We start from the raw sequence: 54,431 nt of genomic DNA on the forward strand, positions 1-54,431 counted from the left end.
TACTCGTCGACGCGGACCAGATGCCCCACCGCCAGCGAGGCCACGATCAGCAGCGCCAGGCTCCACCAGGTCAGCCCCACCAGCTGGCTGAACGCGATGGCGACCAGCACACCGGCCACCACCGAGTTGACCCGGCGGAAGCCGTTGGTCAGCGTGGCGTACAGGGTCACCTGCACCACCAGCAGCGCGGTCAGCGGAGCGGTGAGCGGGGCCGGTTCCGGACTCAGATGGAGCGCGACGACATAGGCGATCGTGGCCGCGGTGGCCGACCGCAGCGTCTGGACGACCACCGGGTCCCTGTGGCGCCGCAGCAGTCGGCGCAGCCCCTCGGCCCACTTCCATACGTCTTGCATCCCTTGGCCTGTTCCCACTCGCGTGTCACGTCGAACGTATTGTCCACAGATCACTCACGCGCGCTAGTGCCCGGACGACCAGAGGTGATTACGGACGGTTTCCGCAGCCAGCCAGCCAGCCAGCCAGCCAGCCAGCCAGCCCGCCCGCTCCTGTCCTGACCGGCCGGCCCGGCGGCGAAAAGGCCGCGAACGGGCCGGCCGTGATCGGTTAGGGTCGGCGGACAGTGGACCGGCCGCAGGGGGAGGAGCCGATGGGACACCCGGACACCGGGACGGCACGGGTCGCGGCGGCGCTGCGCCATGTGGCGGCGCTGTCCTCGGGACCGGCCCTCGACCCCGGTCTGAGGATCACCCTGAACTTCCACCCCGACCGGCTCTCGGCCGGCCTGCCGATCCTGCGGGCACTGGCCCGGGACGGCGTCTACCACTCGCAGTTCGTCACCGGCACCAGCAACGGCGGGCTCACCGCCCACCCCGGCGGCGACCGCTGGCGCTGGGAGAGCCGCATCTTCGGCGGGACCTACGACGACGCCCGCCCCGCCGAGCGACCGGTGTACGGCGCGCTGAACTTCCGCCGCCAAGTGGTCGGCGCCGCCCCGCGGTTCGGCTCCTCGCACCTCCGGCTGGCCGGCCCCGCACTGGACCGGGCCACCTTCTGCTACCCCGACAGCGCGGCCGAGCCGACGGACTTCGGCGTCGCCGCCGGAACGCATCTGCTCGCCCTGGCCGAGGCCGACGAGCAGGACGCCCTGAACGACTACATCGAGACCCAGGTGCACGGCGGGGTCCGGCTCGACCGGGACGTGGAGGCCCTCGTCCTGGACGCCGGATACCGCTCCACCCCGGTGGCGACCGCGGCCCGCCGGCTGCCCTTCCCGGTGGAATGGCACCCCGGCTACCGGCTCACCGTCGCCGAACTGCGCCGGCACGCCCACTATCGGGGCCCCGAGTACGCCGAACTCGGCGCCCTGATCGCCGAGAAGGGCGTGATCGACCCCCGGATCATCGGCGACGCGGCCCGCACCGGCCGGTACGCGATCCAGGACCTCAAGATGGTCTGGCACACCCTCGCCCGCTTCGGCGCCCCGATAGGCGCCGGCACCGCCTACTCCGTGGGGACCGGCGGCCAGACACCCGGCTTGAGCACGCCCAAGGCGTAGGCGCGGGCGACCAGTTCGGTGCGGTTCGCCGCGTCCCAGCGGGCCGACAGCCGACGCAGACGGTAGGTCACGCCGTCTGCGGTCAGACCCAGCTCACGGGCGGCCTGCGCCGTGGTGGCACCCCCGGCCAGCAGCGCCAGCACCCGCCCCTCGACCGGGGTGACCCGGGCGGGCTCCGCCTCGGGCGCCTCGCGCTCGCCCGCCACCCGCAACATCACCAGCAGCGACGGCGTCTCGCCCACGGCCTCACTCACCGGGTCCGCCGTCAGCTCCCCGTACCGCTCGGCCCCGCCGGGCGCCCGCCACCGCACCGACACCTGGGAGCGCGAGCGGTGCCGCAGCCGCAGCGCCTCGGCGATCCGCTCCACCTGGGCCTCCTCCCGCGGACGGAACAACTCCAGCACGTCCCGGCCGCACAGCCGGCCCGGCGGCGTCCCGCACTCGGCGGCCATCGCGGGGTTGGCGAGCACCACCATGCCGTACACGTCGCACACCGCGACCGGCACCGCCACCCGGTCGAACAGCGTCAGGGCACGGTTGCGCCACACCACCCCGTCGAGCCCGCCCGCCGCCATGTCCACCTCAGCTCCCTTCACCCTCATCCAAGGCGAGCCACCAGGTCAGAGGCAACTCCACCGGTCCGGCGCAAGACCCGGCGGAGACTTTCGACTGCACGATCGTGTAGTGCGGGCGCACCGGGCCGCACCCCCCGAGGACCACGCTGGAACGCAGGACTTCCGTACCGCGAAAGGCAGTTGCCGCGCCATGCCCCCCACCGCGCCGTACCCCGTCACCGCACCCGCCCTGCCCGGCGTCCCCGTCGTCGACAGCACCGCCACCGGCCCCGGCCGCACCCCGATCCAGCAGGTCATGGACCTGATGCGGGAGCACGGACCGGTCCTGGTACGACCGCTGCACGGACGGGACACCCTGTTCGTCGCCGACGCAGACCTGGTCGCCGACCTCGCCGACGAGCAGCGGTTCGCCAAGCACGTCGGACCCGCCCTGGAGAACGTCCGCGCCTTCGCCGCCGACGGACTGTTCACCGCCTACAACGACGAACCCGACTGGGCCAAGGCGCACGACATCCTCATGCCCGCCTTCGCGCTCGGCTCGATGCGCACCTACCACCCGGTGATGCTCAAGGTCGCCCGCCGGCTGATCGACTCCTGGGACCGGGCCGCCCGCGACGGACGCCCGGTCGACGTCCCGGACGACATGACCCGGATGACGCTCGACACCATCGGCCAGCACCGCATCGCGGCCGAGTCCGACGAGGTCTGGGCTCTGCCGGCGGCTGGCGCGAAGATGTACGTCTGCGGAGACGGCAGCAGGATGGCACCGGGGGTGCGCGAGGCGTTCCGTACGATGTTCCGGGACCGCAATCCCGGCGGGAACGCGGATGAATGGCTGAACTCCCTAGTGGCGGACGGCCGTTACGTGGAGGATGTGTACGCGGCGAACTGATCGACACCCTGGTGTGGAGCGCGCCCCTTCAGGGGCGCGGGGAACTGCGCGACAAGCCCCCACCGGCCGGTGGCCCGCGCACAACCCGCGCCCCCACGGCGCACGCCGCTCCCCGAACCCCTTCACTCACAACGTGAACTAAGGGTTGGGGAAATATCGCTTCCCGCTGCCCGAAGGAGTATGTTGCAGGTCGGGAAGGGTTCGTGAAGGGAGCCACATGACGGGGCGGAACGGGCGCACGGTACGCGACCTCAGGAGGGCCAACCGCACGGCCGTGCTGCAGCGGCTCTACTTCGACGGCCCCCTCAGCCGCTTCGAACTGGGCCCGGCGACGGGCCTGAGCTCCGGCTCGGTGAGCAACGTGGTCGCCGACCTGGTCGCCGACGGCCTCGTCGAGGAGGCCGGCAGCGTCGACTCCGACGGCGGCCGCCCCCGTACCCTGCTGCGCGTCGCCCCGCACAGCGGCCACATGATCGGCGTGGACGTCGGCGAGACCCGCGTCCGCGTCGAGCTCTTCGACCTCAACCTCACCGAACTCGCCCGCGTCGAGCGCCCCCTGGAACAGCAGGGCTACGACGTCGAGGTGATCGTCGGCCACATCCGGGACGGCATCGACGAGGTCCTCGCCACCGAGGGCGCCTCACCCGAACTGCTGCTCGGGGTCGGTGTCGGCGTCCCCGGCATCGTCGAGCACACCGTCGACCGGGGCGCGGTGGTGCACGGCCAGACCATCGGCTGGGACGCCGTCCCGCTGGAGGAACTGCTCCGCACCGGCTGCCAACTCCGGGACTCCGTGCCGTACTTCATCGACAACGGCGCCAAGACCCTGGGCCAGGCCGAGATGTGGTTCGGCGCGGGACGCGGCGCGGACAACGCGGTCGTGGTGCTGTTCGGCTCCGGCGTCGGGGCCTGTCTGGTCACCGCCGAGGTGGAGCACGGCCGGGCCGTCGAATGGGGGCACCTGACCGTACGGGTGCGGGGCCGCCGCTGCCGCTGCGGCGCGCTCGGCTGCCTGGAGGCGTACGCCGGTGCCGAGTCGCTGCTCGCCCGCTGGCGCGAGGAGGGCGGCCGGCCGGCCGAGGGCCTCGACGAGGAGTCCGCGCTCACCGCGATGCTCGCCGCCGCCTACCCGCCCGAGGGCACCGAGCCCGACCCGGTCGCGCTCGCCGTCCTGGAGGAGACCGCCGAGTACCTGGGCGCCGGGCTCTCCGACCTGATCAACCTCTTCCAGCCCGAGCGGATCCTGATCGGCGGCTGGGCCGGCCTCCAGCTGGGCGCCCGCTTCCTGCCCGCCGTACGCCGCTACGCGACCACCTACGCGCTGCGCCACCCCGCCGAGCAGGTCACCATCGACCTGGGCCGGCTCGGCCCGGACGCGGTCACCGTGGGTGCCGCGATCCTTCCCCTCGCCGACTTCTTCGGCCGCGGCGGCCGCCGTGCAAAACCGGTGACCGAGGACCGGCTGCCGGCCTGGCGGACGGCGCTGGAGGAGCGGTCCCCGCGCTGAGCGGCCCCCTCCGTTTGAGGACTCCCCGGCGAGGTACTCGCCCACCGCTCGGACCGACACGAGGGGAGTACGCCGTGGGCGACCGACGGGGCGAGCGGCCCGTACCCCGGGACATGCAGGACCAGCAGGCCGGGACCGACGGCCGGGATCCGTGGGAAGCGGCCGAGGGCCGTCACCCGGACGGCCGCGACGACGCCGGCCTGCTGCCCGACACCGACGAGGCCGGGACCGGACCTCGGGGTGCACCGAGCTCGGGGGCGGTGCAGCCCGGTGACCCGCTGCCGGACGAGCCGTCGGACTGATCCGGCTGGCTCGGCAACTGACCGCCGATCTGGGGGAGTTCATCGACGCGGGGCGGGTGGCGCGGCGCGCGGCCGCCTGAGCGTCCCGGTGGCCTGGGCGCCTCGGGGATCAGGCGAACGCGTTCACGCCCGTCAGCTCGGCCGAGAGGTCCCAGAGCCGGGCGGCCTGCTCGCGGTCGATCGCCCAGGCCTGCACGCCGGTCGTCCCGCCCGCGACGGCGGGTTCGGCCATGTCGCAGTCCTCCAGGTACACCCCGCCCATGTCCGCCAGCTGCGGGGAGGTGGCGGCCCAGGTCTGGGTGGCCGCACCCTGCTCGGGCGTCTTGAAGCCCTGCGGGTTCAGCACGGTGCCCTGCTCGTCGATCCAGCCGCGCTCGATCATCTCCTCACGGGGGATGTGGCGCTGCAGCGGGGTCATGATGCCGCCCGGGTGCAGGGCGAATGCCCGCACGCCGGCGTCCCGGCCGAGCCGGTCCAGGTGTACGGCGAACAGCACGTTCGCGGTCTTGGCCTGGCCGTACGCCTCCCACTTGTCGTAGCCGTGCGTCCACTGGACGTCGTCCCAGCGCATGCCGGAGAAGTGGTGGGCGCGGGACGAGACCGACACGACCCGGGCGCCGCCCGGCTCGATGGCCGGCCAGAGCCGGTTGACGAGGGCGAAGTGCCCGAGGTGGTTGGTGGCGAACTGGGCCTCCCAGCCTGGTCCGACCCGGGTCTCGGGGCAGGCCATGATCCCCGCGCTGTCGATCATGAAGTCGACGGTCCGGCCGGAGGCCAGGAACCGCTCGGCGAAGCCGCGCACGCTGTCCAGGTCGCCGAGGTCCAGCTCGTCCACCTCGACCCGGTCGAGGCCGGTCAGCGCCTCCCGGGCGGCCTCGGCGCGCCGCGCGGGGACGACGACGTGGGCACCCGCCTCGGTCAGGGCCCTGGTGGTCTCCAGACCGAGCCCGGAGTAACCCCCGGTGACGATGGCCAGCCGGCCGCCGAGGTCGAGGCCCGCCAGGACGTCGGCGGCCGTGCTCTCCGCGCCGAAGCCGGAACCGATCTTGTGCTGAGGAGTCGTGGTGTTCATGAAGGGAACGCTACGAATTGGAGCGCGCTCGAAGTCAAGGGGAGAATCCCGCGGGTGCGCCGAACGGCTCCGGTCGGTCCTGAACGGCCTTGAACAGGAGAAAGCCCCGGCCGCGACGGGGGATTCGCGGCCGGGGCGGCCAGGTGGTGGGCACGGATGGCGGTCGCCTCTCGGCGAAAGGCTCCACAGGGCTTCAGCCGAACGATCGTCCCTGTGGGCAAAAGGTGAGGCCCGGGGACACTGTCCCATCCGCACCCACGGCTGGTTCAACGGGCAACCACCCTGCGGTGTTCCAGGCCCACTCGTGATCCGCGTCACCCTGGGGGACGGTCGACGCTCCGTGGCCCTCTCCCTTCTCAAGCCCGCGCAAACATCCGGGCAAATCTCCGGCCGCCGAAGCGGTGACCAGCAGGGCCACCCCGCCGTCAGGGTGACTCGGGCAGGCCACTTCCGCCCGGGGAGATCTACCCTCGATTGCATGACCGAGATAGCGAGCCCCCACATCTCCCAGCCGCGGATCCTGGTGCTCGGGGTCATGACCGGCAAGCCGGGCTCCTCGCCCTTCCGCATCGTGGAGATCGACGGCGAGGTGGTCGCCGAGGCGAGGGACATCACCCAGGTGCTGTCGGTCGCCGCGGCCTACGGCATCACGGTCCACGACCTCGACGACCCGGGAGTGGTGTGCTGGGTGGGCGGGGACAAGTACACCTGGACGCCCCGCCCACCGCGCCGCTAGCCGACGGGCCGGACGCTCAGCCGACGGTCCACTTCTGGTTGGCGCCGCCCGTGCAGGTCCAGATCTGCAGCCGGGTGCCGTTGGCCGAGTTGTTGCCGGTGGCGTCCAGGCACTTGTTCGCCTGGGGGTTCACGATGTCGTGCGCCGAGGACACGGCCCACTTCTGGGCGGCGCTGCCGTTGCAGTCGTAGAGCTGGACCGTCGTGCCGTCCGCCGTGCCGCCGCCGGTGACGTCGAGGCACTTGCCCAGCGCGCGGATGGTCCCGTCGCTGCCGACCGTCCACTGCTGCGCGGCGGTGCCGTTGCAGTCGTAGAGCTGTACGGCCGTGCCGTTGGCGGAGTTCGCCCCGGCCACGTCCACGCACTTGCCGGCCAGGCCCTTGATCGCGACCCCGGTCGCGGTGTCACTCGTGGTCACCGACACCGAGTCCACGACCAGCTGCTGCGGGAAGGAGGTGGAGCTGTCCGGGTCGCCCGGCCAGTAGCCGCCGACGGCCAGGTTCAGGATCAGGAAGAACGGCTTGTTGAACGCCCAGGTGTTGCCGCCCACGTCGGCGGGCGTGCGGGTCTGGTAGACGGTGCCGTCGACCGACCACTTGATCGAGTTGGGTGCCCAGTCCACCGCGAAGGTGTGGAAGGCGTCCGCGAAGGCCTGGCCGTTCGGCAGCGAGTAGGCCGCGCCTATGCCGGCGGAGCCGGAGTAGCCGGGACCGTGGATGGTGCCGTGCACGGTCGAGGGCTCGTAGCCGACGTTCTCCATCACGTCGATCTCGCCCGAGTTCGGCCAGCCGACCGACCCGATGTCGGTGCCGAGCATCCAGAACGCGGGCCACATGCCCTGCCCGCGCGGGATCTTCATCCGGGCCTCGACATGCCCGTACTGGGCGCTGAACTTCCCGGACGTGTTCATCCGGGCCGAGGTGTACTGGCAAGTGCCGTACCAACACTGGTAGTTGGCGGGATTCTCCTTCTTGGCCGTGATGACCAGGTGGCCCTGGCCGTCGAGGGCCGCGTTGCTGGTGCCCGAGGTGTAGTACTGCCGCTCGTGGTTGTTGACGTTGTCGCCGGTCTCCATCGACCACTTCGAGGAGTCGACCGCCGAACCGGCGGCCCCGTCGAAGTTGTCGGAGAAGGTGACGGCGGCCGCGCCGGCGTCGGCGGCCTGTGCCTGGCGGGCCGGGCCGACCGCGAAGGAACCGACCAGTGCGGCGGACAGGACGGCGAACAGGCATCTGCGGAGCAAGCGTGGGGAGGCCACGGCTCCTCCTTCCGTACGGCGGCCGGGCGCGGGGAGGCAGCCGGCCGGGGTGGGGGGTGAAGGCGTCGCCTGTTGATTTAAGGAGTGAGATAAGTGGGCGTCAATACTTTGGTACGGACCAGTCTCGGACGTTCGGGCGGGTGCCCTCCGGGGTTACGCCTTGCGCGTGCGCGCGTGCACCGCGCGGCCGAGGCGGCGGCCCAGCAGCAGCCAACCGACCAGCGCCCCCGCGGTGTTGAGGATGACGTCGTCCACATCGAAGGCCCGGCCGGTGACCAGCGCCCCCTGCGCCAGCTCCACCAGCAGCATCACGATCGCGGTCAGCGCCAGCACCCGCAGGACGCCCCGGGCGCCGGGCGCCAGGACCGGCACCAGGATCCCGAACGGGACCCCGAGCAGGATGTTCCCGCCGATCTGTTTGACGGCGTCACGGAAGGCGGGCTGGTCCAGATAGATCCTGAGGGTGGCGCCGGGATGCAGATTGGTGTGGGCGATCGACACCGACGCCGGGGACGGATCCAGGGTCAGCTGGGCCAGTACGACGGCGAACGCCACCATCGCGGTGAAGGCGCACGCCATGGCCAGCAGCCGCAGCGGGAGGGGCAGCGGACGGCGTTCCGCGGCGGACCTGGCCGCGGCCGCCTTCGCGCCCTTGCCGCTCTTGTCGCCGGCCTTGGCGGAGGCGCCCTTGCGGGCCGTGCCGGCCTTTCCTGTGCCGCCCGCCTTGCCGGTGGCGCTCGCCTTGCCGGTGCCGCCGACCCTGCCCTTCTTGGCGGCGGCGGCCGGTTTGGCGGCCGTACCCTTCTTCGGGTCGGCGCCCGGCTCGGCACGGCGGACCCCGACGATACGTCCTGCCCTGGTGAACAGCCCGGCCCTGCTTCCCGTGCCCCCGCCCTTCTTCGTCTCCTCGGTGGTCCCGCCCTTGCTGGTGCGCGGGCGCGAGGCGGCGCTGGCCATGTCGGTCCTCCACTCTTCAACTTCATTGCGTGGTAAGCCAGTTACCCGGGAAACGCCCGGCGATGCAGCCCCGCCCGGCGGTGGCCGAAGCACACCGCCGGGCCCCCGTGGCGCCCGTCGGTCAGACGGTGCCGTAGGACACATGCACCTCCGTGAACCCGAGGGAGTGCAGCAGGCCCTCCAGCATGTTGGTGGTGTTGGTCTCGGCCCGGGTGGTCAGCCCGCTGTCCTTGGCCGCCGTGGAGATGTGCTTCACGGCCAGCTTCTGCACCGCCTGCTCGCTGTTGGGGTTGTCGGAGAACAGGTCGCCCAGCCGGTCCAGCAGACCGCGCTCCTTGGACACGGCGTAGGAGTGGTCGGGGTCCAGGGTGGCCTTGCCGAGTTGCGCGTGCGGCAGCCGGATCGTCGCCTCGGTCCGGTCGCCGTTGACCGTCACGTCCTTCCGGTGGATCTTGCCGAGATCGACATAGGCGTCGACATTGCCCGCCCCGACGTACAGGGTGCGGGTGCCGCGGATCGCGCTGGGCAGGTACTTGGCGTCCTTCTCCAGGTCCACGACGACCTGGAAGTTGCCGGACGCGGCGTCGTAACGGCTCATGTCCGTGATGGACTTGAGCAGCGCGGGACCCGTGTTGTCCCGGGTCTCGGTGCCGAACAGGTCCTTGATGCCCGGCAGCACCGCCAGTTTGATCCCGGCGAACAGCACCACGAGCACCAGCACGAACGCGGTGAGCAGTTTCGCCCAGCCGGGCATGCGCCGGGGCAGGGCCTTGACGGGCGTCTCCTTCGTGGAGCTCGCCTTGCTCTCCTTCGTGGAACTCGCCATGTGACGGTCCTCCTTTCCACCGAGACGAATGCCCGGCAGAAGCCTTGTCAGACCGTGTTGTCGGCCGATTGAGACAGCTGACGCAGTACTGGTACAGAGTGGCGAACAGCTAGGCCCGCGCGGCAAGTTCGGCGATCCGGCGGGCCGACGGCGAGCCCGGGTCCGCTGTGACGAGGACGACCTCCTGGTCGTCCTCCGGCACCAGCAGGACGTCGCAGTTCAGCCGCAGCCGCCCCAGTTCAGGATGGTCGAGGACCTTGGCGCGGTGCCCCGGCGCGTGTACCGGATGGGTCGCCCAGATCTGCCGGAACTCCTCGCTTCCCGTGCGCAACTCGTCCAGGAGGGCGGCGAGTCGCGTGTCGTGCGGATAGCGTTCGGCGGCCCGCCGGAGCCGGGCCACCACCAGGTGTCCGAACTCCTCGGCGCCGGAGCTGGCGTACATCCGTCCCTGGCCCAGGAAGCGCCGCCGCGCCAGGCTGGTCGTGCCGCGTCCCAGGTCCCCGCCGAACAGCAGCTGGGCGAGTGGGTTCCAGGCGACCAGGCCGTAGGCCGCGTCGGTGACGATCGCCGCCGTGTCGGGGAGCCGCTCCAGCATCCGGGACACGTGCGGGCGCACCTGCCGGGGCGCCGACGTGCCGGGCGGCGGGGCCGCCGAGCCGGCCAGCCGGAAGAGGTGGCTGCGCTCGGCGGGGGCCAGCCGCAGGGCGCCGGCCAGGGCGTCCAGGACGCGTGGGGAGGGGCGGGGGCCGCGGGCCTGCTCCAGACGGGTGTAGTAGTCGACCGACATATGGGCCAGCTCGGCGACCTCCTCGCGCCGCAGGCCGGGCGTACGGCGCGGGACGGTGCCCGGCGACAGCCCCACCGCGGCCGGCCGCAGCGCCGCCCGGCGCTCCCGCAGGAAACGGGCCAGTTCCTGCCTGGCCATACGGCCGCCTCCCCGGTCCGCCTGGTACAGACGGTCCCTGGCAGGACGGACGCGACCGGGGAACCGTGGCTGTCATGAACGATCGCACAGCACTCGTCACCGGTGCCAACAAGGGCATCGGCTTCCATGTCGCCCGGCTCCTCGCCGAGGAGGGCTGGACCGTCCACGTCGGCTCCCGGGACACCGGGCGCGGCGAGCGGGCCGCCCTGGAGATGGGCGGGGACGCCCGGCTCCTCGTCCTCGACGTCACGGATCCCGGCAGCGTCGAACGCGCCGCCGCGCGGATCGAACGCCTGGACGTCCTGGTCAACAACGCGGGCGTCCAGCCGGTGACCGGCACGCCCGCCGAAACCGGCGTCGAGGACCTGCGGCGGACGTACGAGACGAACGTCTTCGGGGTCGTCGCGGTCACCAACGCCTTCCTGCCCGCCCTGCGCCGCTCCGCCCGTCCGCGGGTCGTGAACGTCTCCAGCGGCACCGCGTCCCTCGACTGGAGCACCCACCCCAATCCGCAGTTCGCGCACGGCAGCCCCAGGTCGGCCGCCTACCGCTCCTCGAAGGCCGCACTCAACGCGCTGACCGTGTTCTACGCCCAGGAACTGGCCGCGGACGGGATCAAGGTGAACGCCCTCGCCCCCGGGCGACGGGCCACCGACCTGGTCCCCGGGATCACCGGCGGCGGCGATCCGGTCGAGGCCGCGCGCGGGGCCGTACGGCTGGCGCTGCTGTCCGACGACGGGCCGACCGGCGGGTTCTTCTCCTGGGACGGCACACCCGTGCCGTGGTGAGAGCGCCACGGTCCGTAGCATGAGCCCGTAGCCCGTATTGATCATGCGAGGAGCGGATCGTGCGAGACATCGCGGTCTTCAGCGGCAGCGCCCACCCCGAGCTGGCCGAGGAGGTCTGCGCGCACCTCGGGGTGCCGCTCAGCCCGACCCGGGTCAGCAGGTTCGCCAACGACTGTCTGGAGGTGCAGCTCCAGGCCAACTGCCGGGAGCGGGACGTCTTCCTGATCCAGCCCCTGGTCCGGCCGGTGCAGGAGCACCTGGTGGAGCTGCTGCTGATGTGCGACGCGGCCCGGGGTGCCTCGGCCGGCCGGATCACGGTCGTCATGCCGCACTACTCCTACGCCCGCTCCGACAAGAAGGACGCCCCCCGCATCTCGCTCGGCGGCCGGCTGGTCGCCGACCTGATGGTGGCCGCGGGCGCGGGCCGGGTGCTCGCCATGACCCTGCACGCCCCGCAGGTGCACGGCTTCTTCTCGGTGCCGGTCGACCATCTGCACGCGCTGCGGGAACTGGCCGCGCACTTCCGGCGCTACGACCTGTCCCGCACCACCGTCGTCTCGCCCGACCTAGGCAACGCCAAGGAGGCCGCCGCCTTCGCCCGGCTGATCGGCGCCCAGGTGGCGGCCGGCGCCAAGCAGCGGTTCGCCGACGACCGGGTCACCATCAGCTCGGTCATCGGCGATGTCACCGACCGGGACGTCATCGTGCTCGACGACGAGATCGCCAAGGGCAGCACGGTGCTCGAACTCCTCGACCGGCTCAGGGAGTTCGGACCGCGGTCGATCCGGGTGGCGTGCACCCACGGGCTGTTCGCGGCCGGGGCGCTGAAGCGGCTGAGCGAGCAGCCCGACGTGCTGGAGATCGTCTGCACCAACACCGTGCCGGTGCCCGCCGAGGAGCACACCGACAAGTTGCGGATCCTCTCCATCGCCCCGGCGCTGGCCGAGGCCGTACGCCGGATTCACAACGGTGAGTCCGTGAGCGCCCTGTTCGACGAGCCGCGCAACCTCTAGACAGGAAGGAGGAGTTGACGCGCTGAACCGCGCTCGGCGGTACCGAGGCGGACGGGAGGCCCCCAGTGGCGAAGGCCAGGTTCGAGCGGACCAAACCGCATGTGAACATCGGCACCATCGGGCACATCGACCACGGCAAGACGACACTCACCGCAGCCATCACCAAGGTGCTGCACGACAAGTTCCCGCAGCTCAACCCCTTCACCCCGTTCGACCAGATCGACAAGGCGCCCGAGGAGCGGCAGCGCGGCATCACCATCTCCATCGCGCACGTCGAGTACCAGACCGAGCGCCGGCACTACGCGCACGTCGACTGTCCCGGCCACGCCGACTACATCAAGAACATGATCACCGGGGCCGCCCAGATGGACGGGGCGATCCTGGTGGTCGCGGCCACCGACGGGCCGATGCCGCAGACCAAGGAACATGTGCTGCTGGCCCGCCAGGTCGGCGTGCCGTACATCGTCGTCGCGCTCAACAAGACCGACATGGTCGACGACGAGGAGATCCTGGAACTGGTGGAGCTGGAGGTGCGCGAGCTGCTCACCGAGTACGAGTTCCCCGGCGACGACGTCCCGGTGGTCAGGGTCTCCGCACTCCGGGCGCTGGCGGGCGACCCCGAGTGGACCGCGGCACTGCTCGAACTCCTCGACGCCGTGGACGAGTTCGTGCCCGAGCCGGTGCGGGACGTGGACCGGCCGTTCCTGATGCCCATCGAGGACGTCTTCACCATCACCGGCCGGGGCACGGTCGTCACCGGCCGGATCGAGCGGGGCGTGCTGCGGGTCAACAGCGAGGTCGAGATCATCGGCATCCACCCGCAGAGGACCAGGACCACGGTCACCGGCGTCGAGATGTTCCGCAAGCTGCTGGACGAGGGCCGGGCCGGGGAGAACGTCGGGCTGCTGCTGCGCGGGGTCAAACGGGACGACGTGGAGCGCGGCCAGGTCGTCATCAGGCCCGGATCGGTCACCCCGCACACGGAGTTCGAGGCGCGGGCGTACATCCTCTCCAAGGACGAGGGCGGTCGGCACACCCCGTTCTTCCAGAACTACCGTCCCCAGTTCTACTTCCGTACCACCGACGTGACCGGAGTGGTCACTCTGCCCCCGGGCACCGAGATGGTGATGCCGGGCGACAACACCACCATGCACATCGAGCTGATCCAGCCGATCGCGATGGAGGAGGGGCTGAAGTTCGCCATCCGCGAGGGCGGGCGGACGGTCGGCGCCGGTCAGGTCACGAAGATCCTCATGTAGCGCCCGCGGGACAGCGCCCGCGGGAAGCGTCATAAGGTGCCGGACGTGGCCTCCGGCTGGTCCAGGGCCGCGTCCAGCGTCGCCAGCGGCGGCAGCAGCCGCGACAGTCCCGTCACCCTCAGCACCCGCAGGGTCAGCGGGTGGGTGCACACCAGCGTGAGCCGTCCGTCGCGCTCCAGCACCCGGCTGCGGGCCCGGTAGAGCAGCCGCAGCCCGGAGCAGTCGAAGAACTCGATGTGCCGCAGGTCGATCACCACCAGGGAGCTGTCCCGCGCGGTCACCCGGTCCAGGTACGGCGTCATCTCCGTGGCCGCCGCGATGTCGATCTCGCCGCGGAACTCCAGCACCGTGTGTCCGCGGTCCTGGCGGATGCGCAGGTGCCGGGTGAGCGACGCGGGATCCTGTCCGGATTCCTGGCGCACGACGGCATCACCTCCCACCCCTGCCGGTTCAATTCCGTTCCCCGCCCTGCAAGTTACCCTCGATGGAGGGAATTTGAGCATGTTCGATTGACATATGTCTGCTGCTTCGGCGCGCCATTTTCTGTGGCGTGCGCGACAGTCGGCGAACGGGCACGTGGGAGCGGTACCGCTCCGCTACGAAAGGGCGTGCCAGGCCTTGCTCAGCGCCTGGCGGAACTGCTCCTCCTGGTGCGCGGTGAGCTCCCGCACCATCCGTTCCTCCAGCTCCCGCACCGGCCCGGCCACCCCGGCGAGCAGCTCGCGCGCGGAGTCGGTCAGCAGGATCAGCAGCTCGCGCCGGTTGCGCGGATTGCGCTCCCGCCGGATCAGTCCACGGCTCTCCAGGGACCGTACGAGGTCGGCCATCGACTGGGCGGTCACGAAGGAGTCCCGCGCCAACTGGGCGGCCGACAGGCCGTCGTGGCGCTCCAGGACGGTCAGGGCCGTGTACTGCAGCGCCGTGATCCCGGCGGGCTTCACCAGCTCGTCGAGATGCGAGCGCACCACCAGCTCCACCTGCTTGACCATGTACAGCAGCGAGGGGCCTGTCTTTGTACCGACCATGCGTGCACCCTAGACCATTGACAGGAATCCTGTCTGTAGTGAGACTGCCCACCAACAGGAAACCTGTTTGTTGAAGGTTTGGCGATCAATGCTGGGAGTGGGCCAATGACGACCACCTTCGGGACCGGACCGGGGCAGCTGTTCATCGCGGGGCAGTGGCGGGAGGCCGCCGACGGGGCCCGGACGGAGGTGACCGACCCGGCCACCGGCCAGGTGATCACCACCGTCGCGGAGGCCGGCGCCGCCGACGTCGACGCCGCCGTGCGCGCCGCCCGCGAGGCCTTCGACGCGGGGGAGTGGTCGGGGCTCAGCGGCCGGGAGCGCGGCCGGGTGCTGCACCGGATCGCCGAGCTGATCCGGGAGAACGCCGAGGAGATCGCCGCGCTGGAGAGCCTCGACGTCGGCAAGCCGATCACGCTCGCCGGAGCCGTCGACGTCACCAACGCGGCCAACGACTACGAGCACTTCGCGGCCCTTGCCCACGCACTGGACGGCGCCGTCCGCGACGTCCAGCTCAACGCCCTCGCCTACACCCGCCGCGAACCCCTCGGCGTGGTCGCCGCCATCACCCCGTTCAACTTCCCGCTCATCCTGGCCGGTTCGAAGATCGGCCCGGCCCTCGCCGCCGGCAACACGGTCGTCCACAAGCCCGCCGACGAGACCCCGCTCAGCGCCCTCTACATGGCCCGGCTGTTCCAGGAGGCGGGTGTCCCTGATGGGGTGATCAACGTCGTCACCGGCGCCGGACCGGTCGCGGGCGAGGCCCTGCTGCGCCACCCGGGCGTCGACAAGGTCGCCTTCACCGGCTCCACCGCCATCGGCCGGCACGTCGCCAGCACGGCGGGTCAGGCGCTCAAGCCGGTCACCGTGGAACTCGGCGGCAACGCGGCCCACCTCGTCTTCGAGGACGCCGACCTGGAGAAGGCCGTCGGCGCGGTGATCAAGGCCTTCGTCTTCAACACCGGCCAGTTCTGCATGGGCGGCCCCCGGCTCCTGGTCGCCCGCCCGGTCTACGCCACCCTGCTCGGCATCCTCGCCGAGGCCGTCCCCGGCGTCCCGGTCGGCGACCCGCGCGACCCGGCCACCGTCGTCGGCCCGATGGCGGGCGAGAAGCACCTGCGCAAGGTCGAGGAGTACGTCGAACTCGCCCGCAAGGAGGGCGCCCGCATCGTCTGCGGCGGCGAACGCCTCGACCTGGACGGCGGCTACTACTACAAGCCGACCGTCGTCGCCGACCTGCCCAACGACTCCCGGGTGATCCAGGACGAGATCTTCGGCCCCGTCCTCACCGTGCAGCCCTTCGACTCCGAGGACGAGGCCGTCGCCCTCGCCAACTCCACGCCGTACGGCCTGGCCTCAGGCGTCCAGACCGGCAACCTGGCCCGCGCGCACCGGGTCGCCGCCCGGCTCCAGGCCGGCATCGTCTGGGTCAACGACTGGGCGATGCTCGACCCCGCCGTCCCCTTCGGCGGCGTCAAGGCCTCCGGCTTCGGCCGCGAGTACGGCCCCGAGTCCCTCGCCGCCTACACCCAGGTCAAGTCCGTCGTCATCTCGCTCGACTGAGCCCGCAGACCAGGAGTCCGTACGATGTCCCTCACCACCCGAGCCGCCGTCGTCGAGTCCGGTGGCGCGCCCTTCACCCTCGCCGAGGTCGAACTCGACCAGCCGGGCCCCTACGAGGCGCTGGTCCGCATGGTGGCCACCGGTCTGTGCCACACCGACCTCGGTGTGGCGAGCGGCGGGCTGCCCTTCCCACTGCCCGGAGTCCTCGGCCACGAGGGCGCCGGGGTCGTCGAGGCCGTCGGCTCCGCCGTCACCGGCGTGGCCCCCGGCGACCATGTCGTGCTGTCCTTCACCTCCTGCGGAGCCTGCCCCAACTGCCACGGCGGCCACCCCGCCTACTGCGCCACCTGGCTGCCGCTCAACCTGATCGGCGGCCGGCGCGCCGACGGCACCCACACCGTCAGCCGCGGCGGCGAGCCGCTCGGCGGCCACTTCTTCGGCCAGTCCTCGTTCGCCGAGCGGGCGTTGGTGGACGAGCGCAGCCTGGTCAAGGTCGACCCGGACGTCCCGCTGGAGTCGATCGCCCCGCTCGGCTGCGGGGTGCAGACCGGGGTCGGCGCCGTGTGGAACGTACTGGAGCCGGCCACCGGCAGCACGGTTGTCGTGCTGGGCGCCGGAGCGGTCGGCCTGTCGGCGGTCATGGCGGCCGCGCTCACCCCCGCCACCACGATCGTCGCCGTCGACCGGGTGGCCGAACGCCTGGAACTGGCAAGGGAGTTGGGTGCCACGCACACCGTCGACGCGACCCGGGAGAGCGTCCCCGAGGCGCTCGGGCGGATCTCGGACGGAGCCGGCGCCGACGGAATCGTGGAGACGACCGGCAGCCCCGCCGTGCTGCGCCAGGGCGTCGACGCGCTCGCCGCCCGCGGCACCCTGGTCGTCGTCGGCGCCCCGCCCTTCGGCACCGAAGTCTCCCTGGACGTCAACGGGTTGCTGGGCGGCAAGCGGATCGTCGGCCTGACCCTCGGGGACAGCGAGACCCAGGCCTTCATCCCGGCCCTGGTCCGCCTCGTCCGCGAGGGCCGGCTGCCGCTGCACCGGCTGATCACCACCTACCCGTTCGCCGAGATCGACCGGGCCGTGCGGGACATGAGCACGGGCAAGGCGATCAAACCCGTGCTCACCTTCTGAGCCCCGACCGCGTCAGTCCACCACCAGGACCAGCTTGCCCGTGGTCCGGCCGGTGCCGCCCAGTTCGTGCGCCTTGGCGGCATCGGCCAGCGGGAAGGTCCCCGCGACCGTGGCCCGCAGCTTCCCCTCCTCGACCAGGGAGGCGACCGCCCGCATCCCGGCCCGGTCGGCGTCCACCAGCATCCGCACCGCCCGCACGCCCAGTCGCTCGGCCTCCTCGTACAGCTGCGGGGCGCCCACCGGCAGGATCGACACCAGGACCCCGCCGGGCCGCAGCACCCGCAGCGAGGCCGTCGCGGTGTCGCCGCCGACGGTGTCGAGCACCACGTCCACGTCCCGGACCGCCTCGGTGACGTCCACCGACCGGTAGTCGACCGGCTCGTCCACGCCGATCTCCCGCAGGAAGTCGTGCTTGCCGGCGCTCGCCGTGCCGATCACATACGCCCCGCGTGCCTTGGCGATCTGCACCGCCACATGCCCGACCCCGCCGGCCGCCGCGTGGATCAGCACCCGCTGCCCCGCCCGCACGTCGGCGTACTCCACCAGCGCCTGCCAGGCCGTCAGGGACACCAGCGGCAGCGCGCCCGCCTGGACGTGGTCGATCACGTCCGGCTTGGGCACCAGGGCCCGGGCGGGCAGGATCGCGTACTCGGCGTGCGTGCCGTGCCCGAACGGGTAGGGCGCCATGCCGAAGACCTCGTCACCGGGCTTGAATGCGGCGACGCCGATACCGGTCTCCTCGACCGTGCCGGAGACGTCCCAGCCGAGGACGAAGGGCGGCTCGCCCAGGAAGGCGCCGAGTTCCCGGTGCTTCCAGTCGGTCGGGTTGAGACCGGCCGCCCGCACCCGGACCAGCACCTCGTTGGGGCGCGGCCTCGGCCGCGCCGTCTCGACCAGTTTCAGCACCTCGGGGCCGCCGAGGACGTCCTGGCTCATCGCACGCATGGTGTTCACATCACTCATGGTCACCCAGCCTGCCCCGGCGCGCCCCTCCTGGAAATGGCACGATTGCCAAGCTTCGATAGGATCGTGCCAAGCGATGGATCCCGGCGGACCCGCGCGAACGTTCCGGCCCGCTCCGGCGTCGAAGGGCGGCAGGACGGCGAGGAACAGGGGTGGGGGATGCGCAGAGGTCTGGTGGCGGCGACGGTGCTGGTGGCGGCCGCGGCGGTGGCCTGTGGCGGCGGGAGCCGGCCGGCCGTCGTGGTGCAGGGGACGCCGCCGGCGACGCCGTACCGGGGGTCGCTGGACATCCCCACGAAGGAGGTCGACGGGAACACCCCGCAGGCCATGCGCACCGCCTCCGGAGCCGCGGGCCGGGCCCTGGAATGCGACGGGGAGATCTACTGGGGCGGCGGACCCGACGGCTGGAGCCGCGACGACGGCGGCGACTCGCCGGAGGACGGCCTCCGGCTCTTCTTCCACATGTTCGATCCCGAGGTACCGCGCGGCGGCTACCGCGTGGAGCGGCGGGAGGCCGACCGCGTCCTGTACTCCTACGACGTCGGCGGCCGCACCGAGGTGGCCGTCGTGGTCGCCAGAGGCCAGAAGGACAGGCCGGGCTGGGGACCGGAGACCTACGCCACCTGCGACCCCTCCGAACTCCCGGCGAGCGTCACGTCGGGACCCGGGTGGCCCGAGATCTGGACGGACGCGCACGGCCGGCGGGTGCCGGTCACGACGATCAGCAGTACCTCCGGGCCGGAGCACTGCGGCTGGCAGTCCGCGGTCTTCCTGACCCTCGGCGACCGGACGTACGTCCGCGATCCGCACGGCGTGCTCGCCGCCGACTCCTTGCTCGACGGCCGCTACGACGGTGACGTGACGATGCCCGCCGACGCGCACGACACCGGATACCGGTTCCGCGACCGGCGGCTGTGGCTGACGGACGACGGTGACACGGCGTACGTCCGCACCTCCCACGGGGTCGAGGCCTGGCCGAAGGAGCGGCGCGACTTCGCCTGCGACTGAGACTCAGCGGCTCATGTGCAGGGCGACCAGCAACTGCCACACCTGGTCCGCCACTTGCTCGGCGGTGGCGTCCAGCAGGCCGTGCAGCCAGTCGGCCAGCACCCCGGCGAAGGTGGCCGCCACCGCCGAGGCCACCAGCGGGGCGTCCGCCGCCCCCGCCAGCTCCCGCTCGGCCAGACTGCGCGCCCGCAGGTCCCGGTGGAGCACCCGGCCCAGCGGGCCCCCGCCGCCCGGCGCGAGCAATTCCCGGTACAGGGCCGCGTGCGGGACCAGCCCCGCGAAGAACTCCCGCAGCGCGGGCGGCGCGTGCACCGGATCGGGCCGGCCGCGCCAGGCGTGCAGTGCGTCCACCGCCTCCCGTACGACGTCCGCGCAGGCGTCGACCGCCAGCGCCGCCAGGTCGTCGTAGTGCACGTAGAAGGTGGCCCGGCCCACCCCTGCCCGGCGCGCCAGCGCGGCCACGCCCACCTCGGCGAGCGGCCGTTCGGCGCACTCCTCCAGCAGGGCCGCGCGCAGCCGGGCCCGGGTGCGGGCCGCCCGCGGGTCCTTTGGGGCCGGGCGCCCGGTCATCGGGCGGCGAGGACGGCGGCCAGGGCGAGCGCGCCGGGCAGCGCCTGGGCGAACAGGATCCGCCGGTTGGCCGTGACCGCGCCGTACACCCCGGCCACCACCACGCACGACAGGAAGAACACCTGGGCCCGGAAGCCGGTCGGGTCGGCCGCGACCAGCCCCCACACCAGGCCGGCCGCCAGGAAGCCGTTGTAGAGGCCCTGGTTGGCGGCGAGCGGCGCGGTCCGGCGGGCCAGTTCCGCGTCGAAGCCGTGGAAGCGCATCCCGGGCGCCTTCTGCCACAGGAACATCTCCATCACCAGGATGTACGCGTGCAGCGCGGCCACCAGGCCGACCAGCACGTTGGCCAGGATTTCCATGATCGTTGGACCCTCCCCATCTCTTGAACAGGTGTCCACTATAGCTGGACAGCTGTCCAGGAAATATCGGCTCGGCCCACTGGCGGGCCGTGACGGAACCCTCACTTCCACGAGGCGTCGAGGTTGATCCTTTAGGGCTCGAACCCGATAAGCTCCACTCCGTCACAGCGAGTTGACGCACCCCACGGTGGGTCCGTCCCGCCGTGCGTACTCATGAGTGCGACCTTCGCACACTGCCCCTGTTCGCTGATGTTCGATTGTGTTGCTCCGAAGGATGCAGATGGAACTCGCCACTCCGCCGCCGGCGGCGCGGGCCCCTGTCGCGTGGTACAGCTGGTGGCTGATGCCGCTGGCCTTAGGGGGAGGGACGGTCGCCGCCACGTTCATGAGCTCCGAGCGAATAACCGCGGCCGTCGCCGGTGCCGCGGCCACCGCGGCGAGCTCCGTGTGTGTGCGACTGCTGATCCGCTCGCAGCGCCAACTGCGCAGTGCCGAGGGTTCGTTCCGCAGCTCGCAGGCCGAGCACTCCCTGCAGTGGCAGCAGCATGTCTCCGGTCTGGAACGGAAGTTCACGGCCGAGCGCGCCACGCTGGAGGGCCAGCTCAACGAGCAGGCCGCCGGGTTCGACGCACAGCTCGGTGAACAGGCGTCCGCCTTCGAGACCCGGCTGACCGAGCGGACCGCCCACTACGACGCCCGACTGGCCGAGCAGGCCCGGGCGTACGAGGAGCGGCTCGCCGACCAGCTGAAGTCCTCCGACGCCCAGCTCTCCGACCAGGCCGAGGTCTGGCAGGAGCAGCTGACGCACCAGCGGGCCGCGATCTCCCGGCTCGCCGGGGAACAGCTGCCGGACGCGCTGAAGCGGCTGCGCGAGGGCGACGCCGTCGACGACCTGCTGCCGGTGACCGAGCAGTGCGCCAAGGTCGACAAGGACCTCCAGGCCGACCTGCGCCGCATCCTGCGCACCTCGCTGATCGGCGTGGAGGAGGAGTTCAACCGCTCCACCTCCGCCGAGCAGGCCGTGATCAGCATCGGCAACCGCATCCACGTCCTGACCAGCAAGCTGCGCGGCCGGCTGCACGAGATGCAGGGCGAGCACGGCAGGCTGCCCGCCGTGGCCCGCGGGCTCATGGAGCTGGACCAGGAGCTCGGCCCCGCCGACTCCCTCGCCGCCAGCATCGGCGTGCTCGGCGGCTCCGACCGCCCGGGCCGCCAGTGGCAGGAGCCCCAGCGGCTGCTCAGCGTGGTGCGCGGCGGCATCGGCCGGATCAAGGACTTCCACCGCGTCGAGGTCCGGCACCTGCCCGAACTCGGCGTCGACGGCGGTCTGGTGGACCACCTGACCCTGATCTTCGCCCACCTCCTGGACAACGCGGCCCGCTACTCGCCGCCCACCGAGCCGGTCGTCGTCTCCGGCAAGGAGGTGCCCAACGGCGTCGGCATCGAGATCCAGGACTCCGGCAAGGGTCTGAGCGAGGAGAAGAAGCGCGAGGCCGAGCACTCCCTCGCCGGCACCGCGGCCGGACCCGGCATCGGCGGCATCTCCGAGGACGCCAACATCGGCCTCAGGGTCGTCGGCATCCTCGCCCGCCGCTACGGCATCCGGGTCACCTTCGCGGACTCGCCCTGGCTCGGCACCTCGGTCGTCGTCGTGGTCCCGCACAAGTTCTTCAGCCCGCTGCCCGCGGCCGCCCCCGCCCAGGTCCCCGCGCCGGCCGCCCCCGCCGCCGCGTCCCCGGCGCAGGCGCACGGCCCGGTCGCCGCCGAGACCGTCAGCCGGCCGGAGGCCGGCGAGGCCCCGGACACCACCCCGGGCGGACTGCCCCGCCGGCGCAGCCGGCGCCGTGAGGAGGAGCGGCCCGAGCCGCGCACCGCCCGCACGGAGGGCACCGCGTTCACCGCGGTCCCGCCGGAGGAGTCCTTCGCGGGCCTGGCCGCCTTCGCCACCGCGGGCCGCGCGCCCCTGGCGGACGAAGAGGCGGACAGCGAGGCCGAGTTGACCGGAGACCGAGACGCCGTGGCACCTGCCACCCCGGACGGCGCCGACGACGCCGCCGCCGGACGCGAGTCCACGCAGCGCCGCACTGAAGAGAGCGACTAGTCCACATGACGCAACAGGGAACCGACGTGAGCTGGGCGCTCCGCGATCTGGTCGAGAGCATCCCGGAGATCCGTTTCGCCCTCGTGGCCTCCAGCGACGGCAAGGCCATCACCTCCTTCGGCGCCGAGGACCCCGACGACGTGGACCGCTTCGCGGCCGTGGTGGCGGGGCTGCAGGCCCTGGCCCAGCCGGTCGCCGAGCAGTTCCCCAAGTACGCGGGGCAGCTGCGGCTGGCGATGATCGAGGTCGACGGCGGTCACCTCTTCGTCGTACGGGCCGGTGTGGAGACCTATCTCGGCGTCCTTGCCCGCGAGGGGCTCGACCAGGGCCTGCTCGGGCATCAGATGAGGGACCTGTCCCGGCGGATGGGCGAGCTGCTCGGCACCTCTCCGCGCCTGGAGGAGCACTCTGGATGAGTGCTCCCCGCCGGCCAACGGATCCGTCCGGTCTCGAGCGTTACTACGTCCTCACCGGAGGACGCAGCGGACCGGGCGGGTCGGCGTCGAGCCTCGATGTGGCCACCCTCGTCGTCTCCCGTACCGCTCCCGTCCCGGGGATGCAGCACGAGCACGAGGAGATAGTCCGGCGCTGCCGTGACCCGCTGTCGGTGGCCGAACTCACCGCCCATCTCGGATTGCCCTTCAACATTCTCGCGGTGCTGTTGGCGGATCTGCTGGACGCAGGCCGTATTGAAGCCCGTGATCCCATTCCGGCCCACCACGCCGGCCGCGGGCCCGACCTCGCGCTCCTCCAGGAGGTACTCAGTGGACTTGAAAGGCTTTGACCATCCCGGCGACCCCGGTGCCGGGGGGACCCGCTCGGTCAAGGTGATGATCGCCGGGGGGTTCGGCACCGGGAAGACCACCATGGTCCGCTCCGTCAGCGACATCAAGCCGCTCACCACCGAGGAGACCCTCACGCAGGCGACCGTCGGCGTCGACAACCTCATCGGTGTCGCGGACAAGGCCGAGACCACGGTCAGCCTCGACTTCGGCAAGATCAGCCTCAACGAGAGCCTGATGCTGTACCTGTTCGGCACCCCCGGACAGGAGCGGTTCTGGTTCCTGTGGAACGGCCTGTTCAAGGGCGCGCTCGGGGCGATCGTCCTGGTGGACACCCGCCGGCTGGCCTCCAGCTTCCGGGCCATCGAGGAGATGGAGCGGCAGAACGTGCCCTTCGTCATCGCCCTGAACGTCTTCCCGGACTCCGCGCGGCACCCCATCGAGGAGATCCGGGACGCCCTCGACATCTCCCCGCACACCCCGATCGTGGCCTGCGACGCCCGCGACCGGGCCTCCAGCCGCGACGTCCTCGTGGCGCTCATCCAGCACCTGCGGGAACGCTCGGCGGTATCCCTGGAGTCCCGATGAGCGCGCCGCACGATCCGGGCGCCACCGGCGGCTGCCCGGTGGCCCACGGCGCCGGGGTCACCCGCCTGTACGGGCCCGACGCGGAGCGGGACCCGCACGGCATCTACGAGCGGCTGCGCGAGACGTACGGGGCCGTCGCCCCCATCCTGGTGGAGGGCGACGTGCCCGCCTGGCTGGTGCTCGGCTACCGGGAGAACCGGCGGGTCCTCGACAACCCGCTCCAGTTCAGCCGTGATTCGCGGATCTGGCGGGACTGGCTGGACGGGAACGTCTCCCCGGCCTCCCCGCTGATGCAGATGGTGGGCTGGCGGCCCGACTGCGTCTCCCAGGACGGCGAGCCGCACCGCAGGCTGCGCGGCGCGGTCACCGACAACCTGCTGAAGGTGGCCGGGCGGGGCATCCGCCGCCATGTCACGCACTTCGCCAACAAGCAGATCGACGCCTTCGCCGGCACCGGCCGCGCCGACCTGGTCACGGACTTCGCCGAGTACCTGCCGATGCTGGTGCTCACCCGGGTCTTCGGGCTCGCCGAGAGCGAGGGGCGCACCCTCGCCGAGTCCAGCGCCCAGGTCATCAAGGGCGGCGCGGACGCCCTCGCGCACAACGACAAGATCGTCTCCATCCTCGCCGAACTCGCCGCCCGCAAGCGGTCGGAGCCCGGCTCGGACTTCGCCAGCGGCCTCATCGAGCACCACGCGGGTCTCGACGAGGACGAGATCGTCCAGCATCTGCGGCTGGTGCTGATCACCGCCCACACCACCACCAGCAACCTGCTGGCCCGGGTGCTGGAGATCGTCCTCACCGACGACGCCCTGCGCTCCGGTCTGGTCAGCGGCCAGCTGAACATGTCCTCCGTGGTGGAGGAGGTCATGTGGAACACCCCGCCGCTGGCCGTGCTGCCGGGCCGGTTCGCCACCTCCGACCTGGAGCTGGGCGGCTGCCCGGTCAAGGAGGGCGACATGCTGCTCCTCGGCCTGGCCGCCGGCAACGTGGACCCGCTGATCCGCCCGGACCTCGAAGCCTCCGTCGCCGGGAACCAGTCCCATCTGGCGTTCAGCGCCGGGCCGCACGAATGCCCGGGCCAGAACATCGGCCAGGGCATCATCGAGACGGCCGTGGACGTCCTGCTGCACCGGCTGCCGGGGCTGCGTCTGGCGGTACCGGCCGAGGAACTCACCTCGACGGCCTCCACCTGGGAGTCCCGACTGGACAGCCTGCCGGTCGAGTTCGCGGGCTGAGGGGCGCACGAGGCACGGCCCGGGGCCGCCGTCCGGCGGGACGGCGGCCCCGGGCCTTCGTCGGCTCACACCGCCAGCAGGTCGTCCACCGAACCCTGCCCGGCCAGTTCGGCCGCGGCCGCCGGACCCTCCTTGGCCGCCGCGTACCGGCCCGAGGACAGGCCCCACACGTAGTTGCCGTTGATCCAGTGCTGGATGGCCTCCACGCCCATCCGCACACCGTCCCGCTGTTTCTCGTCGAGCCCCAGCTCGTCGCACATCCGCGGCACCCGCGCCTCCAGTTCGACGTACTCGTCGAGGCAGAGGGTGGTCATCCGGTACGCCTCCTGCATGGCGTCCGTCCAGGAGCCGCCGCGCTCCCGGTGCAGCACGGCTATCAGGTTGTGGCCGTCGCCCCGGCGCCGCTCGCGCTCGAAGGAGTGGATGTCGTTCATGAACCCGATGGTGTCCGAGGCCAGATCACGCATCCGTTCCATCAGCGGATGCGCCTGCACCTGCGCCGGCACCTCGAAACGGCGGCTGCGCTCGCCCGCGTCGATGCTGTGGTGGATGCCGACGGTACGGCGCCTAAACGCCGCGTACTCGTCGAGACCGAGGGTGCCGGCCAGCCCGCGGGCCGCCAGGTCGACCTCCTCGCAGTGCGCGACCAGGAACCGGCCCCAGGAGGCCGCGAACCGCGTCCGCCAGGTCAGGGACATGCCATCGGAGAGATGCTGCCAGACCTCCGCCCAGGCCAGCGTGATCGGGCAGACCACCCGGGGCCGGATGCCGGACGGGCGCAGCGGTGTGGCGATCAGCTCCCGGGCGACGTCGGCGATCCGGTCGGCACGGTCCGGCCGATTGGCGTCGAACTGGTCATCGAAGAGAAAGGCCAGCGAGAACCAGTTCATCAGGACGACCATGTCCTCGGCCGAGGCGTGCGGGTAGGTCCGGGCGGCGGCCTGCGGAAGGTCCCACGACTTGTACTCCTCGAACCCCGCCTTGCTGCGCACCAGGTCCATGTCCCAGATCCAGCGCAGATGCCGGGCCCGGGCGTACTCCAGATGCTCGCTGACGGGGGTGTCGAAGGGCAGGTCGAAGGTGACGTCCTGAGGCATGTGCTTCCTTTCGGGAGACAGAGCGCAGAGTCCCCCCGGCCCTGCGAACGGGTGGCCCGTCGGCCACCCGCGCATTCGAACTGGCCTTCGTGGCTCGAAAGTTGAGCCGTGAAGCGGTACGAGGCTGCCCAGAGCGTAAATGATCTACGCGCCGCCCACGCCGTGACGCCTGTTACTGCTGATCACTCCCGAGTTCAGTACACTCGCGCGCCCCCCACGTACGTGTGTGCGACGCGGGTGTCCGCGATGTCCTGCGGGTCCCCGGCGAACGGATCGCGGTCCAGGACCACCAGGTCCGCGAGCGCACCGACCGCCACCCGGCCGGTGTCGTCCAGGTGGTTCACATACGCCGAACCGGCCGTGTACGCCGTGACCGCGTCCGCCAGGCCCAGCCGCTCCCCGGGCAGGAACACCGGCGCGTCGCCGCCCGGTTCGACCCGGTTCACCGCGACATGGATGCCCTGCAGCGGGTCGGGGCTGCTCACCGGCCAGTCGCTGCCGGCCGCGAGCCGCGCCCCGGAGCGCAGCAGCGACCCGAACGGGTACTGCCACCCGGCCCGTTCGGACCCCAGGAACGGAATGGTCAGCTCGTCCATCTGCGGCTCGTGCGCGGCCCACAGCGCCTGGATGTTCGCGGTGGCGCCGAGCCGGGCGAACCGCGGCACGTCGTCCGGGTGCACCACCTGGAGATGCGCCAGGTGGGGCCGCGTGTCGCTGGTCCCGTTGGCGGTCCGGGCCGCCTCGACCGCGTCCAGCGCGTCCCGTACCGCCCGGTCGCCCAGCGCGTGGAAGTGGCACTGCAAGCCGAGCGCGTCCAACTCGGTGACGTACTTGGGCAGTTGCCCCGGATCGATGAAGCTCTTGCCCCGATTGCCGGTCGCGCAGCCGCACTTGTCCAGATACGGGTCGAGCAGCGCGGCGGTGCCGTTCTCGGCGACCCCGTCCAGCATCAGCTTCACCGTGCCCGCCCGGAACCGGCCGTGGCTGAACGCGGCCCGCATCTCCACCAGTTCGGGAATCTGCTCGGCGCCGCGCTCCCGGTCCCACCAGAGCGCCCCCACCACCCGCGCGGTCAGCGAACCGTCCCGGGCCGCCGCGAGATACGCCTCGGCCGGGTTGTCCATGCCGAGGAACTCCCCGACCAGCGCGTCCTGCCAGGCCGTGATGCCGAGCGAGTGCAGATACCGCTGGGCGTGCAGCAGCGCCGCCAGCCGGTCCGCCGGGCCCGCCGCCGGCGCCAGCCGCCCCACCAGCTGCATCGCCCCCTCCTGCAGCGTCCCGCTCGGCACGCCGGACGCGTCCCGCTCGATCCGCCCGTCGGCCGGGTCGGGCGTGTCGCGGTCGATCCCGGCCAGCTCCAGGGCCCGGCTGTTGACCCAGGCCCCGTGATGGTCCCGGTTGGGCAGATACACCGGCCGGTCCGGTACGACGGAGTCGAGCAGCTCCTTCGTCGGCGTACCGCCCGCGAACGCCTCCATGGACCAGCCGCCGCCCAGGATCCACTCCCGCTCCGGATGCGTCTCGGCATAGGCGCGGACGGCGGCCACCGTCTCCTCGGCGGTCCGCAGCCCGGACAGGTCGCACTGGGTCAGCTCCAGCCCCGCCGGCACCGGATGGACGTGCGCGTCCTGGAACCCGGGCAGCAGCAGCCGGCCGGCGAGGTCGACCACCTCGGTGCGCGGCCCCGCGAGTTCCCGGAGGTCCTCGGCGGAGCCGACGGCGGCGACGCGTTCCCCGGTGACGGCGACGGCCGTCGCCGTCCGGCCCTCGGGGGTGAGGACAGGGCCGCCGGTGAAGAGCAGATCTGCGTGCATGTTTCCTGTTCCTTAGTTGGAGGTCGTGAGCAGTCGGGGCGCGTCGGCATCCGTGCCCTCGCCGGTGCGGAAGTACGGCGAGCGGCGTACGTACCTCGCCCAGGCGGCCGCGACGAACCCGGACCCGATCATCACCAGCGGGGTGGTCAGCAGGAACCAGCCGTTGTCCGCGCTGAGTTCGAAGTGGTCGGCCGAGGTGTAGAAGGACCAGCCGAGATAGCCGCCGAGACCCAGCAGCGCGCAGGCGCTCAGCGTCGGCAGCACCACCGCCCGCAGGCCCTGCCGCCAGTCCTCGCGCAGCAGCGAACGGAAGCGCACGGCGGCGGCGAGCGCGGTGAGCGCGTACGACAGCGCGACGACGATACCGACGGCGTTCACCGTCGCCATGATCATGTCGGCGAGCCGCGGGATCACCAGGGCGAGCGCGGCGACCGCCGTGGCCAGCGCCCCGATCAGCAGCGTCCCGGCCGCCGGGGTGCCGTACTTGGCGCTGACCCTGGACCAGACCGGCCCGAGGGTACGGTCCCGGCTCATCGCGAACATGCCCCGGGCCGTCGGGATCACCCCGGCCTGCAGCGAGGCCACCGCCGAGAACATCAGCGCCACCAGCGGCAGCGCGGCCCACGGCTGCGCTGCCAGCCGGTCGCCGAAGAACGCCAGCCCCTCCGCCCCGTGCCCGGCCAGCTCCTTCTCCGACAGCACCCGCTGGAAGGCCACCGAGCCCAGCAGGAACAGCCCCAGCATGGTCACCAGGGTGATCAGCCCCGCCCGGGAGGCGTCCCGGGGATCACGGACCTCCTCGTTCACGCTGAACGCGGCCTCGAACCCCCAGTAGCAGAACACCGAAAGGAGCAGGCCCTGGGCGAGAGCGGTGGCCGAGGGGATCGCGAACGGGTCGAACCAGCTCAGGCTGAAGGGGTGCGGTCCGGTGACGATGCCGTACCCGCAGAACCCGAGCAGCACCACGTACTCGAAGACCAGCAGCCCGGTCTGGAGCCGGGCCGCGGTGCGGATGCCGGTGACGGCGGTCAGGGTGACGGCGATCAGCACGAAGATGCCGACGGCCGTGGTCTGCGCCGTCGAACCGGGGTCCAGGGCGAGCGAGCCGACCCGGTGCACCCCGGCCTCGCCCGCCAGCTGCAGGATCGCCGAGCCGGTGACCGCCGTGGTGTACGCGAGGAAGGCCACCGTCGCCACGATGTTGACCCAGCCGACCATGAAGCCGAGCCAGGGATTGAGCGAACGGCCCACCCACACATAGCCGTTGCCCGCGTTCGGCTCCACCCGGTTCAGCCGGGAGTAGGCGCCCGCGATACCGAGCACGGGCAGGAAGGCCAGCAGCATGATGGCCGGCAGATGGAGCCCGACCACCCCGGTCGTCACCCCCAGACCGATGCCGATGCTGGTGGTGGCGGCCGTACTGGACGCGGCCACCGCGATGCCGTCGAGGACACCGAGGGATCTGCGCAACTCAGGGGGGTCGACTGTGTAGGGCTTGTCGGTCATGGCCAGCACTCCGCTCGCACCGGGGGGCCGGACTGGTCGGCCCCGGTGACCGGACATGAAACTGCCGGTGCGCTTCACAGGTCAACGGTGTTGTCATAAGGTCTCGCCAGCAGGAAGGGAGGCCCCATGAGCGAACGAGTCGTCGCGGCCGGCGCCCGGCAGCGCCGGCGCCCCACCAAACAGGGCGTGGTGCTGTCCGAGGAGCTGATCGTCGAGACCGCGATGCGGCTGATCGAGGAGCACGGCGCCGAGGCCCTCTCCGTGCGCCGCCTGGGCCGCGCCCTGGGCGCCGACCCCAGCTCCCTCTACCGGTACTTCCGGCACACCGACGACCTCATGCTGGCCGTCGCCGACGAGCTGATCGGCCGTACCCTGCGCCGCTGGCGGCCCACCGGCGACTGGCGCGCCGACCTGCGCGACCTGGGCCTGCGCATGCACGCGGGCGCCCTCGCGCATCCCCGCGCGGCCGGGCTCAGCGCCCACCGGGTGACCGGAGGGACGTACGAGATCCAGGCCGTCGAGACCATCCTCGGGGTGCTGCGCAGCGCCGGTTTCCCGGACCCGGAGGCGGTCCGCGTCTACCACGCCTTCGTCGACCAGGCCCTCGCCTACGGCGCCCTCGACTCCGCGACCACCGCCCTGCCGGAGCCCGCCCGGGAGGCCGAGGCGGACGTGTGGCGGGCGACCTACGCCCGGCTGCCCGCCGCCACCCACCCGAACATCGCGGCCACCGCCCGCCATCTCGTGGCCTCGATGCGGGGCAGCTCCTACCCGGCGGCCCTGGACCTGCTGCTGACGGCGGCCGAGGCCCGGCTCACCGAGATCCGGGCGGCCGAAGGTGCCTGACGGCCGCGAGGGGAAGTGACCGGCGGCCGACTGATTCCGGTGATCGGGGACAGACGCACCGGGAGGACCTGTCCAGGGAGGAAACATGGCACTGGTGACCGCGGCCGTCGTGGTGCTCGACTGCGCCGAACCCGAGAAACTCGCCCATTTCTACCGGCAGTTACTGGACGGCGAGCCGGGTGACACAGCCACCGACCTCATCGAGGTGCGCGGCGCCGACGGGGTCCGGATCGCGTTCCGCCGGGACGGCAACGCCACCCCGCCCAGCTGGCCGCGCCCCGAGGCCACTCTCCAGGCCCACCTCGTCCTCCTGGTCGAGGACCTGGACGAGGCGGAGCGCCGGGTGGTCGGCCTCGGCGGGCTGCCGACCGAGACCCGGGGTCCGGCCGGGCCGTACGAGGAGCGGAGCTACTCCGACCCGGCCGGGCACTCCTTCACGCTGCGTCTTTCCCCGCCTCCGGCGGGCTGACCAGGTCCCGGCCGGCCTTGCGGGCGGTCGGCCACACCCCGGTGGAGCGCTGTATGGCCGTGGCGCCGGTGCGGTCCACGGCGCTGCGCGCCACCGCGAAGACGGCGCCCTGGAGCGCCGCGCCGAGCAGCACCTCGCCCCAGCCGCGGTCCCGGTCCAGGGCGTCCGGCGCGTCCTCCTCGCCCCGCAGCGCCCTCCAGGTCCGGCGGAAGACCAGCGCGCCCAGCGCTCCGCCGGCCCAGCTCAGCACGAAGCCGAGGGGCGCGTAGACGAGGGGGAGCTTCAGCTTCTTCCTGCTCTTGGCCATGCCTGCCTCCGCGTTGTCAGGGCCGTCCCGCGACCGGCACCTCCTCGCCGGCCGGCACCGGGCCGGGCGGAGTCCCGTCCCCGAAGGGCCGGCCGCCGAGCTCCTCCCGGTGATGGGGCGTCAGCCACCCGGCGAGATCCGGGCCGAGGGGCACGATACGGGTCGGGTTGATCCCGGTGTGGACCTGGTAGTAGTGCCGCTTGATGTGGTCGAAGTCGACGGTGTCACCGAATCCCGGTGTCTGGTAGAGGTCCCTGGCGTACGCCCACAGCACCGGGTTCTCCGTGATCTTCCAGCGGTTGCACTTGAAGTGGCCGTGGTAGACGGCGTCGAACCGCACCAGCGTGGTGAACAGCCGGATGTCGGCCTCCGTGATGGTGTCCCCGACCAGGTAGCGCTGCCCGGCCAGCCGCTCGGCGAGCAGCCCGAGCCGTCGGAACACCGCCGCGCAGGCCTCCTCGTACCCCTGCTGTTCGTGCGCGAACCCGGCCCGGTACACACCGTTGTTGACGTCCCGGTACACCTCGGCCGTCACCGCGTCGATCTCGTCCCGGTGCCGTACCGGGTACAGGTCCGGCGCCCCGTCCCGGTGCAGTGCCGTCCACTCGGTGGCCAGGTCCAGGGTGAGCTGCTGGTAGTCGTTGGTGACCAGCTTCCCGCTCGGCACGTCCACGACCGCCGGTACGCTCACCCCGCCCGGGTAGCCGGTCTCCCGCCGGTCGTAGGCCTCGCCGAGGAACCGGATGCCGAGCACCGGGTCACGGCCGCCCGGATCGAGCGTGAAGCGCCAGCTGCGGTCGTCCTGGATCGGGTCGGCGACGGCCAGCGACAGGGCGTCCTCCAGGCCGAGCAGCCGCCGTGCCACCAGCGCCCGGCTCGCCCAGGGGCAGGCCCGGCTGACCACCAGCCGGTACCGCCCGGCCGCCACCGGCCAGCCGTCCCGTCCGTCCGCCGTGATCCGGTCCGCGAAATGACTGGGGGACCGGGAGAACGCCTTGTGCCCCAACGAGGTGTTGCCGTCACCGCTCATGCCTGCTCCTCGCCCGGGGGACGCGTCGGGGACCGAAATGGGCCCGGTGCACCACATTCCCCGATTTCCGGCGCCGGCACGGTGTGACCGGTCCGGTCCGGGGCAGTCGGCGGGCGTGAGTGGGACGTCATCGCGAAAGCGTTCGGATCCGTCGCAGGCCGACCGCAGGACGCGCCTGACCGTGCTCGTGGCGCTCGCCGCCAATCTGGTGATCGCCGTGGCCAAGGCCGTCGGCGGGGTGGTCGCCGGCTCGCCCGCGCTGCTCTCGGAGGCCGCGCACTCGGTCGCCGACAGCTTCAACGAGGTGTTCCTGCTGGCCGCCCTGCGCCGCAGCCGCCGCCCGCCCGACGAACGGCACCCCTTCGGCTACGGCAAGGAGCGCTTCTTCTGGTCCCTGCTCGCGGCCGTAGGGATCTTCGTCATGGGCGGCTGCTTCTCCTTCTTCCAGGGCGTCGAGGCGCTGCGCGAAGGGGCGCAGGAGAAGTTCAGCGGCTATGTGGCGGGCCTCGTCGTCCTGGGCGTCGCCTTCTGCGCCGAGGGCGCCTCTCTGCTCCGGGCGTTGCACCAGGCACGCCGGGAGGACCGGGGGCTCGGGGATCCGGCGCTGCGCACGGTGGTCGCCGAGGACGGCACCGCGGTGCTGGGTGTGGTCCTCGCGGGCGTCGGCATCGTCCTGCACATGCTCACCGGTCAGGTGGTGTGGGAGGCGTCCGCCTCGCTCGCGATCGGAGCCCTGCTGGTGTACGTCGCCTACCGGCTCGGGGCCGACGCCCGCGACCGGCTGATCGGGGAGGCCGCCGATCCGGAGCTGAGCGAGACGATCCGGGCGCGGCTGGGGGAGGAGTCCGAGATCGACAGCGTGGAGGCGCTGTTCACGATGAAGCTGGGGCTCGGCTCGACCCTGGTCGCGGCCCGCGTCGACCTGGTACCGGGTCTGGACAGCGAGCGTGTCGAGGAGGTCCTGGTGCGCATCAAGCGGTCCCTCTCCCGGACGTTCGACGAGGCCGACCAGATCTTCCTGGACGTGACCGACCGCTCCGCGCGTGAGGCACAGGAGAGCCCCGCCGCGACGGGGGAACGCGGCGGGGCCTGACTTCCGGCTGCCCGGCCCGGAACCGGTTCATGCCTGCCGGAAACAGATTTTTCTAAATTCCGACGGTCCCCGGCCGGAAAGGATTCCCGGAACCGTCAGTTCCCCGTTACTGCGGTTCCAGCACGAACACCGGGATCTCCCGGCTGGTCTTCTCCTGGTACTCGGCGTACGGCGGGTACGCGGCGACGGCCCGCTCCCACCACTCGGCCTTCTCCGCGCCGGTGACCTCGCGGGCGATCATGTCCTGCTTCACCGGCCCGTCCTGCAGCTCGACATGCGGCTGCGACTTGATGTTGAAGTACCAGACGGGGTGCTTGGGCGCACCGCCCTGCGAGGCGACCACCGCGTAGGTGCCGTCGTGTTCCACCCGCATCAGCGGCGTCTTGCGGATCTTCCCGCTCTTCACTCCCAGGGTGGTCAGCAGGATGACGGGCATCCCGGTGTCCATCAGGGTGGTGCCCTTCGTACCGCCCGAGCTCTCGTACAGCTCGACCTGGTTGCGTACCCAGGCGGTCGGGCTGGGCTCGTACTCGCCCTCAAGAGGCATGAGGTCCGTCCCCTCGTCTCGTCGCTGCCATGACTGACGTCATGATTCAACACGCGGAGTGCCCGGGATCATCCGCACGACACCGGCCCGCTTACCCCAGGGGTAATCGCGCACTCCGCGCGCTACGGGCACAGTCGTCCCCACAGCCCGTCCCCCCGACACCTCAGGCAGGTCATCCATGTCCCCCTCCCGCGCCGTGGTCGAGGAACTGCTCCGCCGGATCGCCGCCGGCGACCCCGGGAAGATCGCCGAGCTGTACGCCGAGGACGCCGACTGGCGGCTGGACTGGCCCGAGGACGAGCACGACCGCCCGGCCACCCCGTGGATCACCCACCGCACCGGCCGCGCCGGAGCCGCCGCCCACTACCGCGACCTCGCCGCCCACCACGTCCCCGGGCAGGACGGCACCCGGATCGAACGGATCCTTGTCGACGGCGACGACGCGGTGGTGCTGGGCGAGATCCGGCAGACCGCCCGGAGCACCGGGCGCCCCTATCGCGCCAGATTCGCCCTGCACCTCACCGTCCGGGACGGTCTGGTCGTACGGCACCACGTCTACGAGGACAGCCTCGCCGTCGCCCGCGCCTTCGCGCCCTGACCGCCCTGACCGCCCCGACCGCGGGGACCGAAGGGACCGCACCGGCCGTCAGCCCGGCGACAGCACCATCCGGGCCGCCAGCCCCAGCATCACGCAGCTCGACAGCAGCGCCGTGACCAGGCGTCCCCGGTGACCGGTCAGGCCCCGGCCGAGGAGGGCGCCGCCGCCCGCCAGCAGCAGCTGCCAGCTCGCGGACGCGGCGAAGGCCGCGAGGACGAACACGCCCTGCTCCAGCGGCCGTACCGCCGCCGCGGAACGGGTCCCGACCACCAGGGCCGCGAAGTAGATCACCGTGGTGGGGTTGAGCAGCGTGATGCCCAGGAGGCCGAGATACGCCCGTCCGGGGCCGGGTACCGGCCGCTCGGCCCGGGTCGCCAGGCGCCGCTCCCGGTACTGGCGCGCCGCGACCGCCGCACCGCGCACGGCCAGCCCCACCAGGACCAGGGCCGAGAGCAGGCGCAGCGGCCCGAGCACCGGGAGCAGTGCCGCCGCCAGCGCGGAGCCGCCGATCGCGGCGAGCAGGGCGTAGAGACCGTCCGCGCTCGCCACGCCCAGCGCGGCGCAGGCGCCGGTCCGCAGGGACGTACGAGCCGTGAGTGACACTAGATATGTGCCGACCGCGCCGACCGGGACGGCGATCCCGTACCCGGCAAGCAGGCCGGCGACGAGCGCGGCCGTCACGGGCGTGCGGGCTCGGGCCTCCAGGGGCGCCCCGGCTGCTGCTGGACCCGCACCCGACGGACGGTCGCGGACGTCAGCGGCGTAAAGGCGTCAGGAGTGTTCATGCGCAGATCCTGTGGCTCGCGGCGCCGCCCCGGCAAGCGGATTTCGGCGCGGAACCGTCCCCCGACCGCGTGCGGTTCGGCCAGATCACCCGATTCACCGATCTGGCTGAACTTGCGGTCGTCCCCTAGATGCCCCGGGCATCTAATGAAGATCGGCACGACGTACCACATTCGTCTGCGAGGTCTTCCATGAACGAACTGACGGACCTGACGGAACCCACCACTGCGGCCTCGGCCGACCCTGTGGCCTGGCCGCAGGACCGCACGTGCCCCTACCACCCGCCCACCGGTTACGACCCGCTGCGCGACGGCCGCAGGCTGGCCCGGGTCACCCTCTTCGACGGCCGTCCCGTCTGGGTGGTCACCGGCCACGGCGCGGCCCGGGCGCTGCTCGCCGACTCCCGGCTGTCCAGCGACCGCCGACGGGACGACTTCCCGATGCCGACGGCCCGGGCCGCCGGGGTCCGCGACCGCAGGGTCGCCCTGCTCGGCCTCGACGACCCCGAGCACCAGACCCAGCGCCGGATGATGATCCCGGCCTTCACCGTCAAACGCGCGAGCCTGCTGCGGCCGTCGATCCAGCGGATCGTCGACGAGCTGCTCGACGCGATGATCGCCCAGGGGCCGCCCGCCGACCTGGTGAGCGCCTTCGCCCTGCCCGTGCCGTCCATGGTCATCTGCGACCTGCTCGGCGTCCCCTACGCCGACCACGAGTTCTTCGAGGCGCAGTCCAGGCGGCTGCTGCGCGGTCCGACGGCCGCCGACTCCCAGGAGGCCCGCGCGCAGCTGGAGAACTACCTCGGCGACCTCGTCGACAGCAAGCAACGGGACGCGGTCCCGGGCGACGCCGTCCTCGACGAACTCGTCCACCAGCGGCTGCGCGACGGCGAACTGGACCGCGCCGAGGTCCTCTCGCTGGCGATGATCCTGCTGGTCGCCGGCCACGAGACGACCGCCAACATGATCTCGCTCGGCACCTTCACCCTGCTCCAGAACCCCGAGCGGCTGGCCGAACTGCGCGCCGACCCCGCGCTGATGCCCGCCGCCGTGGAGGAGCTGATGCGCATGCTGTCCATCGCCGACGGCCTGCTGCGGGTCGCCCTGGAGGACATCGAGGTGGCCGGCGAGACCATCCGCGAGGGCGACGGCGTGGTCTTCGCGACCTCGGTCATCAACCGCGACGAGTCCGTCTACGACGACCCCGACACCCTCGACTGGAACCGTCCGGCACGGCACCACGTCGGCTTCGGCTTCGGCATCCACCAGTGCCTGGGCCAGAACCTCGCCCGCGCCGAACTGGAGATCGCCCTCACCACCCTCTGGGAGCGGCTGCCGGACCTGCGGCTCGCCGCGCCGCCGGAGAAGATCCCCTTCAAACCCGGCGACACGATCCAGGGGATGCTGGAACTCCCCGTGACCTGGTAAGAGGCTCCTGCCATGCACATCGAGATCGACAGGGACGTCTGCATCGGGGCCGGCCAGTGCGCCCTGACCGCCCCGAACGTGTTCACCCAGGACGACGACGGCTACAGCACCCTGCTGCCCGGGAAGGAGGACGGCGGCGGCGACCCGCTGGTCAAGGACGCGGCCCGGGCCTGCCCGGTGCACGCCATCACCGTCAAGGAACCGACGGGCTAGCCGGCGCGTCCAGCTCCAGCCCCCGCAGCCGCGCCGGGTCGGCGACCACCTCGTAGGCCGCCACCCGGTCGCCCTCGACGGTCACCCGCAGGACGTACAGCAGCCGTCCGCGCGGGGCGACGACCAGGCCGACCCGGCCGTCCACCAGGGCCGGTACGGCGAACCGGGCGCGCCGGCGCAGCAGCACGGTGCCCTCGGCGACCGCCCGGGCGCCCCGCAGCTCCGCCGCCATGCCCGGCGGCAGGACCGCGGGGTCGGCGCGGCGGACCACGTCCGGGGCGAGCACGTCGAGCAGCGCGCCCAGGTCACCGCCCCGGGCGGCGGCCAGGAACGCCTCCACCACCCCGCGGTGCCGGTCCAGCTCGGCGACCGGCAGCGTGGGCGTGCCCCGCACCTTGTGCCGGGCCCGGCTGGCGAGCTTCTTCGCGGCCGGCAGCGAACGGTCGGTGAGCGCGGCGATCCGCTCGAACGGCACCGCGAACAGGTCGTGCAGCACGAACGCCACCCGCTCCGCCGGGCATGGGGGTCCCCCCGGTTCGAGCGAAGCCGAGAACTGGGGGAGTCTCCAGCACCACCAGCAGGGCGAGCCCCACCGAGTCGGCCAGCACGGCCTCCTCCTCGGGTCCGTCCCCGGCCGCGGTCGCACGCTCCGGCGGCTCCTCGCCGTACGGCAGCTCGCGACGGGCGCGCAGCATGTCCAGGCAGATCCGGGAGACGACCGTGGTCAGCCACACGCTCAGGTTCCCGACCCCGGCGCCGCCCGCGCGGCTCAGCCGCAGCCAGCCCTCCTGGACGGCGTCCTCGGCGTCCCCCGCCGAGCCCAGCATCCGGTACGCGATCGCCCGCAACCGCCCGCGCCGCGCCTCGAACGCCGCCGCCAGCTCCTCGTGCCCGTCCATGGGTCACCTTTCCGTTCCGTGCTCCGTCACCCCCTCGACGAACCCGAACCGACCGAGGTGACCGCCCCATGCTGCTGCACATCGACTCCAGCGCCGACGCGACCGCCGACTCCGTCACCAGGCGCCTCACCGCGGCCTTCGCCCGGAGCTGGCGCGAGCGGCACCCGGAGGCGGAGTACCGCCACCGCGACCTGACCGCCGTGCCGGTGCCGCCGCTCACCGCCGCCTGTCCCACCCTGGGGCGCCGGGTGGAGCGCGCGGGCCTGGTGCCGCCCGCCAAGGTGCCCGCGCTGATCGAGAGCCCGGCCGAGGCCCGCGAGTGGGAGCTGACCCTGCCGCTGGTCACCGAGCCGGCCGCCGCGCACACGGTCGTCCTCGGCGTCCCGATGTACAACTTCGCGCCGCCCGCGGCCCTGAAGGCGTGGATCGACCGGGTGACCTTCCCCGGCGCCTTCGCCCACCCGGACACGGGGGAGAGCCTGCTGGCCGACACCCGCGTGGTGGCCGTCATGGCCCGCGGCGGCGCCTACGGCCCGCAGACCGGCCGGGAGTCCCTGGACTTCCAGACCCCCTACCTGAGGGCGTGGTGGGGCAGGCTCGGCGTCCGGCCGGAGCGCTTCCACCCGGTCGCCGCCGAGCTGACCCGCGTCGACGTGCTGCCCTACCTGGCCGGCCTGGAGGAAGCCGCCGCCGATTCCCTCACCGAGGCCCGCGCCGCGCTCGCGACCCTCGCCGCGGGCTGAGCTCACCCGGCGCGCAGCAGCACCCGGGCCGCCTCGCGCGCCTCCGCCGCGGGCGCCGTGTTCCCGTTGATGCCCGCGGTGACCATCGCCCCCTCGGCGAGCAGGAACAGTGGCCCGGTGAGCGCGGAGTCCAGCCCGGCGGCGGCCACCAGCCCCGCCAGATAGTCCCGGAACGCCCGCTTGTGGTCCCGGACCTGGGCCACCACGTGCTCGGAGGTGGCACCGAGCTCGCCGTACGCGTTGATCCACGCGCACCCCCGGAAGTCCTCCTCGCCGAACCACCGCTCCAGCCAGCCGAAGACGGCGAGCAGCCGCTCCCCGGGATCCGTGTGCCCCTCCACGTACTCCGCGAGCCGCTGCCGCCAGCGCACGTCCCGCCGCTCCAGATAGGCCACCACGAGCTGCTCCTTGGCGGGGAAGAGCTGGTAGAGCCGCTTGAGGGAGACCCCGGAGGCGCCGCGTATGTCGTCCATGCCGACGGACTGCACCCCGCGCCCGTAGAACAGCCGCTCGGCGGCGTCCAGTGCCTGCTCACGCGCGACCGCGCTGTCCATGGGCCACTCCTTGACGAGAGAACGTGCGTTCTCCTACGGTAGCAGCGACCCGGAGAACGCGCGTTCTCTGACCTGAGGAGGAAACCATGGCCGACCGTCCGCCCCTGCCGCCCTTCACCCGGGAGACCGCCGTCCAGAAGGTCCAGGCCGCCGAGGACGCCTGGAACACCCGCGATCCCGAGCGGGTGGCGCTCGCCTACTCCGAGGACTCGGTCTGGCGCAACCGCGACACCTTCGTTACCGGCCGCGCCGAGATCGTCGCCCTCCTCACCGCCAAGTGGGAGCGGGAACGGGACTACGCCCTGCGCAAGGACCTGTGGGCCTTCGACGGCAACCGCATCGCGGTCCGCTTCCAGTACGAGTGCCGGGACGCGGCCGGACAGTGGTGGCGTTCGTACGGCAACGAACTCTGGGAGTTCGACGAGCACGGACTGATGACCCGGCGTGAGGCGAGCATCAACGACGTCCCGATCGAGGAGCACGAGCGCCGTATCCACGGCCCGCGCCCCGAGTCCGAGCGAGGGCTGTCCTTCCCGCTCCACTAGGCGCCCGCATAGGGTTCCCGGATGACCGACGCGACCGCGAAACCCTTCCTCTACCTCGTCGTCTGCGCGGCAGGCGTGGCCGCCGGCGTCGGAAAGCTGGTCACCGCGGCCCAGGAGCGCGGCTGGGAGGTCGGGGTCATCGCCACCCCGGTCGCCATGAACGGCTTCTTCGACACCGGCGAGGCCGAGGCGCGCACCGGGCGCCCGGTCCGCTCGGCCTGGCGCAGCCCCGCCGACCCGCGCCCCTTCCCGCCGCCGGACGCGGTGGCCGTCGCCCCCGCCACCTTCAACACCGTCAACAAGTGGGCCGCCGGGCTCGCCGACACCCTCGCCGTCGGCACCCTGTGCGAGGCCCTGGGCCTGGGCGTCCCGATCGCCGTCCTGCCCTGTGTCGCCGACGCGCTGGCCGCCCACCCCGCCTACCGCGAGAGCCTGACCAGGCTGCGCGGGCTGGGCGTCCGCTTCGGCGCCCGGTACACCGGCGACCCCGAAGCGGACGGCAGGCGCCCCGAGTTCGCCTGGGAACGTGCCCTGGACCTCCTGGACGAGACCTGACGGCGTCCGGTTACCGCCGCGTGGCGAGGGACCGGACGGCGAACCGTCGTACGCTCGGCTCTGTACGACATGATCTCGACGGCGGGAGACGACGATGGAGTACGTGAAGCTCGGCCGCACCGGTCTGGACGTGTCCCGGATCTGCCTCGGCTGCATGACCTACGGCCTGCCCGACCGCGGCACCCACGAGTGGACCCTCGACGAGGAGGCGTCCCGCCCGCTGATCCGGCAGGCGCTGGACGCGGGCATCAACTTCTTCGACACCGCCAACGTCTACTCGGACGGCACCAGCGAGGAGATCGTCGGCAGGGCGCTGCGCGACTTCGCCCACCGCGACGAGATCGTCCTCGCCACCAAGGTGCACGGCCGGATGCGCCCCGGCCCCAACGGCGGTGGCCTGTCCCGCAAGGCGATCCTCTCCGAGATCGACCACAGCCTCGGCCGCCTCGGCACCGACTACGTCGACCTCTACCAGATCCACCGCTACGACCACAGCACGCCGATCGAGGAGACGATGGAGGCGCTGCACGACGTCGTCAAGGCGGGCAAGGCGCGCTACATCGGGGCGAGTTCGATGTACGCCTGGGAGTTCTCCAAGGCCCAGTTCACCGCCGAGCGGCACGGCTGGACCAGGTTCGTCTCCATGCAGAACCACTACAACCTCCTCTACCGCGAGGAGGAACGCGAGATGCTGCCGCTCTGCGCCGACCAGGGCGTGGGCGTCCTGCCGTGGAGCCCGCTGGCCCGGGGCCGCCTCACCCGCGACTGGGGCACCGTCACCGAACGCAGCGCCACCGACAACTTCGGCAACCGCCTCTACCAGGACGGCGACCGCGCCATCGTCGACGCGGTCACCCGCATCGCCGACGACCGCGCCGTCCCCCGCGCCCAGGTGGCCCTGTCCTGGCTCCTCCACCAGAGCACGGTCACGGCCCCGATCATCGGCGCCTCCAAGCCCCACCACATCGACGACGCGGTGGCAGCCGTAGAACTGAAGCTCAGCGACAAGGAGTTGGAAGAGCTCCAGCAGCCCTACGGCCCCCATCCGATCTCCGGCCACTGAAGCGCCCCGTCAGGGGCGCGGGGCTGTGTCGATGTGCGGCTCCGCCGCGTGGGCGCGACCAGCCCCCACCTGCCCGCACCCGAATCACAACCGCTCGGTCCCGCACGGACCAGCCCCCTCGCTCTCCAGCAAAGGAACCCTTTCCCCACCCATGCTCAACGTCCGGTAGAACTCCCCGATCCGCACGGCCGACCGCCCCACGTAGTGCCCGATGAACGACCGCCGGAACCGCCCGGCGGAGCGATTCGGCTGCGACCCGTGCACCAGACTCCCGTTGAAGAACAGCACATCCCCCGCCGCCATATCGACCGGCACCGCCGTCAGCCCCTCCGGCGGTGCCACGTACTCCCGCGCGAACGACAGCTCCGCATCCGACTCCTCCGGGCAGAACAAGTCCATCCGATGCGTCCCCGGCACCACCTCCAGACCGCCGTTCTCCCGGTCGATCGCCTCGCAGGCGACCCACGCGGCGACGCACGTCCCCGGCTCCACCCGCAGATAGAAGTTGTCCTGGTGCAGCGCCTGCCCCCGGCCCCCCGGCGGCTTGAAGTAGAACATGCTCTGCGCGGCCAGCACCTCCTCCCCGAACAGCCCCTCCAGGATCACCCGCAGCCGGGCGTCCAGCAGGAACTCCCGGGCGAGCGCGCTGATCTCGTGCGGCTGCATCACCCGGGGATACCGGTGCAGCGGATCCGCCGTCGGCCCCGGCACGAAGTGCCCCGGCACGGGCCGCCCCGCCGCGTGCAGCGCCGCGAACTCCGCGCACAGCCGGTCGATCTCCTCGTCCCCGAACAACCCCCGTACGACGGTGAACCCGTCCTCCTCGAACTCCCGCAGGACGGTGCTGTCGATGCCCGTGGCTGTCATCCCCGCGCTCCTCGGTCCGGTCTCCCTGTGTCTGTGCCTGTCACGCTAGGCCGACGCACCGGGGGAGAGGATGCCCATGACCACTGACGGACTGCCCGAGAGCGCTGTCCCCGCCCCGCCGCCGGGCATGGTCGTCACCGGCCGGTACGATCAGGGCCCCGGCTACCGGGTCAACCGCCCCCAGGGCTCGGGCAGTTGGCTGTTCACCTGGACCACCGAGGGCCGCGGCCTGCTGCGGCAGGGCGCCGCCCGCACCCACGCCACGCCCGGCGACCTGGTGGTCCTCGCCCCGGGCGTCGCACACGGCTACGCGCTCGCGCCCGGCGCCGGCCGCTGGCGGTTCTGGTGGGTGCACTGCCAGGCGCGTCCCGCCTGGGCCGCGTGGCTGGGTCCGGGCGCCCTCGGCGACGGGGTGTACGCCGTCGCCGCCCCGGGCGACACGCACGGCCGGATCGAGGCCGCGTTCCACCGCATGCTCGCCGACTCCCGCTGGACCGGCGCCGGCGCGCCGCCCGTCCGGGCACCCGGCGACGACCCCGTCGCCGTGGCGCACGGCAGCGCGGCACGTGAACTCGCCCTGTGCGCGCTGGAGGAGGTCGTCCTGCTCGCGACGGCCGGCGCCCGCCGGACCCCGCCAGGACCGGACGACCGGGTCCGCCGCGCCGAGGAACTGATCGCCGCCGACCCCGGCGCCCCGCACACCGTCGGCTCGCTCGCCGCGCGTGTCGCGCTGTCGCCGTCCCGGTTCGCCCACCTCTTCACCCGGCAGACCGGCGTGCCGCCGATGCGCGCGCTGCGCGAGGCGCGGCTGCGACACGCCGCGCGGCTGCTGGAGAGTACCGACCTGACCGTGGAGCGGGTCGCCGCCGCGTCCGGATTTCCCAGCCCGTTCCACTTCAACCGGGTTTTCCGTGAAAGATACGGCGTCCCGCCTGGCGCCTACCGCTCCGGAGAACGCCCTTAATGGCCCCGGCTATTGGTTCGGGAGAGACGGTCGGCCGGGCGGGCCGCGCAGGTCGGACCGTGGTTCAATGGTTGGTGCCGAGGCCGGGGCGGCCGGTTCTGAATCCCCGTGCCAATTGCGATGTCGATACGGCGACAAAGCGCGAACTCACTCATTGACGTTTCGTCAAACTAACGCAACCGCCGGGCAATGCGCAAAACCCCGAGATCCCTTGTTCTGCCCTGCTGGCCTGTGCAAAGGTGTGCCGTGTCGGCGTGCAGGCCATTGTTTTTCGCCCCGCATGCGCGAGGTCGCTCCCGTTCACCCCCCACGCTTCAAAAGAGCTGTCGACGGCGGACGCCAGAGCACCGAACCCCCAACAAGCCCATCCGATCTTGGCGTCGGCCGGGCCGCATACCGGTCACATACCAGACGGTATGGGCCGAATCCCGCGTTGCGGATGGAAGGAATGCCGCCGTGAATGACGCAGGCCTGGGGAATTCCCCTACCCCCGACCGGCCGTTCGACGTCACCGACGAGCAGCTCAGCGCCGAGCTCAAGCAGTGGACGGGCACCGCGCCCGCGCTGCACCCGGTCGGAGAACTCCTCGACCGGCACTGGGAAGCGGCCTTCGCCTATGCCCGTCTGTGCACCGACGGGACGCGCGGCGCGGGAATGCTCACCACCGCCGCATTCACCCGTCTCTTCGGTGAATCCCTTCGCCAGGCCGGTCCCACCGCCGCCTGGCGTCCCCAACTCCTGGTCACCGTCCGCCGTATCGCCGCCGAATGGGACAACGACGGCCGCGGTGAACTCCTGCACCCCGAACTCCGCGCCGGAAAGGGCGAGCGGGCCGCCTCCCGGCTGCTGCCGCCCGCGAACCGGCGACTGCTCTCCCGGGCCTTCCAGCGGCTGACCCAGTCCTCGCGCGCCGTGCTGTGGCACACCGAGGTCGAGTCCGAGCCCCTGTCGACACCCGCCGGGCTGCTCGGCCTCGACGAGCAGGACGCGCAGGTCGAACTGCGCCGGGCCCGCGAGCGGCTGCGCGAGGAGTGCCTCCAGGTGCACCGCGAACTCGCCCACGTGGACGAGTGTCAGCGCTACGTCCGGATGATCGACGTGACCTTCCGGCGCGGCGGGATCGACATCGACCGGGACCTCCAGCAGCACCTGAACACCTGCAAGCACTGCCGGTACACCGCCGACCAGCTCCAGCAGTTCAACGGCGGCCTCGGCCTCGCCCTCGCCGAGGCCGTGCTCGGCTGGGGCGCCCGCGCCTACCTGGAGTTCCGGGCCGGGCTCGCCCAGGAGCCCACCGAATCCCAGGCCGCACCCGCCGGCGGGCTCCTGGGCGGCGAGGCCTTCGCGCCGACGGCCGCCGAGCCGGGCAAGGACCTGGTGGTGCACCCCGCCGCCTCCCGCCGCACCAAGCAGCGGGCCGCCCGCCGGGCGCGCCGCCGCAACCTCACCGTGGCCGTGGGCACCGTGAGCGGTCTGGTCGTGCTGCCGCTGGTGCTGTGGTCCGTGCTCGGCTCCGGCGACGACGGCGGCTCCTCGGCCACCGCCAAGCCGTCCGCCACGCCCGGGGCCGGCCGGTCCACCTCGGGCCCGTCCTGGATCGGCACCAGCCAGACCACCCAGGGCACCCTCCGCGGCCGGCTGCACAACATCGCCTCGGGCCTGTGCATCGGCGTGGTCGGCAAGAAGGCCGTCAAGGGCGCCGAGACCGAACTCGCCGAGTGCTCCTCGGTCGCCAGCCAGCAGTGGACGTACGAGAGCGACGGAGTGCTGCGCAACGGCGCCGACCCCGGCCTGTGCCTCGACTCGCACCTCGGCTACTCCGTCCAGCTCGCCCCCTGCACGGGCGCCACCGGGTCCGCCGGCCGGAGCATCCGCTACGACTTCACCCTCCAGGGCGCCCTGGTGCCCCGCTGGGACCAGGACCTGGCACTCGCCCCGGCCGCCACCGACGGCGGCGGCGCCCTGGTCGTCAAGACCCGGGCGAACGTCGCCGCGCAGCGCTGGGTGATGGACACCTCCCAGCCCGACCTGCAGATGCAGATCGTCAACTGGGACGCCGAGACCAGCCCGACACCGACCCCGGCCGCCACCCCCACGACCAAGGCCGCGCGGACCGCCACCCCGACGCCCACCCCGTCGGCGTCGAAGACGACCGCCGCCCCGACCCCGTCGAGCACCCCCAGCTACAACCCGTGCGAGGCCTACCCGGGCTACTGCTACGGAGGCGGCGGCCAGTACGGCGGCGGTTACGGCGGCGGCTGGGGCGGGGGGTACGACGGCGGCTGGGGCGGGGGGTACGACGGCGGCGGCCACTACGGTCGCTGAGCCGGCGCGCGCTCAGTGACGGTGCGGCGGCGGGGGCGGGATCGTCGTCAGGTCCGGCGCCCCCTCCGGCCACACCAGCAGGACCGGGCAGGGCGCGTGGTCCACGACGAACCGCACCGCCTTGCCCAGGCTGTGCGGCCCGAGCCGGGACCGGTCGCCGTCCCGGGCCACGATCAGCAGTCCGGCCCCCTCGGCGGCGGCCACCACCTCCCGCTCGACGCGTCCGGTCCGCTCCACCCGGGTGCACGGCCGGCCCAGCCGCGCCTCGGCCGCGTCGAGCAGCTCCGCCGCCGAGGTCCCGCCGAGCTCCACCAGCCGCGGCTCCGGGTCCGGTTCCGAACCCGCCCGGCCGAGCAGCCCGGCGAACGCCCCGTGGGCGAGCCCGGCCACCCCCGGCTCGGCCACGTGCAGCAGCACCACCTCGGACGCGTCCCGCGCCCAGCCGCGCGCCGCGTCCACACAGGCGGGCCAGGTCCCCTCGACCAGCCAGACGATCACCCGCATGCCCATGGCCTCCCGTCTAGATCCCGACCACCTGCAGCGCCCCCCACAGTGCCACCACCGCGCCGCACAGGGCGGTCGGCACGGCGAGGAGCCCCAGCCGGGTGAACTCGCCGAGGTCCACACCATGGTCGTGCTGGTGCACGATCCTGCGCCACAGCAGCGTCGCGAGGGAACCCGCGTAGGTGAGGTTCGGGCCGATGTTCACCCCGAGCAGCACGGCCAGCACCGCGCCCGGACCGGCCGGCGCGGCCAGCGGCAGCAGCACCAGCACCGCCGGCAGGTTGTTGACGATGTTCGCCAGTACGGCGGCGAGCGCGGCGATCCCCAGCAGCGCCGGCAGCCCGGTCCCGCTCGGCAGCACCTTCCCGAGCGCGTCGGCGAGCCCGTTGTCGACGACCGCCCGCACCACGATCCCCAGCGCCAGCACGAACGCCAGGAACGCGGGCGCGGCCGCCTTCACGACGGACAGCGGGGTCGCCCGCCGCCGTACCAGCGCCCGCCCGGCCATGACCAGCGCCCCCGCGCACGCGGCCCACGCCGGGTCGATGCCCAGCGCGGAGGTGAGCACGAACCCGGCCAGGGTGCAGGCCACCGTGACCAGGGCGAACAGCGGCAGCTCGGGCGGCTCGCCGGTGTCCTTCGCCCCGGGGGCCGCCGAGGACAGGTCGCGGGCGAAGAAGCGCCGGAACACCAGGTACTCGGCGCCGATCGCCACCAGCCAGGGCAGCACCATCAGCGCCGCGAACCGGGTGAAGCTCAGCCCGCTCGCCGCGAACGCCAGCAGGTTCGTCAGGTTGGACACCGGCAGCAGCAGCGAGGCGGTGTTCGACAGATGCGTACAGGCGTAGACGTGCGGCTTCGCCCGCACCCCGGACCGGGCCGCCGTCGCGAACACCACCGGCGTCAGCAGCACCACCGTGGCGTCCAGGCTCAGTACGGCCGTGATCACCGAGGCCAGCGCGAACACCGCGGTCAGCAGCCGCACCGGCCGCCCGGCCGACCAGCGGGCCATCCACGCCCCGCAGGCCTGGAAGAGCCCCTCCACGTCGCAGAAGTGGGCGAGCACCAGGACGGCGGCGAGAAAGCCGACCACCGGTCCGAGCTGTTCGGCCTCCGCCCGGGCGTGGTCGAGGGAGATCGCGCCGGTGGCGATCACCACCCCCGCCGCCGGCACGGCCAGCACCGCCTCCGGCCAGCCGCGCGGCCGGATCACGGCCCAGGCGAGCACGGCGGCGAGCAGGAGGACGGACAGGGTCTCGGCGAGCGGGGTGTTCAGGGTGTGTTCCTCAGAGGCGTGATCAAGTGCGGCCCGCCCATAAAAGCAGACCGGCGCGGCTACGAGGCCGGGGTACCCGCCGCGCCGAGAAACTCTCCCCAGCCGCCCACCGGCTCCTGCCCGGGGTTCAGCGTACGCAGCGTGCGCAGCACCGCCGGGTCCTGCGCCTCCAGCCACGCCACCAGCTGCTTGAAGGACACGAAGCGCACATCGTCGTACTCGGCCATCTTGCCGATCGCGTCCTCGACGGCGTCCATGTAGATACCGCCGTTCCAGCGCTCGAAGTGGTTGCCGATGAAGAACGGCGCCCGGTTGGTGGAGTACGCCCGCTCGAAGCCGGCCAGGTAGCTGTCCCGGGCCTGGGTGCGCCAGGCGTCGTACTGGGTCTTGTCACCCAGCGGATTGCCGGCCGACTGGTTGTACATCATGTTGTAGTCCATCGACAGGACCTGGAAGGAGTGCCCGGGGAACGGTATGGACTGAAGGGGGAAGTCCCAGATGCGGTTGCCCTGCACCTTTCCGGGCCAGATCTGCAGGCCGCCGGGGGAGGAGGCGTCGTACTTCCAGCCGAGCGCGGCGGCGGTGGGCAGCAGGTTGGCCTGGCCCTCCAGGCACGGGGTGCGGCCGCCGATCAGCTCCTTGCGGTAGTCGAAGGGCAGCGGCTCCAGATCGGTGAAGCCGGTGTTCGTCTTCCACTTGGTGACGAAGTCCATGGCCTGGTCGATCTCGCTGCGCCACTCGGCGGGGGACCAGTTGCGTACGCCGTCGCTGCCGCAGAAGTGGCCGTTGAAGTGGGTGCCTATCTCGTGGCCCTCCAGCCAGGCGGCGCGCACCTGCTGGAGCGTGGCGTGGATGTGCCGGTCGGAGAGGTAGCCGATCGCCGAGGCGCCGACCTGGTGCTGCGGCGGGTGGTAGAGGTCCTTCTTGGACTCGGGCAGCGTGTAGATGCCGGACAGGAAGAACGTCATCTTCGCGCCGTGGTCGGCGGCCACCTTGCGGAAGCGGGAGAACAGCTGGTTGCTGAGCTCGCCCGCGCCGTCCCAGGAGAACACCACGAACTGCGGCGGCTTGCTGCCGGGCGCCATTCGGGCCGCCTTCGGCTGGTGCGGCTGCGCGCCGGTGTCGGCGGTGGAGCCGTCGCCGATCAGCTTCAGCGGCTTGGCCGGCACGGCGCTGCCCTTGCCGCCGTCGGCCGAACTGCCGCCGCCCAGCGTCAAGCTGCCGTGGGAGCACGCGGAGAGGGCGCCCAGAGCCCCCGCCGCCGCGCCCGCCGTCAGCACCCGCCTGCGAGAGATACCGCTCATGTCCGTCCCCGATTCCGTCGTCCCGGCCCCTCGCGGAGCCTTCCTGTTGCGTGGTCGACGGGTTCGATGCCGGGTCCGGCGGAAAAGATCGGGGCCGACGGCGCGTGTTGCACGTCTGTGACAGTTGTGCTCCGGACATGAAGAACCCCGCTGCCCGGGGGAGTCGGCAGCGGGGTTCGGCTCGGGGCGGGATCAGGCGCCGGTACCGGCGCTGAACACGGTCAGCCGCACCGAGGAGGCGTTCCCGGACACCGGGACCGCGCCGCCCGTCCAGCTCACCTTCAGCGAGTCCCGCTCGTCCGGCGGGGTCACCAGCAGGGCGGCCGGGGTCGCGGTCTTGGCGCCGCTGATCTCCGGGTTGGAGAAGGTCAGCCCCGCCCAGGCGCTCTGGCCCGGCTTGAGGGTGACCGTCCCGGCGGTGCTGCCGGACTCGCGCTTGGGGTCGGGACCGAGCTGGGTGCCGGAGGAGTCCACGAAGGCCGCGCCCGGGTAGCCGCGCACGGTGCAGGTGGCGCCCGACTTGTTGGTGAGCACGATCGGGAAGTTCTCCTGACCGGCCCCCGGGTTGTTGCCGCCCACCGAGGCGGTCAGCTCCGAGGTGTGGCAGCGGCTGCCCGCCGCGGCGGCGGTGGTCGAGGTGGAACCGGTCGTCGAGGCCGCGCCCGTCGTGGCGCCGCCGGTCCCCGACGCCGGCGAGGAGTCGGTGCCGGACGGGACGGAAGCCGTGCCCGAGGTGTCCGCACTCGCCGAGTTGCCGGTCGCGGGCGCGGCCGTGCCCGACACCGACTCCGGGGACTTGCCCTGACCGCCGTCGCCGCAGGCGGTCAGGAGGCCCAGGGCGGCGACCGTGCTCGCGAGCAGGGCCGCCCCGCGCCACAAGGACTGGGACGTGTGCGCCATGTCTCTCCACACTCCTGATGTCATGGCACGCCCGCGGGGCGTGCCCGAGGCGCTCCGTGCGCCGTCACTCTCATCCGATGCGATGAACAGCGGAAAAGTTCGCGGACGCGCCGAAATTCATCGGGTCAGGTGACCCGAAGGGACCGGAGTATGCCGTCCGTGACCGCCTTGTCGACGGCACCCTTCTGCCGTACCTGCGCGTACACCTGCGGTTGGCCGTCTCCGCCGGCCGGGGTCAGGGCCACCTCCTGGATCGAGCCGCCCGCGCCGGAACAGTCGCTCCAGGTGCGGATCCGGCCCTTCCAGTCGTCACTCGTGAACGCGCGGCTGCCGTCGTAGTGGCACCCGGAGTGGGACAGGGCGTTCACCTTGGCGGTGACGTCGCCGTGCTCGCTCACCCCGAGGAACACGCCGTTCACCGCGGCCGTCAGGTCCTGCCACTCGGACACGTCGTCGGCGACCTCGAGACCGGGCTCGTGCCCGGACGCCAGCCCCAGCGCCTGCGGGTTCCAGCCGGAGTTCCGCAGCTCGCCCGCCCACCCGGACGGCACCCGCGCCACCACCCGCCCGGTGGAGTCGGCGACCCGGGTCCCGTCGGCCGCCGCCGATCCCTGCCGGTCGACCAGTGTGACCGCGAGGGCCGTGCCCCCGGCCGCCAGGACCGCGGCGACCGTCAGCGTGACCACGTTGAGCCGCCTGCGGACCCGGTCCAGCCGCCGCGGCCGGCGCGCCGCCGCGACCGCGGCCAGCCGGTCCAGCTCGTCCGCGAAGGCCTGCGCGGACGGCCAGCGCCGCTGCCGGTCCGGCTCCAGGGCCCGCAGCAGCGCCCGCTGCACATCGTCCCCGAGGTCCGGACGCAGCCGCTCCGGCCGGATGATCTGCCCGGGCGCCGCCGGCACCGTCCCGGTGACCAGCTCATAGCCCACCGCGCCCAGCGCGTACACGTCGGCGCGGGCGTCGATGCCCTCACCCGGCCGGGCCTGCTCGGGCGGCTGGTACCCCGCCGAACCGGCCGCCAGCGTCAGCCCCGACGCCTGCGCCAGGCTCTTCGCCAGCCCCAGGTCGGCAAGGAGCACCCGCCGGGTGCCGTCCTGCGCGGTGCGCAGCAGCACGTTGGTCGGCTTGATGTCCCGGTGCACGATCCCCGCCCCGTGCAGGTCCGCCGCGCCGCGCGCCGCCAGCGCGGTCAGCCGCAGCGCGTCCGGGACCGGCAGCGGACCGCCGGCCAGCACATCGGCGAGGGTGCCCGCGTCGGCGTACTCCATCACGAAGTACGGCCGCCCGTCCGGGAGTTCGCCGATGTCGTAGACCTGCACCACCCGCTTGGAGTCGGCCCGCCGCAGCAGCCGCGCCTCGGACAGGAACCGGTCGTGGATGTCGAGCCGGTGGGACCAGTTGTCGGCGAGCACCTTCACCGCGACCGCGGCGTCCAGCTGGTCGTCATGGGCGAGCCAGACCGTTCCGAAGGCGCCGGTGCCCAGGCGCCGTTCGAGGCGATAGCGGCCGATCCGCTCGAGGGGTTGCATACGACTATCATGCCTGGCCTGAGATCGACTTCGAGGGGGACCTCCCGTGCCGGACGCCGCGCTGACCGAAGACCTCGCCCGGCGGGCCGCCGCCGGCGACCAGCTGGCCCTCAACCAGTTGCTGTCCGAGGTCTGGCCGGACGTCGTACGGCGCTGCGGACGGTTCCTGCCGTGCCGGGAGGACGCCGAGGAAGCGGCCCAGGACGTGCTGCTCCAGGTCTCCCGGAAGATCTCCACCTTCGAGGGCCGCAGCCGCTTCAGCACCTGGCTCTACACGGTCGTCGCCAACTGCTCCCGGCAGAAGTACCGGGACCTCAAGCGGCGGGCGGCCGAGCAGCCGGCCGCCATCGAACCCGCCGAGCACGTCGACCCGCGGACCACCAGCGTGATCGCGGGCTCCCGGATCGATCTGCTGGAGGCGCTGGACCGCCTGGAGCGGGAGCACCCGCAGCTGGTCGCGCCGCTGGTCTACCGGGACATCTGCCAGCTGGACTACGCCGAGGTCGCCGAGCGGGTGGGCATTCCGCTGGGGACGCTGAAGTCCCGGCTGCACGAGGCCCGCAAGCAGGTCCGGCCCTGGCTGAGCGCGCCGTAGAAACGGGGCGACAGGGGCCGTGGAAACACGGAAGGCCGCGCATCCGCGGCCCGTGAAACACATGAGGCAAGGAGTTCGTCGACTCCTTGCCACTCTCAACTTATAGCGCACTGGGGGGCTTGCGGCAAGGCCCCCCTCGTCCCGCAGAATCGCAGGCCGAAGCCAGGAACCGCGGTATTTGGGGGATGTGCCACATGCGTGTGCTGTTGATGGGATACGGATCGCGCGGGGACGTCGAACCGCTGGCCGGGCTCGCGCGGGCGCTGCGGGAACGCGGCGCCGAGGCACGGGTCTGCGCCCCGCCCGACGAGGAGTACGCGGAGCTGCTGGCCCGGGCCGGTGTGGAGCACGTGCCGTTCGGGCCGTCCGTGCGGGCGCTGGTGACCCGGCCGAACCCCTCGCCCGAGGACGCCTTCAAGCTCGCGCCCGAGCTGGTCGCCGCGCACTTCGACACGGTCGCCCCGGCGGCCGAGGGGTGCGACGCGCTGGTGGCGACCGGACTGATGCCGGCCGGCGCCCGGTCGGTGGCCGAGAAACTCGGCATCCGTTACGTCCCGGCCTTCTGCCACCCGTTCGGACTGCCGTCCTCGCACTTCCCGCCGGCGGGCCGTCCGGGCCGCCCCGCCCCGCCCGACGCCGACCTGCGGACACTGTGGAAAGTGGACGCCGAGCGGGTGAACGCGCTCTACGGCGAGGCCCTGAACACCCACCGGGCCGCGCTCGGCCTCCCACCGGTGGCCAACGTCCGCGACCATGTCCTCACCGGCCGCGTGTGGCTGGCGGCCGACCCGGTCCTCGCCCCCTGGCAGGACCTGACGGATCTCGACCTCCTGCAGACCGGGGCGTGGCTCCTGCCGGACGAACGTCCGCTGCCGGCCGACCTGGTGGCGTTCCTGGAGGCGGGCGCCCCACCGGTGTACGTCGGCTTCGGCAGCATGGCGATGCGCGGCGCGCCGGACGCCGCCCGGTTCGCCGTCGAGGCGGTCCGAGCCCAGGGCCGGCGCGTACTCGTCGGCCGGGGCTGGGCCGACCTCGCCGCGACCGACGCCCACGACGACTGCTTCGCGGTCGGCGAGGTCAACCACCAGTCACTCTTCCGCCGGGTGGCCGCCGTCGTCCACCACGGAGGCGCCGGCACCACGACCACCGCCGCCGTGGCCGGTGCCCCCCAGGTGGTCGTCCCCCAGATCGTCGACCAGCCCCACTGGGCCGCCCGCGTCGCCGCCCTCGGCATCGGCGCCGCCCACCCCGGCCCGACCCCGACCCTCGACTCCCTCTCACCCGCACTCGCCACCGCCCTCACCCCCGAGACCCACGCCCGCGCCACCAACGTCTCCACCACAATCCGCACCGACGGAGCGACAACCGCCGCCCAGCTACTCCTCGACGGGGCGTAAATCACGGCCCGCCGGCCCCCTGCGAAGCCCCGTAAGGGCAGCGCCCCGTCAGGGGGGCGGGGCTGTTTCGATTTGCGACTGCCGCCGCGTGGGCGCGACCAGCCAAGACGGCCCCGCACCCTTCCACGCACCGCAACCCGCTACGAACCCTGCCTGACGGCCCCTGTGAAGCCCCGTAGGGGCAGCGCCCCGTCAGGGGGGCGGGGCTGTTTCGATTTGCGACTGCCGCCGCGTGGGCGCGACCAGCTACCACGAGCCCGCACTCCTTCACACACCGCAACCCGCCGCGAACCTCCCAACCTCCCCACGGAGTTAATGCATTGACCCCCCTCACCACCCGCGCCTTCGACCTCCCCGAACGCCTTTCCGCCAAGGCCGCCCCCGCCCTGATCGCCGACGACGAGCGGCACTTCGCCGCCATCGCGCGCTGCCTCGACGAGACGATCGCCGAGCTGTCCGACCGCCTCGACGCCGAGCTCAGGGCGCCCGGCGGCACGGGCAGGGCGGCGATGGACCGGGACATCGAGGTGCACCGGCTGACCGGACGGCTGCGCACCCTGCGCCGCTTCGGCCTGGACCTCTGTCTAGGACGCATGGTCGGCACGGACGACCCCGAGCCCGTGTACATCGGCCGTCTCGGCCTCACCGACAGCGAGGGCCGCAGACTGCTGCTCGACTGGCGGTCACCGGCGGCCGAACCCTTCTTCGCCGCGACCCACGCCGACCCGATGGGCCTGCGCAGCCGGCGCCGGTACCGCTGGACGGACGGCCGGATCGGCGACTACTGGGACGAGGTGTTCACCGCCGACGGCCTGGAAGGGCACGCGGCGCTCGACGACCAGTCCGCCTTCATCGCCAGCCTCGGCGCCGACAGGTCGGAGCGGATGCGCGACGTGCTCGCCACGATCCAGGCCGACCAGGACGCCATCATCCGCGCCGGATCCCGGGGCGCCCTGGTCGTCGACGGCGGCCCGGGTACCGGCAAGACGGTCGTCGCCCTGCACCGCACCGCCCATCTGCTGTACTCCGACCCCCGCCTCGGTCACCGCAGGGGCGGAGTGCTGTTCGTCGGCCCGCACCGGCCGTACCTGAACTACGTCTCCGACGTCCTGCCCAGCCTCGGCGAGGAGGGCGTGCAGACCTGCATCCTGCGGGACCTCGTCGACGAGGGAGCCGACGCCGGGCCCGAGGCCGACCCGGAGGTGGCCCGGCTGAAGTCCTCCGCGGACCTGGTGCGGGCGATCGAGACCGCCGTCCGCTTCTACGAGGAGCCGCCCGCCGAGGCCATGACCGTCGGCACCGACTGGGCCGACCTCCGGCTGAGCGGCGACGACTGGGCCGACGCGTTCCGGGCCCCGGCGCCGGGCACCCCGCACAACGAGGCCCGCGACCAGATCTGGGACGAGCTGACCGCGATCCTGCTGGACAAGTACGACGGCGACGACGTCACCCCCGAGCAGTTCCGCGGGTCCCTGCTGCGGAACCGGGAGCTGGTCGGCACCCTGCACCGGGCGTGGCCGCTGCTGGAGGCGACCGACCTGGTCGGAGACCTGTGGTCGGTGCCCGCCTATCTGCGGATGTGCGCCCCCTGGCTCGGCCGCGACGAGGTCCGCACCCTGCAGCGCGCGGACGCCCAGGCCTGGACGGTGTCCGACCTGCCGTTCCTTGACGCGGCCCGGCAGCGGCTCGGCGACCCGGAGGCGGCCCGGCGCGGACAGCGCCAGGAGGCCGTC

The 54,431-nt window shown here is 72.5% G+C and carries 56 protein-coding genes and 2 pseudogenes (2 of these 58 running past the window's edge); 31 read left to right on the plus strand and 27 right to left on the minus strand.

What is annotated here, in order from left to right:
- A protein-coding gene (locus ACFZDK_RS22465; protein ID WP_390974885.1) for an FUSC family protein crosses the window boundary here: on the minus strand, positions 1–353 show its start. Its footprint begins 904 nt before the window's first position; only the first 353 of its 1,257 coding nucleotides appear in the window; it begins with the start codon at positions 351–353; the stop codon falls past the left edge of the window.
- Positions 354–604: 251 nt separating this feature from the next.
- Here ACFZDK_RS22465 and ACFZDK_RS22470 point away from each other — a divergent pair, with 251 nt between their 5' ends.
- A complete protein-coding gene (locus ACFZDK_RS22470; RefSeq protein WP_390974887.1) occupies positions 605–1,513 on the plus strand; it encodes a DUF3626 domain-containing protein in 909 nt (302 codons plus the stop codon).
- Here the strand turns inward: ACFZDK_RS22470 and ACFZDK_RS22475 are convergent.
- The gene (locus ACFZDK_RS22475; RefSeq protein ID WP_390975051.1) at positions 1,459–2,088 is read right to left on the minus strand and encodes a PAS domain-containing protein; all 630 of its coding nucleotides are present in this window, start codon (positions 2,086–2,088) and stop codon (positions 1,459–1,461) included. The genes ACFZDK_RS22470 and ACFZDK_RS22475 overlap by 55 nt on opposite strands.
- A 190-nt stretch (positions 2,089–2,278) precedes the next feature.
- Here ACFZDK_RS22475 and ACFZDK_RS22480 point away from each other — a divergent pair.
- From ACFZDK_RS22480 to ACFZDK_RS22490, 3 genes and pseudogenes are all read left to right on the plus strand, one after another.
- Positions 2,279–2,761, plus strand: a pseudogene (locus ACFZDK_RS22480) (cytochrome P450); the annotation flags it as partial.
- A gap of 436 nt (positions 2,762–3,197) precedes the next feature.
- Positions 3,198–4,487, plus strand: a complete 1,290-nt coding sequence (locus ACFZDK_RS22485) for an ROK family protein (protein WP_390974888.1) — start codon at positions 3,198–3,200, stop codon at positions 4,485–4,487.
- 74 nt (positions 4,488–4,561) lie between these two features.
- Positions 4,562–4,789: a hypothetical protein gene (locus ACFZDK_RS22490; RefSeq protein ID WP_390974891.1), complete on the plus strand. Its 228-nt coding sequence runs from the start codon at positions 4,562–4,564 to the stop codon at positions 4,787–4,789.
- Between the two features lie 109 nt (positions 4,790–4,898).
- Here the strand turns inward: ACFZDK_RS22490 and ACFZDK_RS22495 are convergent, their stop codons facing one another.
- On the minus strand, positions 4,899–5,861 hold the full coding sequence (locus ACFZDK_RS22495) for an oxidoreductase (RefSeq protein ID WP_390974893.1): 963 nt from the start codon (positions 5,859–5,861) through the stop codon (positions 4,899–4,901).
- Between the two features lie 478 nt (positions 5,862–6,339).
- Between ACFZDK_RS22495 and ACFZDK_RS22500 the strand changes: the two genes are divergently transcribed.
- A complete protein-coding gene (locus ACFZDK_RS22500; protein ID WP_365694945.1) occupies positions 6,340–6,597 on the plus strand; it encodes a hypothetical protein in 258 nt (85 codons plus the stop codon).
- Positions 6,598–6,613: 16 nt separating this feature from the next.
- Here ACFZDK_RS22500 and ACFZDK_RS22505 read toward each other — a convergent pair whose 3' ends face one another.
- The 4 genes from ACFZDK_RS22505 to ACFZDK_RS22520 form a co-directional block, all read right to left on the minus strand.
- Positions 6,614–7,855 carry a ricin-type beta-trefoil lectin domain protein gene (locus tag ACFZDK_RS22505; protein ID WP_390974895.1) on the minus strand — a complete coding sequence of 414 codons (1,242 nt, stop codon included), beginning with the start codon at positions 7,853–7,855 and terminating at the stop codon, positions 6,614–6,616.
- Positions 7,856–8,008: 153 nt separating this feature from the next.
- Positions 8,009–8,461, minus strand: a complete 453-nt coding sequence (locus tag ACFZDK_RS22510) for a VanZ family protein (protein WP_390975053.1) — start codon at positions 8,459–8,461, stop codon at positions 8,009–8,011.
- Positions 8,462–8,933: 472 nt separating this feature from the next.
- A complete protein-coding gene (locus tag ACFZDK_RS22515) occupies positions 8,934–9,566 on the minus strand; it encodes a DUF4230 domain-containing protein (RefSeq protein ID WP_390975055.1) in 633 nt (210 codons plus the stop codon).
- Between the two features lie 181 nt (positions 9,567–9,747).
- Positions 9,748–10,563 (minus strand): helix-turn-helix domain-containing protein, encoded by an 816-nt coding sequence (locus ACFZDK_RS22520; protein ID WP_390974897.1) that lies wholly within the window; start codon positions 10,561–10,563, stop codon positions 9,748–9,750.
- Between the two features lie 74 nt (positions 10,564–10,637).
- Here ACFZDK_RS22520 and ACFZDK_RS22525 point away from each other — a divergent pair, with 74 nt between their 5' ends.
- From ACFZDK_RS22525 to tuf, 3 genes are all read left to right on the plus strand, one after another.
- Positions 10,638–11,351, plus strand: a complete 714-nt coding sequence (locus tag ACFZDK_RS22525; protein ID WP_390974899.1) for an SDR family NAD(P)-dependent oxidoreductase — start codon at positions 10,638–10,640, stop codon at positions 11,349–11,351.
- Positions 11,352–11,410: 59 nt separating this feature from the next.
- Complete coding sequence (locus tag ACFZDK_RS22530) at positions 11,411–12,364, plus strand: ribose-phosphate diphosphokinase (protein WP_390974901.1); 954 nt, start codon at positions 11,411–11,413, stop codon at positions 12,362–12,364.
- A gap of 65 nt (positions 12,365–12,429) precedes the next feature.
- Positions 12,430–13,623, plus strand: a complete 1,194-nt coding sequence (gene tuf / locus ACFZDK_RS22535) for an elongation factor Tu (RefSeq protein WP_390974903.1) — start codon at positions 12,430–12,432, stop codon at positions 13,621–13,623.
- A gap of 29 nt (positions 13,624–13,652) precedes the next feature.
- Here the strand turns inward: tuf and ACFZDK_RS22540 are convergent, their stop codons facing one another.
- On the minus strand, positions 13,653–14,045 hold the full coding sequence (locus ACFZDK_RS22540) for an anti-sigma factor antagonist (protein ID WP_390974905.1): 393 nt from the start codon (positions 14,043–14,045) through the stop codon (positions 13,653–13,655).
- Between the two features lie 174 nt (positions 14,046–14,219).
- Positions 14,220–14,648: a MarR family transcriptional regulator gene (locus ACFZDK_RS22545; RefSeq protein WP_355709336.1), complete on the minus strand. Its 429-nt coding sequence runs from the start codon at positions 14,646–14,648 to the stop codon at positions 14,220–14,222.
- A 105-nt stretch (positions 14,649–14,753) separates the two neighbouring features.
- On the opposite strand from ACFZDK_RS22545, the gene ACFZDK_RS22550 reads away from it, so the two are divergent.
- Complete coding sequence (locus tag ACFZDK_RS22550) at positions 14,754–16,211, plus strand: aldehyde dehydrogenase family protein (protein WP_390974908.1); 1,458 nt, start codon at positions 14,754–14,756, stop codon at positions 16,209–16,211.
- A gap of 24 nt (positions 16,212–16,235) precedes the next feature.
- Positions 16,236–17,342 carry a zinc-binding dehydrogenase gene (locus ACFZDK_RS22555; protein ID WP_390974910.1) on the plus strand — a complete coding sequence of 369 codons (1,107 nt, stop codon included), beginning with the start codon at positions 16,236–16,238 and terminating at the stop codon, positions 17,340–17,342.
- A gap of 12 nt (positions 17,343–17,354) precedes the next feature.
- Here the strand turns inward: ACFZDK_RS22555 and ACFZDK_RS22560 are convergent, their stop codons facing one another.
- Positions 17,355–18,305 carry a zinc-binding dehydrogenase gene (locus ACFZDK_RS22560; RefSeq protein ID WP_390974913.1) on the minus strand — a complete coding sequence of 317 codons (951 nt, stop codon included), beginning with the start codon at positions 18,303–18,305 and terminating at the stop codon, positions 17,355–17,357.
- Between the two features lie 159 nt (positions 18,306–18,464).
- Here ACFZDK_RS22560 and ACFZDK_RS22565 point away from each other — a divergent pair, with 159 nt between their 5' ends.
- The gene (locus ACFZDK_RS22565; protein ID WP_390975057.1) at positions 18,465–19,313 is read left to right on the plus strand and encodes a hypothetical protein; all 849 of its coding nucleotides are present in this window, start codon (positions 18,465–18,467) and stop codon (positions 19,311–19,313) included.
- A 3-nt stretch (positions 19,314–19,316) separates the two neighbouring features.
- Here ACFZDK_RS22565 and ACFZDK_RS22570 read toward each other — a convergent pair whose 3' ends face one another.
- Both ACFZDK_RS22570 and ACFZDK_RS22575 read right to left on the minus strand, forming a co-directional pair.
- The gene (locus ACFZDK_RS22570) at positions 19,317–19,883 is read right to left on the minus strand and encodes a TetR family transcriptional regulator (protein ID WP_390974914.1); all 567 of its coding nucleotides are present in this window, start codon (positions 19,881–19,883) and stop codon (positions 19,317–19,319) included.
- Complete coding sequence (locus ACFZDK_RS22575) at positions 19,880–20,242, minus strand: DUF1304 domain-containing protein (protein WP_362321814.1); 363 nt, start codon at positions 20,240–20,242, stop codon at positions 19,880–19,882. The genes ACFZDK_RS22570 and ACFZDK_RS22575 overlap by 4 nt, the downstream gene beginning before the upstream one ends.
- 280 nt (positions 20,243–20,522) lie before the next feature.
- On the opposite strand from ACFZDK_RS22575, the gene ACFZDK_RS22580 reads away from it, so the two are divergent.
- Genes ACFZDK_RS22580 through ACFZDK_RS22600 form a run of 5 tightly spaced genes read left to right on the plus strand, consistent with a single transcriptional unit; the run spans position 20,523 to position 24,951 of the window.
- A complete protein-coding gene (locus tag ACFZDK_RS22580) occupies positions 20,523–22,343 on the plus strand; it encodes an ATP-binding protein (protein WP_390974916.1) in 1,821 nt (606 codons plus the stop codon).
- A 5-nt stretch (positions 22,344–22,348) separates the two neighbouring features.
- Positions 22,349–22,759: a roadblock/LC7 domain-containing protein gene (locus ACFZDK_RS22585; protein WP_046733906.1), complete on the plus strand. Its 411-nt coding sequence runs from the start codon at positions 22,349–22,351 to the stop codon at positions 22,757–22,759.
- Positions 22,756–23,127 carry a DUF742 domain-containing protein gene (locus tag ACFZDK_RS22590; protein WP_355709351.1) on the plus strand — a complete coding sequence of 124 codons (372 nt, stop codon included), beginning with the start codon at positions 22,756–22,758 and terminating at the stop codon, positions 23,125–23,127. The genes ACFZDK_RS22585 and ACFZDK_RS22590 overlap by 4 nt, the downstream gene beginning before the upstream one ends.
- Positions 23,108–23,713 (plus strand): ATP/GTP-binding protein, encoded by a 606-nt coding sequence (locus ACFZDK_RS22595; protein ID WP_390974918.1) that lies wholly within the window; start codon positions 23,108–23,110, stop codon positions 23,711–23,713. Before ACFZDK_RS22590 ends, ACFZDK_RS22595 begins: the two co-directional genes overlap by 20 nt.
- A complete protein-coding gene (locus ACFZDK_RS22600; RefSeq protein WP_390974919.1) occupies positions 23,710–24,951 on the plus strand; it encodes a cytochrome P450 in 1,242 nt (413 codons plus the stop codon). The genes ACFZDK_RS22595 and ACFZDK_RS22600 overlap by 4 nt, the downstream gene beginning before the upstream one ends.
- Positions 24,952–25,016: 65 nt before the next feature.
- Here the strand turns inward: ACFZDK_RS22600 and ACFZDK_RS22605 are convergent, their stop codons facing one another.
- The 3 genes from ACFZDK_RS22605 to ACFZDK_RS22615 form a co-directional block, all read right to left on the minus strand.
- Positions 25,017–26,048 (minus strand): 7-epi-alpha-eudesmol synthase, encoded by a 1,032-nt coding sequence (locus ACFZDK_RS22605; protein WP_390974921.1) that lies wholly within the window; start codon positions 26,046–26,048, stop codon positions 25,017–25,019.
- A 194-nt stretch (positions 26,049–26,242) separates the two neighbouring features.
- Entirely contained in the window at positions 26,243–27,862 is a 1,620-nt protein-coding gene (locus ACFZDK_RS22610) for an amidohydrolase family protein (protein ID WP_390974923.1), read from the minus strand.
- Between the two features lie 12 nt (positions 27,863–27,874).
- Positions 27,875–29,368: an amino acid permease gene (locus ACFZDK_RS22615; RefSeq protein ID WP_390974924.1), complete on the minus strand. Its 1,494-nt coding sequence runs from the start codon at positions 29,366–29,368 to the stop codon at positions 27,875–27,877.
- Positions 29,369–29,494: 126 nt separating this feature from the next.
- Here ACFZDK_RS22615 and ACFZDK_RS22620 point away from each other — a divergent pair, with 126 nt between their 5' ends.
- Positions 29,495–30,214 carry a TetR family transcriptional regulator gene (locus tag ACFZDK_RS22620; protein ID WP_390974926.1) on the plus strand — a complete coding sequence of 240 codons (720 nt, stop codon included), beginning with the start codon at positions 29,495–29,497 and terminating at the stop codon, positions 30,212–30,214.
- Positions 30,215–30,299: 85 nt separating this feature from the next.
- Positions 30,300–30,683: a VOC family protein gene (locus ACFZDK_RS22625; RefSeq protein ID WP_390974928.1), complete on the plus strand. Its 384-nt coding sequence runs from the start codon at positions 30,300–30,302 to the stop codon at positions 30,681–30,683.
- On the opposite strand, the gene ACFZDK_RS22630 is transcribed toward ACFZDK_RS22625, so the two are convergent.
- Both ACFZDK_RS22630 and ACFZDK_RS22635 read right to left on the minus strand, forming a co-directional pair.
- A complete protein-coding gene (locus ACFZDK_RS22630) occupies positions 30,649–30,990 on the minus strand; it encodes a DUF4235 domain-containing protein (RefSeq protein WP_390974929.1) in 342 nt (113 codons plus the stop codon). The two genes, ACFZDK_RS22625 and ACFZDK_RS22630, sit on opposite strands and share 35 nt — an antisense overlap.
- Positions 30,991–31,006: 16 nt before the next feature.
- Positions 31,007–32,020, minus strand: coding sequence for a glutathione S-transferase C-terminal domain-containing protein (locus ACFZDK_RS22635; RefSeq protein WP_390974931.1), 1,014 nt, complete (start codon positions 32,018–32,020; stop codon positions 31,007–31,009).
- Positions 32,021–32,057: 37 nt separating this feature from the next.
- On the opposite strand from ACFZDK_RS22635, the gene ACFZDK_RS22640 reads away from it, so the two are divergent.
- Positions 32,058–33,113, plus strand: a complete 1,056-nt coding sequence (locus ACFZDK_RS22640) for a cation diffusion facilitator family transporter (RefSeq protein ID WP_390975059.1) — start codon at positions 32,058–32,060, stop codon at positions 33,111–33,113.
- 106 nt (positions 33,114–33,219) lie between these two features.
- Here the strand turns inward: ACFZDK_RS22640 and ACFZDK_RS22645 are convergent, their stop codons facing one another.
- Entirely contained in the window at positions 33,220–33,660 is a 441-nt protein-coding gene (locus ACFZDK_RS22645; protein ID WP_390974933.1) for a nitroreductase/quinone reductase family protein, read from the minus strand.
- 178 nt (positions 33,661–33,838) lie between these two features.
- On the opposite strand from ACFZDK_RS22645, the gene ACFZDK_RS22650 reads away from it, so the two are divergent.
- The gene (locus ACFZDK_RS22650; RefSeq protein ID WP_390974935.1) at positions 33,839–34,258 is read left to right on the plus strand and encodes a nuclear transport factor 2 family protein; all 420 of its coding nucleotides are present in this window, start codon (positions 33,839–33,841) and stop codon (positions 34,256–34,258) included.
- Between the two features lie 48 nt (positions 34,259–34,306).
- Here ACFZDK_RS22650 and ACFZDK_RS22655 read toward each other — a convergent pair whose 3' ends face one another.
- Entirely contained in the window at positions 34,307–34,939 is a 633-nt protein-coding gene (locus tag ACFZDK_RS22655) for a LysE family transporter (RefSeq protein ID WP_390974937.1), read from the minus strand.
- A gap of 293 nt (positions 34,940–35,232) precedes the next feature.
- Between ACFZDK_RS22655 and ACFZDK_RS22660 the strand changes: the two genes are divergently transcribed.
- Both ACFZDK_RS22660 and ACFZDK_RS22665 read left to right on the plus strand, forming a co-directional pair.
- Positions 35,233–36,468 (plus strand): cytochrome P450, encoded by a 1,236-nt coding sequence (locus ACFZDK_RS22660; RefSeq protein ID WP_390974938.1) that lies wholly within the window; start codon positions 35,233–35,235, stop codon positions 36,466–36,468.
- A 12-nt stretch (positions 36,469–36,480) separates the two neighbouring features.
- A complete protein-coding gene (locus ACFZDK_RS22665; protein WP_355709379.1) occupies positions 36,481–36,681 on the plus strand; it encodes a ferredoxin in 201 nt (66 codons plus the stop codon).
- Here ACFZDK_RS22665 and ACFZDK_RS22670 read toward each other — a convergent pair.
- Positions 36,662–37,580: pseudogene (locus ACFZDK_RS22670) on the minus strand (sigma factor). The gene ACFZDK_RS22665 and the pseudogene ACFZDK_RS22670 sit on opposite strands and share 20 nt — an antisense overlap.
- Before the next feature lie 68 nt (positions 37,581–37,648).
- On the opposite strand from ACFZDK_RS22670, the gene ACFZDK_RS22675 reads away from it, so the two are divergent.
- A complete protein-coding gene (locus ACFZDK_RS22675) occupies positions 37,649–38,323 on the plus strand; it encodes an NAD(P)H-dependent oxidoreductase (RefSeq protein ID WP_390974940.1) in 675 nt (224 codons plus the stop codon).
- A 2-nt stretch (positions 38,324–38,325) separates the two neighbouring features.
- Here the strand turns inward: ACFZDK_RS22675 and ACFZDK_RS22680 are convergent, their stop codons facing one another.
- Positions 38,326–38,877, minus strand: coding sequence for a TetR family transcriptional regulator (locus tag ACFZDK_RS22680; RefSeq protein WP_390974942.1), 552 nt, complete (start codon positions 38,875–38,877; stop codon positions 38,326–38,328).
- An 86-nt stretch (positions 38,878–38,963) separates the two neighbouring features.
- Here ACFZDK_RS22680 and ACFZDK_RS22685 point away from each other — a divergent pair, with 86 nt between their 5' ends.
- The 3 genes from ACFZDK_RS22685 (at position 38,964) to ACFZDK_RS22695 (ending at position 41,040) form a co-directional block, all read left to right on the plus strand.
- Positions 38,964–39,422, plus strand: coding sequence for a DUF1348 family protein (locus ACFZDK_RS22685; protein WP_390974944.1), 459 nt, complete (start codon positions 38,964–38,966; stop codon positions 39,420–39,422).
- Positions 39,423–39,443: 21 nt separating this feature from the next.
- Positions 39,444–39,977 (plus strand): flavoprotein, encoded by a 534-nt coding sequence (locus ACFZDK_RS22690; RefSeq protein ID WP_390974946.1) that lies wholly within the window; start codon positions 39,444–39,446, stop codon positions 39,975–39,977.
- 94 nt (positions 39,978–40,071) lie between these two features.
- Positions 40,072–41,040, plus strand: a complete 969-nt coding sequence (locus ACFZDK_RS22695) for an aldo/keto reductase (protein WP_390974948.1) — start codon at positions 40,072–40,074, stop codon at positions 41,038–41,040.
- A gap of 84 nt (positions 41,041–41,124) precedes the next feature.
- On the opposite strand, the gene ACFZDK_RS22700 is transcribed toward ACFZDK_RS22695, so the two are convergent.
- Positions 41,125–41,907 (minus strand): phytanoyl-CoA dioxygenase family protein, encoded by a 783-nt coding sequence (locus tag ACFZDK_RS22700; RefSeq protein WP_390974949.1) that lies wholly within the window; start codon positions 41,905–41,907, stop codon positions 41,125–41,127.
- A gap of 76 nt (positions 41,908–41,983) precedes the next feature.
- Here ACFZDK_RS22700 and ACFZDK_RS22705 point away from each other — a divergent pair, with 76 nt between their 5' ends.
- Positions 41,984–42,871, plus strand: a complete 888-nt coding sequence (locus tag ACFZDK_RS22705) for a helix-turn-helix domain-containing protein (protein ID WP_390974951.1) — start codon at positions 41,984–41,986, stop codon at positions 42,869–42,871.
- A gap of 456 nt (positions 42,872–43,327) precedes the next feature.
- A complete protein-coding gene (locus tag ACFZDK_RS22710) occupies positions 43,328–45,196 on the plus strand; it encodes a ricin-type beta-trefoil lectin domain protein (RefSeq protein ID WP_390974953.1) in 1,869 nt (622 codons plus the stop codon).
- A gap of 12 nt (positions 45,197–45,208) precedes the next feature.
- On the opposite strand, the gene ACFZDK_RS22715 is transcribed toward ACFZDK_RS22710, so the two are convergent.
- The 5 genes from ACFZDK_RS22715 to ACFZDK_RS22735 all read right to left on the minus strand — a co-directional run bounded on the left by ACFZDK_RS22715 (position 45,209) and on the right by ACFZDK_RS22735 (position 50,706).
- On the minus strand, positions 45,209–45,700 hold the full coding sequence (locus ACFZDK_RS22715; protein WP_390974955.1) for a universal stress protein: 492 nt from the start codon (positions 45,698–45,700) through the stop codon (positions 45,209–45,211).
- A gap of 16 nt (positions 45,701–45,716) precedes the next feature.
- Positions 45,717–46,976 carry an SLC13 family permease gene (locus ACFZDK_RS22720; protein WP_390975061.1) on the minus strand — a complete coding sequence of 420 codons (1,260 nt, stop codon included), beginning with the start codon at positions 46,974–46,976 and terminating at the stop codon, positions 45,717–45,719.
- A 59-nt stretch (positions 46,977–47,035) separates the two neighbouring features.
- Complete coding sequence (locus ACFZDK_RS22725) at positions 47,036–48,280, minus strand: hypothetical protein (RefSeq protein ID WP_390974958.1); 1,245 nt, start codon at positions 48,278–48,280, stop codon at positions 47,036–47,038.
- Positions 48,281–48,472: 192 nt separating this feature from the next.
- Positions 48,473–49,180 (minus strand): DUF4232 domain-containing protein, encoded by a 708-nt coding sequence (locus ACFZDK_RS22730; protein WP_390974959.1) that lies wholly within the window; start codon positions 49,178–49,180, stop codon positions 48,473–48,475.
- Positions 49,181–49,305: 125 nt separating this feature from the next.
- Entirely contained in the window at positions 49,306–50,706 is a 1,401-nt protein-coding gene (locus ACFZDK_RS22735; protein WP_390974961.1) for a protein kinase, read from the minus strand.
- A 46-nt stretch (positions 50,707–50,752) separates the two neighbouring features.
- Here ACFZDK_RS22735 and ACFZDK_RS22740 point away from each other — a divergent pair, with 46 nt between their 5' ends.
- The 3 genes from ACFZDK_RS22740 to helR all read left to right on the plus strand — a co-directional run.
- Positions 50,753–51,301, plus strand: a complete 549-nt coding sequence (locus ACFZDK_RS22740) for a sigma-70 family RNA polymerase sigma factor (RefSeq protein WP_390974963.1) — start codon at positions 50,753–50,755, stop codon at positions 51,299–51,301.
- A 194-nt stretch (positions 51,302–51,495) separates the two neighbouring features.
- Entirely contained in the window at positions 51,496–52,698 is a 1,203-nt protein-coding gene (locus ACFZDK_RS22745; RefSeq protein WP_390974965.1) for a nucleotide disphospho-sugar-binding domain-containing protein, read from the plus strand.
- Between the two features lie 320 nt (positions 52,699–53,018).
- On the plus strand, positions 53,019–54,431 hold the 5' portion of the coding sequence (helR, locus tag ACFZDK_RS22750; RefSeq protein ID WP_390974966.1) for an RNA polymerase recycling motor ATPase HelR. The gene runs 759 nt beyond the window's last position; 1,413 of the gene's 2,172 nt are visible here — the first part of the coding sequence; its start codon is at positions 53,019–53,021; the stop codon falls past the right edge of the window.

The organism is Streptomyces sp. NPDC007901 (assembly GCF_042959465.1).
GTDB lineage: Bacteria > Actinomycetota > Actinomycetes > Streptomycetales > Streptomycetaceae > Streptomyces.

Excerpts from the sequence above, each read along its gene's own strand:
- ACFZDK_RS22470 (WP_390974887.1), top strand. The coding sequence starts at position 605 with ATGGGACACCCGGACACCGGGACGGCACGGGTCGCGGCGGCGCTGCGC.
- ACFZDK_RS22475 (WP_390975051.1), bottom strand. The coding sequence starts at position 2,088 with ATGGCGGCGGGCGGGCTCGACGGGGTGGTGTGGCGCAACCGTGCCCTG.
- ACFZDK_RS22485 (WP_390974888.1), top strand. The coding sequence starts at position 3,198 with ATGACGGGGCGGAACGGGCGCACGGTACGCGACCTCAGGAGGGCCAAC.
- ACFZDK_RS22495 (WP_390974893.1), bottom strand. The coding sequence starts at position 5,861 with ATGAACACCACGACTCCTCAGCACAAGATCGGTTCCGGCTTCGGCGCG.
- ACFZDK_RS22500 (WP_365694945.1), top strand. The coding sequence starts at position 6,340 with ATGACCGAGATAGCGAGCCCCCACATCTCCCAGCCGCGGATCCTGGTG.
- ACFZDK_RS22515 (WP_390975055.1), bottom strand. The coding sequence starts at position 9,566 with ATGCCCGGCTGGGCGAAACTGCTCACCGCGTTCGTGCTGGTGCTCGTG.
- ACFZDK_RS22520 (WP_390974897.1), bottom strand. The coding sequence starts at position 10,563 with ATGGCCAGGCAGGAACTGGCCCGTTTCCTGCGGGAGCGCCGGGCGGCG.
- ACFZDK_RS22525 (WP_390974899.1), top strand. The coding sequence starts at position 10,638 with ATGAACGATCGCACAGCACTCGTCACCGGTGCCAACAAGGGCATCGGC.
- ACFZDK_RS22545 (WP_355709336.1), bottom strand. The coding sequence starts at position 14,648 with ATGGTCGGTACAAAGACAGGCCCCTCGCTGCTGTACATGGTCAAGCAG.
- ACFZDK_RS22550 (WP_390974908.1), top strand. The coding sequence starts at position 14,754 with ATGACGACCACCTTCGGGACCGGACCGGGGCAGCTGTTCATCGCGGGG.
- ACFZDK_RS22555 (WP_390974910.1), top strand. The coding sequence starts at position 16,236 with ATGTCCCTCACCACCCGAGCCGCCGTCGTCGAGTCCGGTGGCGCGCCC.
- ACFZDK_RS22560 (WP_390974913.1), bottom strand. The coding sequence starts at position 18,305 with ATGAGTGATGTGAACACCATGCGTGCGATGAGCCAGGACGTCCTCGGC.
- ACFZDK_RS22565 (WP_390975057.1), top strand. The coding sequence starts at position 18,465 with ATGCGCAGAGGTCTGGTGGCGGCGACGGTGCTGGTGGCGGCCGCGGCG.
- ACFZDK_RS22570 (WP_390974914.1), bottom strand. The coding sequence starts at position 19,883 with ATGACCGGGCGCCCGGCCCCAAAGGACCCGCGGGCGGCCCGCACCCGG.
- ACFZDK_RS22575 (WP_362321814.1), bottom strand. The coding sequence starts at position 20,242 with ATGGAAATCCTGGCCAACGTGCTGGTCGGCCTGGTGGCCGCGCTGCAC.
- ACFZDK_RS22580 (WP_390974916.1), top strand. The coding sequence starts at position 20,523 with ATGGAACTCGCCACTCCGCCGCCGGCGGCGCGGGCCCCTGTCGCGTGG.
- ACFZDK_RS22585 (WP_046733906.1), top strand. The coding sequence starts at position 22,349 with ATGACGCAACAGGGAACCGACGTGAGCTGGGCGCTCCGCGATCTGGTC.
- ACFZDK_RS22590 (WP_355709351.1), top strand. The coding sequence starts at position 22,756 with ATGAGTGCTCCCCGCCGGCCAACGGATCCGTCCGGTCTCGAGCGTTAC.
- ACFZDK_RS22600 (WP_390974919.1), top strand. The coding sequence starts at position 23,710 with ATGAGCGCGCCGCACGATCCGGGCGCCACCGGCGGCTGCCCGGTGGCC.
- ACFZDK_RS22605 (WP_390974921.1), bottom strand. The coding sequence starts at position 26,048 with ATGCCTCAGGACGTCACCTTCGACCTGCCCTTCGACACCCCCGTCAGC.
- ACFZDK_RS22610 (WP_390974923.1), bottom strand. The coding sequence starts at position 27,862 with ATGCACGCAGATCTGCTCTTCACCGGCGGCCCTGTCCTCACCCCCGAG.
- ACFZDK_RS22615 (WP_390974924.1), bottom strand. The coding sequence starts at position 29,368 with ATGACCGACAAGCCCTACACAGTCGACCCCCCTGAGTTGCGCAGATCC.
- ACFZDK_RS22620 (WP_390974926.1), top strand. The coding sequence starts at position 29,495 with ATGAGCGAACGAGTCGTCGCGGCCGGCGCCCGGCAGCGCCGGCGCCCC.
- ACFZDK_RS22625 (WP_390974928.1), top strand. The coding sequence starts at position 30,300 with ATGGCACTGGTGACCGCGGCCGTCGTGGTGCTCGACTGCGCCGAACCC.
- ACFZDK_RS22630 (WP_390974929.1), bottom strand. The coding sequence starts at position 30,990 with ATGGCCAAGAGCAGGAAGAAGCTGAAGCTCCCCCTCGTCTACGCGCCC.
- ACFZDK_RS22635 (WP_390974931.1), bottom strand. The coding sequence starts at position 32,020 with ATGAGCGGTGACGGCAACACCTCGTTGGGGCACAAGGCGTTCTCCCGG.
- ACFZDK_RS22640 (WP_390975059.1), top strand. The coding sequence starts at position 32,058 with ATGGGCCCGGTGCACCACATTCCCCGATTTCCGGCGCCGGCACGGTGT.
- ACFZDK_RS22645 (WP_390974933.1), bottom strand. The coding sequence starts at position 33,660 with ATGCCTCTTGAGGGCGAGTACGAGCCCAGCCCGACCGCCTGGGTACGC.
- ACFZDK_RS22650 (WP_390974935.1), top strand. The coding sequence starts at position 33,839 with ATGTCCCCCTCCCGCGCCGTGGTCGAGGAACTGCTCCGCCGGATCGCC.
- ACFZDK_RS22660 (WP_390974938.1), top strand. The coding sequence starts at position 35,233 with ATGAACGAACTGACGGACCTGACGGAACCCACCACTGCGGCCTCGGCC.
- ACFZDK_RS22665 (WP_355709379.1), top strand. The coding sequence starts at position 36,481 with ATGCACATCGAGATCGACAGGGACGTCTGCATCGGGGCCGGCCAGTGC.
- ACFZDK_RS22675 (WP_390974940.1), top strand. The coding sequence starts at position 37,649 with ATGCTGCTGCACATCGACTCCAGCGCCGACGCGACCGCCGACTCCGTC.
- ACFZDK_RS22680 (WP_390974942.1), bottom strand. The coding sequence starts at position 38,877 with ATGGACAGCGCGGTCGCGCGTGAGCAGGCACTGGACGCCGCCGAGCGG.
- ACFZDK_RS22685 (WP_390974944.1), top strand. The coding sequence starts at position 38,964 with ATGGCCGACCGTCCGCCCCTGCCGCCCTTCACCCGGGAGACCGCCGTC.
- ACFZDK_RS22690 (WP_390974946.1), top strand. The coding sequence starts at position 39,444 with ATGACCGACGCGACCGCGAAACCCTTCCTCTACCTCGTCGTCTGCGCG.
- ACFZDK_RS22695 (WP_390974948.1), top strand. The coding sequence starts at position 40,072 with ATGGAGTACGTGAAGCTCGGCCGCACCGGTCTGGACGTGTCCCGGATC.
- ACFZDK_RS22700 (WP_390974949.1), bottom strand. The coding sequence starts at position 41,907 with ATGACAGCCACGGGCATCGACAGCACCGTCCTGCGGGAGTTCGAGGAG.
- ACFZDK_RS22705 (WP_390974951.1), top strand. The coding sequence starts at position 41,984 with ATGACCACTGACGGACTGCCCGAGAGCGCTGTCCCCGCCCCGCCGCCG.
- ACFZDK_RS22715 (WP_390974955.1), bottom strand. The coding sequence starts at position 45,700 with ATGCGGGTGATCGTCTGGCTGGTCGAGGGGACCTGGCCCGCCTGTGTG.
- ACFZDK_RS22725 (WP_390974958.1), bottom strand. The coding sequence starts at position 48,280 with ATGAGCGGTATCTCTCGCAGGCGGGTGCTGACGGCGGGCGCGGCGGCG.
- ACFZDK_RS22730 (WP_390974959.1), bottom strand. The coding sequence starts at position 49,180 with ATGGCGCACACGTCCCAGTCCTTGTGGCGCGGGGCGGCCCTGCTCGCG.
- ACFZDK_RS22735 (WP_390974961.1), bottom strand. The coding sequence starts at position 50,706 with ATGCAACCCCTCGAGCGGATCGGCCGCTATCGCCTCGAACGGCGCCTG.
- ACFZDK_RS22745 (WP_390974965.1), top strand. The coding sequence starts at position 51,496 with ATGCGTGTGCTGTTGATGGGATACGGATCGCGCGGGGACGTCGAACCG.